Annotated in this window: 41 protein-coding genes, 1 tRNA gene and 1 pseudogene (1 of these 43 cut by a window edge); 31 read left to right on the forward strand and 12 right to left on the reverse strand. The window is 65.0% G+C overall.

All coding sequences use genetic code 11. The features are described 5' to 3' along the window. From pheT to dnaB, 9 genes are all read left to right on the forward strand, one after another. Positions 1–1,752, forward strand: partial view of a phenylalanine--tRNA ligase subunit beta gene (pheT, locus tag F615_RS0101810; RefSeq protein WP_019559463.1) — the 3' portion only. The gene continues 669 nt to the left of window position 1, outside the view; only the last 1,752 of its 2,421 coding nucleotides appear in the window; the start codon falls outside the window, past its left edge; its stop codon occupies positions 1,750–1,752. 71 nt (positions 1,753–1,823) lie between these two features. Next, entirely contained in the window at positions 1,824–2,165 is a 342-nt protein-coding gene (locus F615_RS0101815; RefSeq protein ID WP_019559464.1) for an integration host factor subunit alpha, read from the forward strand. Positions 2,166–2,201: 36 nt separating this feature from the next. After that, a complete protein-coding gene (locus F615_RS0101820; RefSeq protein ID WP_019559465.1) occupies positions 2,202–2,669 on the forward strand; it encodes a MerR family transcriptional regulator in 468 nt (155 codons plus the stop codon). 28 nt (positions 2,670–2,697) lie between these two features. Next, positions 2,698–2,774: transfer RNA gene (locus tag F615_RS0101825), tRNA-Pro, on the forward strand. Positions 2,775–3,124: 350 nt separating this feature from the next. After that, positions 3,125–3,487 (forward strand): 30S ribosomal protein S6, encoded by a 363-nt coding sequence (gene rpsF, locus F615_RS0101830; protein ID WP_019559466.1) that lies wholly within the window; start codon positions 3,125–3,127, stop codon positions 3,485–3,487. A gap of 34 nt (positions 3,488–3,521) precedes the next feature. Then, on the forward strand, positions 3,522–3,803 hold the full coding sequence (gene priB / locus F615_RS0101835; RefSeq protein WP_019559467.1) for a primosomal replication protein N: 282 nt from the start codon (positions 3,522–3,524) through the stop codon (positions 3,801–3,803). 43 nt (positions 3,804–3,846) lie between these two features. Beyond that, positions 3,847–4,131 carry a 30S ribosomal protein S18 gene (rpsR, locus tag F615_RS0101840; RefSeq protein WP_019559468.1) on the forward strand — a complete coding sequence of 95 codons (285 nt, stop codon included), beginning with the start codon at positions 3,847–3,849 and terminating at the stop codon, positions 4,129–4,131. Positions 4,132–4,142: 11 nt separating this feature from the next. Next, complete coding sequence (gene rplI / locus F615_RS0101845) at positions 4,143–4,595, forward strand: 50S ribosomal protein L9 (protein ID WP_019559469.1); 453 nt, start codon at positions 4,143–4,145, stop codon at positions 4,593–4,595. A gap of 152 nt (positions 4,596–4,747) precedes the next feature. Continuing rightward, positions 4,748–6,175 carry a replicative DNA helicase gene (dnaB, locus tag F615_RS0101850; RefSeq protein ID WP_019559470.1) on the forward strand — a complete coding sequence of 476 codons (1,428 nt, stop codon included), beginning with the start codon at positions 4,748–4,750 and terminating at the stop codon, positions 6,173–6,175. Positions 6,176–6,191: 16 nt separating this feature from the next. On the opposite strand, the gene F615_RS0101855 is transcribed toward dnaB, so the two are convergent. The 3 genes from F615_RS0101855 to F615_RS17555 form a co-directional block, all read right to left on the reverse strand. After that, positions 6,192–7,826, reverse strand: coding sequence for a PhoH family protein (locus tag F615_RS0101855; RefSeq protein ID WP_019559471.1), 1,635 nt, complete (start codon positions 7,824–7,826; stop codon positions 6,192–6,194). A 193-nt stretch (positions 7,827–8,019) separates the two neighbouring features. Further along, on the reverse strand, positions 8,020–8,496 hold the full coding sequence (locus F615_RS0101860) for a peroxiredoxin (protein ID WP_026329945.1): 477 nt from the start codon (positions 8,494–8,496) through the stop codon (positions 8,020–8,022). A gap of 54 nt (positions 8,497–8,550) precedes the next feature. Beyond that, positions 8,551–9,000, reverse strand: a complete 450-nt coding sequence (locus tag F615_RS17555) for an Mth938-like domain-containing protein (RefSeq protein WP_019559473.1) — start codon at positions 8,998–9,000, stop codon at positions 8,551–8,553. Positions 9,001–9,131: 131 nt separating this feature from the next. On the opposite strand from F615_RS17555, the gene F615_RS0101870 reads away from it, so the two are divergent. The 10 genes from F615_RS0101870 (at position 9,132) to F615_RS0101915 (ending at position 19,116) form a co-directional block, all read left to right on the forward strand. After that, complete coding sequence (locus F615_RS0101870; RefSeq protein WP_019559474.1) at positions 9,132–10,370, forward strand: pyridoxal phosphate-dependent aminotransferase; 1,239 nt, start codon at positions 9,132–9,134, stop codon at positions 10,368–10,370. Continuing rightward, positions 10,367–11,701 carry a homoserine dehydrogenase gene (locus tag F615_RS0101875; protein WP_033370857.1) on the forward strand — a complete coding sequence of 445 codons (1,335 nt, stop codon included), beginning with the start codon at positions 10,367–10,369 and terminating at the stop codon, positions 11,699–11,701. The genes F615_RS0101870 and F615_RS0101875 overlap by 4 nt, the downstream gene beginning before the upstream one ends. Positions 11,702–11,705: 4 nt before the next feature. Further along, entirely contained in the window at positions 11,706–13,115 is a 1,410-nt protein-coding gene (gene thrC / locus F615_RS0101880) for a threonine synthase (protein WP_019559476.1), read from the forward strand. Positions 13,116–13,149: 34 nt separating this feature from the next. Continuing rightward, a complete protein-coding gene (gene mobB, locus F615_RS0101885; RefSeq protein WP_019559477.1) occupies positions 13,150–13,740 on the forward strand; it encodes a molybdopterin-guanine dinucleotide biosynthesis protein B in 591 nt (196 codons plus the stop codon). Beyond that, positions 13,652–14,884, forward strand: a complete 1,233-nt coding sequence (locus tag F615_RS0101890) for a molybdopterin molybdotransferase MoeA (RefSeq protein ID WP_026329946.1) — start codon at positions 13,652–13,654, stop codon at positions 14,882–14,884. Before mobB ends, F615_RS0101890 begins: the two co-directional genes overlap by 89 nt. After that, positions 14,881–15,132, forward strand: coding sequence for a molybdopterin converting factor subunit 1 (gene moaD / locus F615_RS0101895; protein WP_026329947.1), 252 nt, complete (start codon positions 14,881–14,883; stop codon positions 15,130–15,132). The genes F615_RS0101890 and moaD overlap by 4 nt, the downstream gene beginning before the upstream one ends. Before the next feature lie 2 nt (positions 15,133–15,134). Continuing rightward, on the forward strand, positions 15,135–15,629 hold the full coding sequence (gene moaE / locus F615_RS0101900; protein WP_019559480.1) for a molybdopterin synthase catalytic subunit MoaE: 495 nt from the start codon (positions 15,135–15,137) through the stop codon (positions 15,627–15,629). Beyond that, complete coding sequence (gene crcB, locus F615_RS0101905; protein ID WP_019559481.1) at positions 15,629–16,015, forward strand: fluoride efflux transporter CrcB; 387 nt, start codon at positions 15,629–15,631, stop codon at positions 16,013–16,015. Before moaE ends, crcB begins: the two co-directional genes overlap by 1 nt. Before the next feature lie 119 nt (positions 16,016–16,134). After that, positions 16,135–18,735 (forward strand): ATP-dependent chaperone ClpB, encoded by a 2,601-nt coding sequence (gene clpB / locus F615_RS0101910; protein WP_019559482.1) that lies wholly within the window; start codon positions 16,135–16,137, stop codon positions 18,733–18,735. A gap of 54 nt (positions 18,736–18,789) precedes the next feature. Further along, the gene (locus F615_RS0101915) at positions 18,790–19,116 is read left to right on the forward strand and encodes a hypothetical protein (protein ID WP_019559483.1); all 327 of its coding nucleotides are present in this window, start codon (positions 18,790–18,792) and stop codon (positions 19,114–19,116) included. A 19-nt stretch (positions 19,117–19,135) separates the two neighbouring features. Here the strand turns inward: F615_RS0101915 and F615_RS0101920 are convergent, their stop codons facing one another. Continuing rightward, on the reverse strand, positions 19,136–20,425 hold the full coding sequence (locus F615_RS0101920) for a hypothetical protein (protein ID WP_019559484.1): 1,290 nt from the start codon (positions 20,423–20,425) through the stop codon (positions 19,136–19,138). A gap of 219 nt (positions 20,426–20,644) precedes the next feature. Here F615_RS0101920 and nadB point away from each other — a divergent pair, with 219 nt between their 5' ends. Beyond that, the gene (gene nadB, locus F615_RS0101925) at positions 20,645–22,273 is read left to right on the forward strand and encodes an L-aspartate oxidase (RefSeq protein WP_019559485.1); all 1,629 of its coding nucleotides are present in this window, start codon (positions 20,645–20,647) and stop codon (positions 22,271–22,273) included. A 7-nt stretch (positions 22,274–22,280) separates the two neighbouring features. Here nadB and F615_RS0101930 read toward each other — a convergent pair whose 3' ends face one another. The 6 genes from F615_RS0101930 to F615_RS0101955 form a co-directional block, all read right to left on the reverse strand. Beyond that, entirely contained in the window at positions 22,281–22,568 is a 288-nt protein-coding gene (locus F615_RS0101930; RefSeq protein ID WP_019559486.1) for a late competence development ComFB family protein, read from the reverse strand. Between the two features lie 96 nt (positions 22,569–22,664). Further along, positions 22,665–23,543, reverse strand: a complete 879-nt coding sequence (gene nadC, locus F615_RS0101935) for a carboxylating nicotinate-nucleotide diphosphorylase (protein ID WP_019559487.1) — start codon at positions 23,541–23,543, stop codon at positions 22,665–22,667. 4 nt (positions 23,544–23,547) lie between these two features. Next, a complete protein-coding gene (gene nadA / locus F615_RS0101940) occupies positions 23,548–24,660 on the reverse strand; it encodes a quinolinate synthase NadA (RefSeq protein WP_019559488.1) in 1,113 nt (370 codons plus the stop codon). Between the two features lie 95 nt (positions 24,661–24,755). After that, positions 24,756–25,112, reverse strand: a complete 357-nt coding sequence (locus F615_RS0101945) for a roadblock/LC7 domain-containing protein (protein ID WP_026329948.1) — start codon at positions 25,110–25,112, stop codon at positions 24,756–24,758. Between the two features lie 42 nt (positions 25,113–25,154). After that, positions 25,155–26,096, reverse strand: coding sequence for a hypothetical protein (locus F615_RS0101950; protein WP_019559490.1), 942 nt, complete (start codon positions 26,094–26,096; stop codon positions 25,155–25,157). Positions 26,097–26,272: 176 nt separating this feature from the next. After that, a complete protein-coding gene (locus F615_RS0101955; protein ID WP_019559491.1) occupies positions 26,273–27,142 on the reverse strand; it encodes an AraC family transcriptional regulator in 870 nt (289 codons plus the stop codon). A gap of 65 nt (positions 27,143–27,207) precedes the next feature. Between F615_RS0101955 and F615_RS0101960 the strand changes: the two genes are divergently transcribed. From F615_RS0101960 to F615_RS0101970, 3 genes are all read left to right on the forward strand, one after another. Next, positions 27,208–28,470, forward strand: a complete 1,263-nt coding sequence (locus F615_RS0101960; protein WP_019559492.1) for an MFS transporter — start codon at positions 27,208–27,210, stop codon at positions 28,468–28,470. A 103-nt stretch (positions 28,471–28,573) separates the two neighbouring features. Beyond that, entirely contained in the window at positions 28,574–30,307 is a 1,734-nt protein-coding gene (locus tag F615_RS0101965; RefSeq protein ID WP_019559493.1) for a thiamine pyrophosphate-binding protein, read from the forward strand. Continuing rightward, a complete protein-coding gene (locus F615_RS0101970) occupies positions 30,307–31,569 on the forward strand; it encodes a BaiN/RdsA family NAD(P)/FAD-dependent oxidoreductase (RefSeq protein ID WP_019559494.1) in 1,263 nt (420 codons plus the stop codon). The genes F615_RS0101965 and F615_RS0101970 overlap by 1 nt, the downstream gene beginning before the upstream one ends. On the opposite strand, the gene F615_RS17560 is transcribed toward F615_RS0101970, so the two are convergent. Further along, positions 31,502–32,455 (reverse strand): alpha/beta hydrolase, encoded by a 954-nt coding sequence (locus F615_RS17560; protein WP_083932367.1) that lies wholly within the window; start codon positions 32,453–32,455, stop codon positions 31,502–31,504. The two genes, F615_RS0101970 and F615_RS17560, sit on opposite strands and share 68 nt — an antisense overlap. A 97-nt stretch (positions 32,456–32,552) precedes the next feature. After that, positions 32,553–34,025: a cobyric acid synthase gene (locus tag F615_RS0101980; RefSeq protein WP_019559496.1), complete on the reverse strand. Its 1,473-nt coding sequence runs from the start codon at positions 34,023–34,025 to the stop codon at positions 32,553–32,555. Between the two features lie 30 nt (positions 34,026–34,055). On the opposite strand from F615_RS0101980, the gene cbiB reads away from it, so the two are divergent. The 8 genes and pseudogenes from cbiB to F615_RS20365 all read left to right on the forward strand — a co-directional run. Continuing rightward, positions 34,056–35,021, forward strand: coding sequence for an adenosylcobinamide-phosphate synthase CbiB (gene cbiB / locus F615_RS0101985; RefSeq protein ID WP_232300996.1), 966 nt, complete (start codon positions 34,056–34,058; stop codon positions 35,019–35,021). Continuing rightward, the gene (locus F615_RS0101990) at positions 35,018–36,067 is read left to right on the forward strand and encodes an aminotransferase class I/II-fold pyridoxal phosphate-dependent enzyme (RefSeq protein ID WP_019559498.1); all 1,050 of its coding nucleotides are present in this window, start codon (positions 35,018–35,020) and stop codon (positions 36,065–36,067) included. Before cbiB ends, F615_RS0101990 begins: the two co-directional genes overlap by 4 nt. Next, positions 36,064–36,969: a cobalamin-binding protein gene (locus F615_RS0101995; RefSeq protein ID WP_019559499.1), complete on the forward strand. Its 906-nt coding sequence runs from the start codon at positions 36,064–36,066 to the stop codon at positions 36,967–36,969. The genes F615_RS0101990 and F615_RS0101995 overlap by 4 nt, the downstream gene beginning before the upstream one ends. 29 nt (positions 36,970–36,998) lie before the next feature. Next, on the forward strand, positions 36,999–38,570 hold the full coding sequence (locus F615_RS0102000) for a class I SAM-dependent DNA methyltransferase (protein WP_019559500.1): 1,572 nt from the start codon (positions 36,999–37,001) through the stop codon (positions 38,568–38,570). Positions 38,571–38,613: 43 nt separating this feature from the next. After that, positions 38,614–40,311 (forward strand): RNA-binding domain-containing protein, encoded by a 1,698-nt coding sequence (locus F615_RS0102005; RefSeq protein ID WP_019559501.1) that lies wholly within the window; start codon positions 38,614–38,616, stop codon positions 40,309–40,311. Between the two features lie 399 nt (positions 40,312–40,710). Continuing rightward, positions 40,711–41,973, forward strand: coding sequence for a restriction endonuclease subunit S (locus F615_RS17565; protein WP_245558305.1), 1,263 nt, complete (start codon positions 40,711–40,713; stop codon positions 41,971–41,973). Beyond that, complete coding sequence (locus F615_RS17570; RefSeq protein WP_019559504.1) at positions 41,970–42,530, forward strand: GIY-YIG nuclease family protein; 561 nt, start codon at positions 41,970–41,972, stop codon at positions 42,528–42,530. The genes F615_RS17565 and F615_RS17570 overlap by 4 nt, the downstream gene beginning before the upstream one ends. Continuing rightward, positions 42,515–42,693: pseudogene (locus F615_RS20365) on the forward strand (ISL3 family transposase); the annotation flags it as partial. The gene F615_RS17570 and the pseudogene F615_RS20365, both read left to right, overlap by 16 nt.

Below are 42,693 nucleotides of genomic sequence, written 5' to 3' on the forward strand. Positions count from 1 at the left end.
GGGCGCATCATCCGGCACGTGAATCCGCGGGCAGCCACGCCGGCCTGGATGGTGCAGCGTTTGGCGCGTTGTGGCCAGCGTTCGGTCAATGCGTTGGTGGACATCTCGAACTATGTGATGTTCGAGTATGGCCAGCCCACTCACATTTTCGACCTCGACAAGATCCATGGGGGGCTGACGGTGCGCTGGGGGCGCCCGGGCGAGCGCCTGGAGCTGCTCAACGGTGAGACCATCGAGCTCGACGGGCAAGTCGGCGTGATCGCCGACGATGAGGCCGTCGAATCGCTGGCCGGCATCATGGGTGGGGAGCGCACGTCGACGTCCGATCACACCCGCAACATTTATGTGGAGGCGGCGTTTTGGTGGCCCAAGGCCGTGGCCGGCCGTTCGCGCCGCTACAACTTCTCGACCGACGCGGGGCATCGCTTCGAGCGCGGCGTCGATCCGGCGCGGACGGTGGACGTCATCGAGCGCATTTCGCAGCTGGTGCTGGACATCTGTGGTGGCCAAGCCGGACCGATCGATGACCAAGTGCTGCGTCTGCCTGAGCGTGCGCCCGTCAAGTTGCGAGTGGAGCGGGCCAGCAGAGTCATCGGCATGCCGGTCACGCAAGAGGACTGCGTCGGCGTGTTCCGCCGTCTGGGCCTGCAAGTTGCGCAGGAGCCGGGGTGTCTGACCGTGCAGCCGCCCAGTTGGCGCTTCGATCTGCAAATCGAGGAAGACCTGATCGAGGAAGTGATCCGTGTGCTGGGCTACGACCGGCTGCCGGATACCCCACCGCTGGCGCCCACGGTGGCCAAGGTGCGCTCGGAGTCGCGCCGTAGCCTGCATGCCGTGCGTCATGCCCTGGCGGCATTGGACTATCAGGAAACGTTGAACTTTAGCTTCGTCGAGCCTCAGTGGGAACGCGATTTCGCTGGCAATGAGCGTCCGATCCAGTTGCTCAATCCCATTGCAGCGCCCTTGAGCGTGATGCGATCCAGCCTGATCGGCAGCTTGGTGCAGGTGCTGCGGTTCAACTTGGCGCGCAAGGCCTCCAGGGTGCGTGTGTTCGAGGCGGGCAAGGTGTTCTTGCGCGATGCATCGGTGGTCGACTCGGACACGACGGTGGCCGGGCTGCGTCAACCGTTGTATGTGAGCGGGCTGGCTTATGGCCCGGTGGATGAGCTGCAGTGGGGACGCGAGGATCGCGTGGTCGATTTCTTTGACGTCAAAGGCGATGTCGAGACCTTGTTGGCACCGCTGCAAGCTCGGTTCGAACCTGGGGAGCATCCTGCGCTGCATCCGGGGCGTTGTGCTCGCGTGGTGGTCGATGGCCGTGTGGTGGGACATGTGGGCGAGTTGCACCCGCGCTGGCGCCAGCGCTATGAACTGCCGCTCGCCCCGGTGGTGTTCGAGCTCGACGCCGAGGCGTTGTTGCAGCGTCCGCTGCCGGTGTACCGGCCGATTTCGCGCCAGCAACCGGTGTGGCGCGACATTGCCGTCATCGTGCGCGAAGGCGTGACGCATGATGCATTGCTGCAAGCCATCATGCAGGCGCCCACCGACGGGCTGGTGCGCCAGGCCGTGCTCTTCGATGTATACCGTCCCAAAACGCCGACGCCGGAGATTGGCCCCGGGCAGCGCAGTCTGGCGTTGCGATTGGAGTTGTTGGATGACCGAGGAGGTCTTACCGATGAGCGCATCGATGCCGCCGTGCGAGCCGTGGTCGATACGCTGAGCCAGCGTTTTGGAGCGAGGTTGCGGGCCTGAGCGCAGGCCGTCAGATGCCGGGCCGGCTCGGTGCTGCCCCTGCTGGCGTGGTTGGATGGATGGAGTATGAGATGGACCGAGTGATCCTCCCGGTGATCGAGACGCCGACCTTGACCAAGGCGGAATTGGCTGATCTGCTGTTCGAGCGTTTGGGGCTGAACAAGCGTGAGTCCAAGGACATGGTGGAGGCCTTCTTCGAGATCATCCATGACAGCCTGAGCCGCGGCGAGGATGTGAAACTCTCGGGTTTCGGCAATTTCCAGATCCGGCGCAAGGCCCCGCGCCCCGGGCGCAATCCGCGCACCGGGGAGTCCATCCCGATCAAAGCGCGCAATGTGGTCACATTTCACGCCAGCCACAAGCTCAAGGCCCTGGTGCAAGGGCAAACCCCATTGGCGGAAGACTTCGAGTAAAGTCTGAACTCTTCGGTACGATCTCATTGATTTTCAATGGAGAAGGCGCTCCCAGCCATTCCTGCCAAGCGCTACTTCACCATCGGTGAGGTCAGTGAACTGTGCGGCGTCAAACCCTATGTGCTGCGGTATTGGGAGCAGGAGTTCACGCAGCTCAAGCCGATGAAGCGGCGCGGCAATCGGCGCTATTACCAGCACCACGAGGTGTTGCTCATTCGCCGCATCCGAGAACTGCTCTACGAACACGGTTTCACGATCAGCGGGGCGCGCAATCGGCTCGCGGAGATGGGCTTGGCCGGCCGTGGCATGGAGGCGGCTCTCGACGCCGAGGGCTCGGACCGCCGTGCGGTGGGGGCGGCGGCCCCGGATTCGGCCACGGACCCGGGAGCCAAGGGCAGTTCAGCCCAGGACGCGGCCCCGTCTGTCGCGCCCCGCTCGATCTATGGCTTGCAGCAGCTGCGCGAAGAATTGCTGTCCATCCGGGCCATCCTGGCACAAGAGTGAAATTTGTGCCTATAATTCAAGGCTTCGTCGGGGTGTAGCGCAGCCTGGTAGCGCACTTGCATGGGGTGCAAGGGGTCGCGAGTTCGAATCCCGCCACCCCGACCATCGAATGCGAAAGCCCGGTGCCGACAAGGCGCCGGGCTTTTTGCTTGAGGGCTCGGGGAGGCAGTGTCGCGTGCGGCCATCGGGCCTTGCCTACCTTGGCCAGCCAGTCCCAACCGCGCGAGGGGGCAGGGCGTATGGGCGCACGGGCGTATGGGTGTCTGGAGCGGCCTTGCCGGGCGGCATCCCGGCAATGAGGGGCCCCGAGTCTCGACGAGAGGGGCGCTCTGATTTTCGATATAATCTTGCGCTTTCGTTCCTTGCCGCACTCGTGGGCAGGCTCCTATGGAGCCTGCCTTGACGCCCGGGGCGGCTTACCCACCCATCTCGATGGGAATCCACAAGGAGTGTCAATGCGTCACTATGAAATCGTCCTATTGATCCATCCGGATCAAAGCGAGCAGGTCGGCGCCATGCTCGAGCGCTACAAGGGCATGGTCACCTCCGCAGGTGGCAAGGTCCACCGTGTCGAGGATTGGGGCCGTCGCCAGTTGGCCTACATGATCCAGAAGCTCGCCAAGGCCCACTATGTGTGCTTGAACATCGAGTGCAGCAAAGAAACCTTGGCCGAGCTGGAGACGGCGTTCCGCTTCAATGACGCCGTGCTGCGGCATTTGACGGTGCAAAAGCGCAAGGCCGAGACCGCGCCGTCGGTCATGATGAAGGCCGTCGAGAAGGAAGAGGCCCGCAAGTCGCAACAGGAGGCGGCTGCCTGAATGAGGTGCTGCCGCGTGCCGTCGGTTGCCGAGCATGAACCAGGTGATGCTGGAAGCTCGGGTGACTGAGCGAGGTGCGCTGCGCTATACCCCGGCCGGACTTCCTGCGCTCGACTTGCTGCTGTCGCACGAGTCCACGTTGATGGAAGCCGCCATCCCGCGCAAAGTCCGCATGGACCTCAAAGCGGTGGTGATCGGGGCTTTGGCGGAGCAGTTGAGCCGCGTCGAGATGGGCAGTGTCCATCGCTTCGCTGGATTTCTGGCCTCTCAGCGCAATGGCCGCGGCGTGGTGTTGCACATCACTGGCCTGCTTTAGTGCATCGTTAATCTTCGGATAGATCAATTAGGAAAGTTCCATCATGGCTGCGCCCCGTAGCAAGCTCTCAAAGGATCGCAAGTCCAAGCGCAATCAGCAGTCGCTGCTGTTCAAGCGCAAGCGTTTCTGCCGCTTTACCGTCGCTGGCGTCGAGGAGATCGATTACAAGGATGTCGATACCTTGCGCGATTTCATTGGTGAGAACGGCAAGATCACGCCCGCCCGTCTGACTGGCACGCGCGCCATTTATCAGCGTCAGCTCTCGACGGCCATCAAGCGCGCCCGTTTCCTGGCTTTGCTGCCGTATACCGATCAGCACAAGGTTTGAGGAGTCCAGACATGCAAATCATCCTGCTGGAAAAAGTCGCCAATCTGGGCAACCTCGGTGATGTGGTCAAGGTCAAGGACGGCTATGCCCGCAACTTCCTGATTCCCACGGGGGCGGCCCGTCGCGCCACGGAGGCGGCCATCAAGGAGTTCGAAGCCAAGCGAGCCGAACTCGAGAAGGCCGCCGCCGAGAAACTCGCCGCTGCCCAGGCCTTGGGCGAGAAGATCAACGGCAAGACGGTGCAAGTCACCCAAAAGGCTGGGGTGGACGGCCGTCTGTTCGGTTCGGTCACGAACATCGACATTGCCGAAGCTCTGGGCAAGCTGGGCTTCCAGGTGCACAAGTCGCAGATCCGCTTGCCCAACGGCCCGATCAAGACCGTGGGCGAACACCCGGTGACGGTGGGGCTGCACACCGACGTGGTGGTGGAAGTGCTGGTCTCGGTGGTGGGTGAAACCGCCTGAAGACGCAAGGCTGTGCGACACAGGCCGGTGCCTCGCACCGGCCTTTTCGTTTTCTACACAGCTTGTTCTGCACAAAGGCACAGGCTGTCCCCGAGATATCCACAGACTTGTTCCTTGCCCCACGGCGGGGCTCGTCTTAACCTACTCGACTTATGTCCGCCATCGTCTCAGGTTCGTCCTTTCCCGAGACCCCTCGTCGCCAGGACGACGAGGTGGCGCGTTTGCGCATTCCTCCGCATTCCGTCGAAGCCGAGCAAAGCGTGTTGGGGGGCTTGCTGCTGGACAACGGAGCGTGGGACCGCGCCGGCGATTTGCTCACGGAGAGCGACTTCTACCGTCATGAGCACCGCCTGATCTACGCGGCCATCGGCCAACTGATCAACGCCAACAAGCCGGCCGATGTGATCACGGTGTTCGAGCACTTGCAAAGCTTGGGCAAGGCTGAAGAATGTGGTGGTCTGGTGTATCTGAATGCGCTGGCGCAGAGCGTGCCCAGTGCGGCCAACCTGCGCCGCTATGCGGAGATCGTGCGAGAGCGCGCCATCTTGCGCAAACTCGTCTCGGCTAGCGACGAGATCGCCACGGCGGCCTTCAATCCACAAGGTCGCCCGGTGTCGCAGATCCTGGACGAAGCCGAAGGGCGCATCTTCCAGATCGGCGAAGAGGGCAACCGCGGCAAACAGGGGTTCCATTCGATGGAATCTCTGGTCGTGCAATTGCTCGACCGCGTGCAAGAGCTGGCCGAGAATGGCGCCGAGGATGTCACGGGGGTGCGTACCGGCTTCTACGATCTGGACCGCATGACCTCGGGTCTGCAACCGGGCGATCTGATCATCTTGGCGGCGCGTCCGTCCATGGGTAAAACCGCCTTTGCCCTGAACATCGGGGAGCATGTGGCCGTCCATGAGGGGCTACCGGTGGTGATTTTCTCGATGGAGATGGGGGCGGCCCAATTGGCGCTGCGGGTGGTGGGCTCGCTCGGCCGCATCGACCAAAGCCATCTGCGCACCGGCGCTTTGCGCGACGATGAGTGGTCGCGGCTGTCCGAGGCGGTGGAGAAGCTGCGCAACGCGAGCATCTTCATCGATGAGACGCCAGGGTTGTCGCCCAGTGAGCTGCGCGCGCGGGCCCGCCGCCAGGCGCGTCAATGCGGCCAGCTTGGTCTGATCATCGTCGACTACTTGCAGTTGATGAGCGGCAGCTCTGGCAGCAGTGAAGAAAACCGCGCCACCGTGATCGGCGAAATCTCACGTGGCCTCAAGGCTCTTGCCAAAGAACTGCGCTGTCCCGTCATTGCGCTTTCTCAGCTCAACCGCAGTGTCGAGAGCCGCACCGACAAGCGCCCGATGATGAGCGATCTGCGGGAATCGGGGGCGATCGAGCAAGATGCCGACGTCATCATGTTCATCTACCGTGACGAGTACTACACCAAGGACCAATGCAAGGAGCCTGGTGTGGCCGAAATCATCATCGGCAAGCAGCGCAACGGCCCGGTCGGAACCGTCAAGCTCACTTTCCTGAAGCCGTTGACCAAGTTCGAGAATCTGGCGCCCGGTGCGCTCGGGGGCGGCGACTACTGAGGCCCCCTTCGATCGTTCAGAGCACTTCGCTGGCGAAATCGGCCAAGCGCGAACGCTCGCCGCGAGCCAGCGTGACATGCCCGCTGTGCGGCCAGCCCTTGAATCGGTCCACGGCATACGTCAGGCCTGAACTGCCTTCGGTGAGGTAGGGCGTATCGATTTGCGCGAGGTTGCCCAAGCAGACGATCTTCGTGCCAGGACCGGCCCGGGTGATGAGCGTCTTCATTTGCTTGGGGGTCAGATTCTGGGCTTCGTCGATGATGACGAACTTGTTCAGGAAAGTGCGCCCACGCATGAAGTTCATGCTCTTGATCTTCACTTTGGATCGCACCAGTTCTTGGGTGGCGGCCCGTCCCCATTCGCCGGCGCTGGTGTCGGTGCGAGCGAGCACTTCCAGGTTGTCGTCCAAAGCGCCCATCCACGGCGACATTTTTTCTTCTTCCGTGCCGGGCAGGTAGCCGATGTCCTCACCCACCGGCACGGTGACCCGGGTCACGATGATTTCGGTGTAGCGTCGCTCCTCGAGGACTTGACTGAGGGCAGCGGCCAGCGTCATCAGGGTCTTGCCGGTGCCGGCCGTGCCGGTGAGGGTGACGAAGTCGCACTCCGGGTCCATCAGCAGGTTGAGCGCGAAGTTTTGCTCCCGGTTGCGCGCCGTGATGCCCCACACGGCATTCTTTTGGTGGGTGTATTCCTTGCAGGTGCGCAACACGGCGGTTTTGCCCGTGATCTCGGTGACGCGTGCGTACAGTGGCGTCACGCCGGGGGCTTCGAGATAGACGAATTGATTGATCAGCAGTGCCGGCACCAAGGGGCCGCTGATGCGGTAGTAGGTGTGGCCCGCTTGCTGCCAGCTTTCCATGGTCTTGCCATGGCGCTCCCAAAAATCGACCGGCAGCGGCAACACGCCGGTGTAGAGCAGGTCGCCGTCCTCGAGTGTTTTGTCGTTGTAGTAGTCCTCGGCCGGCAGCCCCAAGGCACGTGCCTTGATGCGCATGTTGATGTCTTTGGACACCAACACCACCTCGCGGTCGGGATGCTTCTGGCGCAGCGATTGCACGACGCCGAGGATCTGGTTGTCGGCCTTGCCCTGGGGTAATCCCACGGGCAATTGCACGTCCACGAGCTGGGTCTGGAAGAACAGATGCCCCCCGGCTTCGCGATGCCCGGTCTTGGACAAGGGCACTCCCCCCTCAGGGAAGTTGGCATTCGTTTGAGCCACCAGGGCGTCGAGTTCGCGGCTGACTTGCCGGGCATTGCGGGCCACTTCGGACATGCCCCGCTTGTGGCTGTCGAGCTCCTCCAGCGTGATCATCGGCAAATAGATGTCGTGTTCCTCGAAGCGATAGATCGACATCGGGTCGTGCATCAGCACATTGGTGTCGAGCACGAAAAGCTTGGGCGGGCCTTGCCGCTGAGGCCGCTTCGGGCGGGCCGGGGCTTGCGCCTGCGCAGCCACTGGTACAGGCGTGGACTGACGAGGCTGCGCCGGCGCCAGCGCAACCGGTGCATCGGTGCGCAGTTCCAGCAGGCCGTGAGAGCTGGGCTCGGATTTTTGCGATCGGGGGGTCTTGCGCGGCGCGCTCTGCGCGTCAATGTCCGAGAGGGTCAGCAGGGTGGCTTTCTTCGTGGGGGGCTTGGGCAGAGGCATCGTCAGGCGGGTTCAGGCAGCGGAAACAAAAAAGCCGCACAGCAAGCTGGGCGGCTTTGCGTGGATGCGGCGGTGACGACTCTCGAATCGGGTCGACGGCATGGCTTCATTATGCACGGCCACCGCAGCGGTGCAATGTCATCACGTCGTGTGCATCGGTACGGCCGATGGAACCCGGCACGCTGGCGAGATTTCAAGCCGCCTTCTTCAGCGCCTTGACGGCCTTGAGGACTTCATCCACATGGCCGGCCACCTTGATGCCGCGCCATTCGTGGCGCAGGATGCCGTCGCCATCGATCACGAAGGTGCTGCGCTCGATGCCTTTGACCTTCTTGCCGTACATGATCTTGTTTTTGACCACGCCGAACATGTGGCAGAGCTTTTCTTCGGTGTCGGCGATCAGCTCGAAGGGCAACTCCAAGTTCTGCTTGAACTTGTCGTGCGAAGCCATGTTGTCGCGCGATACACCGAAAACCACCGCGCCGGCTTTCACGAATTCTTTGTGCTTGTCACGAAACTGCATGGCCTCGGTCGTGCATCCCGGGGTGTTGTCCTTGGGATAGAAATACAGCACGACGATCTGACCTGCGTAGGCCTGGGGCGTGAACTTCACCCCGTTCGTGGCAAGCGCTTCAAAGTCCGGGAGAGGTTTATTGAGGGCTGGCGTCATGTAGGTGTTGAAGAGGGTTGCGCCCGTTCAGGCCTAGCCCGAGATTATAGCTTCTCACCTGCCGATATCCCTTGCCAATGGTCGGTGGCCCCATGATGGGGGCTGGGGCCCATCATGGGCCGATGGCGGGGGCGTCATCATCAGCAAAGCCACCACGCTGCGGCCTTCGCTGGCCAGAATGTTGTAGGTGCGGCAGGCCGCGGCGGTGTCCATCGTTTCTACGCCGATACGCTGCATCATCAGCGGCTGCAGGAGTTGCGGCCGGGCGAACTGCAGGCGTGCACCGGTGCCCAGTAGCACGACCTCGGGGGCGAGGTCCGCCACACGGGTGAAGTCCTCGACGGTCAAATCCGTCACGCTCTGGCAGGCCCAGGACTGCACCGGCCCACGCCATGGCACCAGCAGGCTGCCGGTATGCACCACGGCGTTGATGGTGATGCCCTGGGCCGTCAGAGCCGTGATGATGTTCAAGGACGCATCGGCGCGATCGGGCTGCAGTTTCACGGGCAGGGGGAGGCTGGGGCGTCAGCGGTGGGTGGGCGTATGGTTAAATTATAGGTTTTGCATCGCAGCAAGATCGCACCATTTGCGTTCGTTGCAGTCCGAATCGGGGCTTGCTTCCGGGGAGTGCTTTTGTGAAACCCGTCGCCAAATCGGCCAAGCTGGCCAACGTTTGCTACGACATCCGTGGGCCGGTGCTGGAAAAGGCCCGCGAGATGGAGGAAGAGGGCCACAAGATCATCAAGCTGAACATCGGCAACCTGGCGGTGTTCGGGCTGGAGCCGCCCGACGAGATCGTGCAGGACATGATCCGCAACCTGCCGCACACCGCGGGCTACACCGACTCCAAGGGCCTGTTCGCGCCGCGCCGGGCGGTGGTGCACTACACGCAGGAGAAGAACATCCGCGGCGTGACGGTGGATGATGTCTACCTGGGCAATGGGGCGTCCGAGCTGATCGCGATGAGCATGAACGCCCTGCTCAACGACGGCGACGAGGTGCTGATCCCTGCGCCCGACTATCCGCTGTACACCGCGGTGGTGTCGCTGTCCGGGGGCACGCCGGTGCATTACATGTGCGACGAGCAGTCCGACTGGATGCCCGACATCGCCGACATCAGGGCCAAGATCACGCCGCGCACCAAGGCGCTGGTGGTGATCAACCCGAACAACCCGACGGGCGCGCTGTACCCCGAGTCGGTGTTGCTGGAGCTGGTGGAGATCGCACGGCAGCATCAGCTCATCATTTTTGCCGACGAGATCTACGACAAGACGTTGTACGACGGGCATACCCACACCAGCATTGCCTCTTTGGCCGACGATGTGCTGTTCGTCACGTTCAACGGGCTGTCGAAAAACTACCGCTCTTGTGGCTACCGGGCCGGCTGGATGGTGGTTTCGGGCGAGAAGAAGCATGCGCGGGACTACATCGAAGGCCTGAACATGCTGGCTTCGATGCGCTTGTGCGCGAACACGCCGGGTCAACTGGCCATCCAGACGGCGCTCGGGGGCTACCAGAGCATCAAGGACCTGGTCGCGCCGGGCGGCCGCCTGTGCCGCCAGCGCGACCTCGCGCACAAGCTGTTGACCGACATTCCCGGGGTCACTTGTGTCAAGCCCAAGGCGGCGCTGTACATGTTCCCGCGCCTGGACCCCAAGCTGTACCCGGTGGCCGATGACCAGCAATTCGCCTATGAGCTGCTGGCCGAGGAGAAGGTGCTCATCGTGCAGGGTACCGGATTCAATTGGCCGCATCCCGACCATTTCCGTCTCGTCTTCCTGCCCAACTCCGATGACTTGGCCGAGGCGATCGGCCGCATCGCCCGCTTCCTCGAGCATTACCGCAAGCGTCACTCTCACGGATCGAACGCATGAACTCCTTCCAGAATCCGATGCGCCTGGGCCTGCTGGGCGCTGGCGTCGTCGCCACCGGTGTGGTCAACGTGTTGGCGCGCAACCAGGCCGAGATCCAGCGTCGTGCCGGCCGTGGCATCGTGGTGACCCGTGTGGGGGCCCGCAACCCGGCCAAGGCGCGGGCGGCCCTGGGCGCGGATCTCACGATCAGTGACGATCTGGACGCGGTGGCGACCGACCCGCAGGTGGACATCGTCGTCGAGTTGATCGGCGGCACGACGCGTGCCCGCGAACTGGTGCTCAAGGCCATCGCCGCGGGCAAGCATGTGGTGACGGCCAACAAGGCGCTGTTGGCCGTGCATGGCACCGAGATCTTTGCTGCGGCCAGCGACAAAGGGGTCATGGTGGCTTTCGAGGCGGCCGTGGCCGGCGGCATCCCCATCATCAAGGCTTTGCGCGAGGGCCTCACGGCCAACCGCATCCAATGGATCGCCGGCATCATCAACGGCACCACGAACTTCATCCTGAGCGAGATGCGCTCCAAGGGACTGGACTTCGACACCGTGCTTCGGGAGGCGCAGCGCTTGGGTTATGCCGAGGCCGATCCGACCTTCGACATCGAAGGCGTGGATGCAGCGCACAAGGCCACCATCATGAGTGCGATCGCCTTCGGCATCCCGATGCAGTTCGACAAGGCCTATGTCGAAGGCATCACCCGGCTGAAGGCGGCCGACATCACCTATGCCGAACAGCTCGGCTACCGCATCAAGCTGCTGGGCGTGACGCGCCGCCGCGACGATCTGCCCGGCGGCGGTATCGAGCTGCGTGTGCATCCCACCCTGGTGCCGGCCAAACGCCTCATCGCCAACGTGGAGGGTGCGATGAACGCGGTCGTGGTGCATGGCGATGCGGTGGGCTCGACGCTCTACTATGGCAAGGGCGCCGGCTCGGAGCCCACCGCCTCGGCGGTGGTGGCCGACCTGGTGGACGTGACCCGCCTGCACACGGCAGACCCTGACCATCGTGTGCCCCACCTGGCATTCCAGCCCGACGCGCTGGACAACGTGCCGGTCCTGCCGATCGAGGACGTGGTCACCTCCTTCTACCTGCGGCTGCGCGTGGCCGACCAGACCGGCGTGCTTGCGCGCATCACCGGCATCCTGGCCGAGCACGACATCTCCATCGATGCCGTGCTGCAGCGCGAGGCGGGCGACGACGAGAACCAGACCGACCTGATCATCCTGACGCACGAGACCCGCGAAGGCCGCATGAACGAGGCGATCGCGAAGATGCAGGCCCTGCCCACGGTGCTCGAGCCCATCGTGCGCATCCGCAAGGAAGAGCTGAACTGAGACCATGAAGTACATCAGCACCCGCGGCGACCGCACCGAGCGCGGCTTCTCGGAAATCCTGCTCGAGGGACTGGCGCCCGACGGCGGGCTGTACCTGCCAGTGGCCTACCCCCGCGTGGACGAGTCCACGTTGCGGCGTTGGCGCGGCTTGAGTTATCCCGAGCTCGCCTTCGAAATCCTGTCGATCTTCATCGACGACATTCCCGCTGAGGACTTGCGCGCCTTGGTCCGGCGCACCTACACCAAGGCCGTGTTCGGCACCGAGGCGATCACGCCGCTCAAGCCGCTGGGGGAGGGCTTTTTCCTGCTGGCACTGTCCAATGGACCGACGCTGGCCTTCAAGGACATGGCGATGCAGCTGTTGGGGCAGTTGTTCGAGTACGAACTCGGCCGCCGCGCGGAGGAGCTCAACATCCTGGGCGCGACTTCGGGCGACACGGGCAGCGCTGCCGAGTATGCGATGCGTGGCAAGCGTGGGGTGCGCGTGTTCATGCTCTCTCCGCACGGCCGCATGAGCCCGTTCCAACAGGCTCAGATGTACAGTCTGCAGGATCCGAACATCCACAATCTGGCCATCGAGGGGGTGTTCGACGACTGCCAAGACATCGTCAAAGCGGTTTCGAACGACCTGGAGTTCAAGCGTCGCTACAAGATCGGTACGGTGAACTCCATCAACTGGGCGAGGTTGCTGGCCCAAGTGGTGTATTACTTTGCCGGCTACTTCCAGGCCACCCGCAGCAACGAGGAGCGGGTGAGTTTTTGCGTGCCGTCGGGCAATTTCGGCAATGTTTGCGCTGGTCACGTGGCCCGGATGATGGGGCTGCCAATCCATCGGTTGGTGGTGGCCACCAATGAAAACGATGTGCTCGATGAGTTTTTCCGCACCGGCACCTACCGGGTGCGCAAGGCCGCCGAGACGTTCGAGACCTCCAGCCCGTCGATGGATATTTCCAAAGCCTCGAACTTCGAGCGTTTCGTGTTCGACTTGCTCGGGCGCGATGCCCAGCGCACGTCGCAGCTTTTTCGTGAGTCGGTGGAGCAGGCTGGGGCTTTCACGCTCACGCCGGGCGAGTTCGCCAAGGTGGCCGACTATGGCTTCGTCTCTGGCCGCAGTACCCATGCCGATCGGCTGGCGACCATCCGCGACGTCTATGCGCGGTTTGGCGTCATGATCGACACGCACACGGCCGACGGGGTGAAGGTCGCGCGCGAGCACACGGATCCAGGCGTGCCGATGATCGTGCTCGAGACGGCGCTGCCGGCCAAGTTTGCCCACACCATCCGAGAGGCTCTGGGCCGTGAGCCCGATCGTCCGGCTGCCTTGCAGGGCTTGGAGAACCTCCCCAAACGCTTCACGGTCATGGGGGTCGATGCCGACGCGGTCAAGCGCTACATCGCCGACAATTGCCGTTGAGACGTGCCGGTTGCCAGGCGCGTGGGATGCGAGCATGAAGGTGGTGGGTTTTTGCGGGTACTCCGGGTCGGGCAAGACCACGCTGGTCGAGCAGGTGATCGCCGGCTTGAAGCTGGCAGGCCAGCGGGTGTCGGTGGTCAAGCACGCCCATCACACCTTCGATGTGGACCATCCCGGCAAGGACTCTTGGCGCCACCGGCAAGCCGGTGCCTTCGAGGTGGTGGTGGCCTCTGATCGGCGTTTGGCCAAGATTCGGGAATTCGAGGTGCCCTGCGAACCCACCGTGCACCAGCTCATCGCCGAACTCTACGACTGCGACTGGGTGCTGGTGGAAGGCTTCAAGCATGCTGACCTGTTCAAGATCGAGGTGTGGCGTGCCGCACTCGGGCGGCCAGCGCAGTACATCGAGGATCCTTTCGTGACGGCCATCGCCACGGACAGCCCGCAGCAGTTGCCTTACGCCACCTTGCGCCCGGTGCTGGACTTGAACGATGCGTCCAGCGTGGTGGAGCACCTGTTGCACAATCAGGATCGCTATGAGTACCGCTCCCCGTTCTCCGATGCTCAGCCTGGAGGAGGCGCTGGCCAAGCTGCTGGCAGCGGCTACGCCGATTTCCGGGATTGAAGAGCTGCCCACCGCCCAGTCCTTGGGCCGGGTGCTGGCGCGTGATTTGATCTCGCCGCTGGACGTTCCCCCCCAGGCCAACAGTGCAATGGATGGTTACGCCGTGCGTGCGGCCGATGTGTCCGTGGCCGGTGCGGTCCTGCCGGTGAGTCAGCGTGTGGCGGCTGGACAAGTGGCTGCGGTGCTGCAGCCCGGCACGGCCGCGCGCATTTTCACCGGGGCGCCGCTGCCGGAGGGCGCCGATGCCGTCGTGATGCAAGAGCAGTGCGAACCGCTGGACGGCGCGGTGCGGATTCTCGCAGTGCCGACTCCGGGGCAGTGGGTGCGCCAGCGCGGCGAGGACTTGCGGGAGGGCTCGGTGGTGTTGGGCCGTGGCCTTCGCCTGAGCCCTCAGGCCTTGGGCTTGGCCGCCACCGCCGGTGCAGCGAGCTTGCCGGTGGTGCGCCGCGTGCGAGTGGCTTTGCTGTCCACGGGCAATGAGCTCGTCATGCCGGGCCAGCCGCTGCGCCCGGGGGCCATCTACAACGCCAATCGCGATACGCTGCGCGGGCTGCTGGCTCAGTTCGGCTGTGAGTGTACCGACCTGGGCATCGTGCCGGACAGCCTGGAGGCCACACGTGCGGCTTTGCGCGAGGCGGCCCGTGATCACGATCTGATCCTCAGCTCGGGGGGAGTGTCCGTGGGCGAGGAGGACCACATCCGCCCGGCGGTGCAGGCCGAGGGACGTTTGGACCTGTGGCAGATCGCGATCAAGCCCGGCAAGCCCTTGGCCTTTGGCCATGTCCGACGCGATGATGGCGGCGATGCGGCCTTCATTGGTTTGCCCGGCAACCCGGTGTCGAGTTTCATCACCTTTTTGTTGCTGGTGCGTCCCTTCTTGCTGGCCTTGCAAGGGGCCGATCCCACGGCGCCGCGCGGCGTGTGGTTGGAGGCCGCGTTCGAGTGGCCGCGTCCTGATCGGCGGCGTGAGTTTTTGCGGGTGCGTCGCCAAGAGGACGGGCGCCTGGCCTTGTTTCCGAACCAGAGCTCCGGCGTGCTGACCTCGGCCGTGTGGGCCGAGGGCGTCGTCGATGTGCCGCCGGGGCAAGCGATCGCTCCAGGGGACCGGGTGCGTTTCCTGTCGTTTGCCGAGTGGATGCAATGAGAATCACGGTGAAGTACTTTGCCTCGGTCCGTGAGGCCCTGGGCCCGCAAGAAAGCATCGAAGTGCCCGAAGGCAGTACCGTGGGAAGCCTGCGGGTGTTGCTGCAGTCGCGCTCGTCGGCCCATGCCGAGGTGCTGGCTTCCGGGCGCGTCTTGCGCGCGGCACTGGACCAGGCGTTGTGCGATGAATCGGCCCGCCTGCGGGATGGGGCGGAGGTGGCCTTCTTCCCCCCGGTGACCGGAGGTTGAACATGGGCGGTCCGCGTGTGCGCATTCAGACCGAGGACTTCGACCTGGGGGCTGAGGTGGCGGCCTTGCGGGCCGGTGACCCCGCGGTGGGGGCGGTGGCGGTTTTCGTGGGCACGGTGCGAGACCACAACGACGGCCAAGGCGTCCGTTGCATGGAGCTGGAGCATTACCCTGGGATGACCGAAAAGGCTATCGAGGCCATGATCGACGAGGCGCAGCGCCGCTTCGAGATCCGCGCCGCGCGGGTGATCCACCGGGTCGGTTTGTTGCAGCCGCAGGACCAAATCGTCTATGTGGGCGTGACGTCGGCCCATCGGGCCGAAGCGTTTCGCGCTTGCGAGTTTTTGATGGACTACCTCAAGACCCAGGCACCGTTTTGGAAGAAGGAAACCACCCCGGCCGGTGCCCGCTGGGTCGATGCCCGGCTCAGCGATGACGAGGCGCTGCGGCGCTGGGGCATCGAGGCCCACAACGCTGGCCAAACGGGGGGGCGCTGATGGGAGCGCTGCATCCGACCGCGGCGCTGGCCGTGGGGGTGGGTGCCGGTCTTGGCGGCCTGGCTCGCTGGGCGCTCAGTACATGGCTCAACCCGGCGTGGAAGGGCTTTCCATTGGGGACGCTGCTGGTCAATTGGCTGGGAGGATTGGGCATGGGACTGGCCATGGCCTGGCTGGCACGCCATCCCGACGAAGGTTTGCGCCTGCTGTTGGTGACGGGTTTTCTCGGGGGGTTCACCACGTTTTCTGCGTTTTCGCTGGAGTCGCTGCACCTGCTGCAAAAGGAGCAGTGGCTGCTGTGGGCTGTGCATGGGCTGGGTCATGTCCTGGGGGCGTTGGCGGCCTGCGCCCTGGGTTGGCGGTTGATGCGCGGCGGAATCGGGTGAGGCCAAGCGTCGGGGCTTGATCCAGCGCAAACCTGGTGCTTCGGGGGGCGCGTTTGGCGCCGGGCCCACTTGAAAGTGGGCGCTCCTGCCCCACCTGCGGGAGCAGTTGGAGGTTTCTCATGCGACTGGACAAGCTCACCACGAAGTTCCAAGAGGCCTTGGGCGACGCCCAAAGCCTGGCCTTGGCTCACGACAACCCATATATCGAACCGGCCCATGTGCTGCTAGCGATGCTGCAGCAAGACGATGGCCCCAAGGCTTTGTTGGCCCGCGCCGGCGTGAACACGGCCGGCTTGCACAAGGCGGTGGATGCGGCGATCAAGCGTCTGCCGCAGGTGCAAGGCGCCGAGCAGGTGCAGGTCGGTCGCGACACGGTCACGTTGTTGCAGGCGGCTGAAAAAGAAGCGCTCAAACGGGGCGACCAGTTCGTGGCCAGCGAGATGTTCCTGCTGGCGCTGAGCGACAGCAAGGCCGACATCGGCCAAATCGCCAGAGACCATGGCTTGAGCCGCAAATCGCTGGAAGCGGCCATCGAAGCGGTGCGCGGCGGGCAAGCGGTGGACAGCGCCGATGCCGAAGGGCAGCGCGAGGCGCTGAAGAAGTACACGCTCGATCTGACCGAGCGCGCCCGTCAAGGCAAGCTCGATCCGGTGATCGGCCGCGACGATGAAATCCGACGGGCCATTCAGGTGCTGCAGCGCCGCTCGAAGAACAATCCGGTGCTCATCGGTGAGCCCGGCGTGGGTAAGACGGCCATCGTCGAGGGTCTGGCGCAGCGTATCGTGGCCGGCGAGGTGCCCGACACCCTGAAGGACAAGCGGGTGTTGGTGCTCGACATGGCGGGCCTGCTGGCCGGGGCCAAGTACCGTGGCGAGTTCGAGGAGCGGCTCAAGGCCGTGCTCAAGGAGGTGGCCGCCGACGAGGGGCGCATCATCCTGTTCATCGATGAAATCCACACGATGGTCGGCGCGGGCAAGGCCGAAGGCGCCATCGATGCGGGCAACATGCTCAAGCCGGCGTTGGCCCGTGGCGAGCTGCACTGCATTGGCGCCACCACGCTGGATGAGTACCGCAAGTACATCGAGAAGGATGCGGCACTGGAGCGTCGTTTCCAAAAAATCCTCGTGGACGAGCCCAGCGTGGAGCAAACCATTGCAATTCTGCGCGGCTTGCAGGAGAAATACGAGGTCCATCACGGTGTGGAGATCACCGACCCGGCCATCGTGGCGGCGGCCGAGCTCTCGCATCGCTATATCACTGATCGTTTCTTGCCGGACAAAGCCATCGACCTCATCGATGAGGCTGCGGCCAAGATCAAGATCGAAATCGACTCCAAGCCCGAGGCAATGGACCGCCTGGATCGGCGTTTGATTCAACTCAAGATCGAGCGCGAGGCGGTGCGCAAGGAAACGGACGAGGCCTCCAAGAAGCGCTTGGCGCTGATCGAGGAGGAAATTGCGCGCCTGGAGCGCGAATACGCCGATTTGGAGGAGATCTGGAAGGCGGAGAAGGCCAGCGCCTTGGGCTCGGCGCAGATCAAGGAGGAGATCGACAAAATTCGCTTCCAGATCGAGGAGTTCACTCGCAAGGGTGACTTCAACAAAGTGGCCGAATTGCAATACGGCCGTCTGCCGGAGCTCGAAAAGCGGCTGAAGGAAGCTCAGGCCAAGGAAAGCGATAAGACCAAAGGGGCGAAGGACGGTGGTCGGCCACGCTTGTTGCGCACCCAAGTGGGAGCCGAAGAAATTGCCGAAGTCGTCTCGCGTGCCACGGGCATTCCGGTAAGCAAGCTCATGCAGGGTGAGCGTGAGAAGCTCTTGCAGATGGAGGCGCGCCTGCATGAGCGGGTGGTGGGGCAGGACGAGGCCATCACCGCCGTGGCCAATGCGATTCGTCGCTCGCGTGCGGGGTTGTCGGACCCGAACCGGCCGCTGGGCAGCTTCCTGTTCCTCGGCCCCACGGGGGTGGGCAAGACCGAGTTGTGCAAAGCCTTGGCGGGCTTTTTGTTCGACAGCGATGATCACATGATTCGCATCGACATGAGCGAATTCATGGAAAAGCACTCGGTCAGCCGCTTGATTGGCGCGCCGCCGGGCTATGTGGGCTATGACGAAGGGGGCTACCTGACCGAAGCCGTGCGCCGCAAGCCCTACAGCGTGCTGCTGCTGGACGAGGTGGAAAAAGCCCATCCGGATGTGTTCAACGTGTTGTTGCAGGTGCTCGACGATGGCCGTCTGACCGATGGCCAGGGTCGTACCGTGGACTTCAAGAACACGGTGATCGTGATGACCAGCAACTTGGGCTCGCATCAGATCATGCAGATGGCTGGGCAGGACCCCGAATTGATTCGCCAGGCGGTGTGGGCGGAGGTCAAACAGCATTTCCGGCCCGAGTTCCTCAACCGCATCGACGAGACGGTGGTGTTCCACGCCCTGGACCAGAAGCACATCGAGGCGATCGCGAAGATTCAGCTCAAGCAGTTGGAGCAGCGCCTGGAGAAGATGGACATGCGGCTGGAGGTGTCGCCCGAAGCCTTGGCGGAATTGGCCAAGGTGGGCTTCGACCCGGTGTTCGGTGCCCGGCCCCTCAAGCGGGCCATCCAGCATCGCATCGAGAATCCGGTCGCTCGCCTCATCCTCGAAGGCCGCTTTGGGCCCAAGGATGTGATTCCGGTGGGCGTGGAAAACGGCGAGTTCGTGTTCGGCCGCACCGTGCACTGAGTCCGATCGGCCCGCAGCACCGCTGGCGGAACCTGCGGGCCGAGCCGGACTCTCATGACGATGGATTTTTTACGCACTTTGGCGGCTTCCGTGGCCGCATTGCTGCTGCGGCTCTTGGTTGTGGTCTGCAGCCTCGTGTTCCTGGCCAGCTTGGTGGTCGCGGGCCTGTTTGTCGCAGTGGTGCTCAGCGTGTGGGCGTTGTTGCGGGGGCGGCGGCCGAATCTGGCTGAGCTGGGCCGCTTCCGGGCTTGTCGTTGGCGCGATCTGCGAGCCCGTGCCGGAGCGATGGGGCGTGGACGTTCTTCTGTCTCGAACGAGGTGATCGATGTGCAGGCGCGCGAAGTCCCCTCCCGTTCGGGCGATGCAGGCTCATCGCATTGACGCTGCCTGGCAATGACGCTCAGCGCGCCCCCGCAGACTGCTGCTTGAGCCAAGCGTCGAGCCGCTGCAGTTGGAAGCGCACCAAGGACTGATTGGTTTTGTGTCGGTCCAGCAAGCAGTGCAAGGCCACATCGGGCAGTCCTGGCAGCGGTCGCACGACTTGGTGGTGGCGGTCTGAGGAGGTCAGGATCTCGTGGATCGGTTCGCCCAGATTCAGGGCCAGCCGGGCCATCTGCTGTGCCTTCAAGATCGCCGCCCCTTGGCGGGCCATGTCCAGGGGGGAGGGACCCCGGCCTGCATAACCCAAGGGGGCGCCCAGGTGCACGTCGAAGACACAGCATGACAGCAGACCGGTCATCTGGGCGACCAGGCCGACATAGGCTTCGATGGAGACTTGGGCCGCCGCGGTCGGGGTGGTTTGGGCCGGTGGCGCAGGTGGTGTGTGCGACGGGGGAGCGGCGCGGTCGACCGGCGGTGCATCGAACTGCAGCGTCAGGGGGGTGAGCTGGGGCGGGGATGGGCCCAGGTTGGCTGGCGGCGCGCCGGCCAAGCGACCTCGGGCGGCATTCTTTTGCCAGAAGCCCAGGATGAAGGACCAGGCATCGGCCGGGCGCGAGGGCTGGGGGGCGGCGCGCACGAGCATGCCATGACGCTGCACCACTTGCGCAGACTGCGCGGCGGCCGCCTGTGCGGCCGCGGGGCCCAGTGGCATGATCAACAGACTGGGGCAAACCCAAGCCGGTACGTGCACCCATTGCATCCATTGCCGCAGGGCGTTGGCCGAGCCTTGGCCGGCCATCTCACCCAGCAGCACGACGCTGACCTGGGCGTTTTCCATCAAGACTTTGGCGACGGCTTGTTGGCCTGCCGGGGTGCTTTGCACATCGGTGGAATAGATGTGGATGCGCTGGCCTTCAGGCGAGGCATAGGTGGCGTACTCGATGCTGGCCAACAGGGTGCCGTAGCCTTGTTGACGGATGATGAGCTTTTGCACGGCACTGCCGCCTTGCACAGCGAGTTGGCGCAGCAGTTGGCGCGAGACATTGCCTCCGATGTCGTGCAGCGCGACATGTTGGCTTTGCAAATGTTCGAATTGCAAGCGCAGCGCTTCGGCCGCATCGCAAGTGACGAACAGCTCGCGGGTGTTGGGGCCGGTCAGCCGGCCGATGTCCTGAGAGCCGGCGACCCGGGGGTCGTCACTGTCGCGCGCCATGATTTGCGTGGCCATGGTGTCAGGCATGGTCGGCGCCCATTCGATGGGGCGGTTCGGGGGGCGGGTATCGTCATCCATGCGCTGGACGTAGGACATGGTGCCTCGTGTGGGAAGCGTGGTCGGAGCGTGAAGGCAGTGTAGCGATGCGTTTCATGGGCCCGATACACCCGTTCGGGGGAGGCGGTTGTTGGAGTGAGACCTTCTTCACACTGGCGATGAGGGGCTCGCATCGACGTGTCTCGCCGATAGAATGCCTTGCAGCATACAGGAGGCCCCCAGCGCAGCGCGGGCGGCTCGCATGAATTCGGACATGGCATGGAATCGACACGCAACGATCCCGTGGTGATCGTGGGAGCTGGATTGGCCGGACTGACGGTGGCCTTGCACTTGGCAGCCCAGCGGCCGGTGGTGGTGTTGGCCAAGCGCGGCGTGCATGAGGCGGCAACCGCCTGGGCCCAAGGCGGCATCGTCGGGGTGCTGGGGCACGATGACAGTATCGAGAGCCATGTGCGCGATACCCAAGATGCCGGTGCCGGGCTGGTGGACGAGGCGGCGGCGCGCTTCATTGCCGAGCGCAGTGCGGAGGCCATCGAGTGGCTGGTGGCCCAGGGGGTGCCGTTCTCGCCCGATCCGCAGGGCCCGCTGGGGTTGCATCTGACGCGTGAAGGCGGTCATGCGGTGCGCCGCATCGCCCACGCGGCCGATGCCACGGGCAAGGCCATCCACGAGGCGCTGCTGGAGCAGGTGCGCCGACATCCTTCCATCGAATTGCGCGAACGCTGGATGGCCGTGGATCTGATCACTTCGCGCCATCTCAAGCGTGATGAGCCACCTCGCTGCTATGGGGTGTATGCCCTGGACATCGAGCGCGGCCGGGTTGACACGTTGCCGGCGGCAGCCGTGGTGCTGGCCACCGGCGGCGTGGGCAAGGTCTATCGCTACACCAGCAACCCCGACACGGCCACGGGCGATGGCATTGCGATGGCCTGGCGCGCCGGTTGCCGGGTGGGCAACATGGAGTTCATTCAATTCCACCCGACGTGCCTGTACCACCCTCAGGAGCGCAGCTTTTTGATCACCGAGGCCTTGCGTGGTGAAGGCGCCCACCTGAAATTGCCAGATGGCACGCGCTTCATGCCGGCCCATGACGCACGCGCGGAGCTGGCCCCGCGAGACATCGTGGCGCGTGCGATCGACTTCGAAATGAAAAAGCACGGCTTGGACCATGTGTGGCTCGATGCCACGCATTTGGACGCCGGCTTTCTGAAGGAGCACTTCCCGACCATTTACGCGCGCTGCCTGTCGCTGGGCATCGACATCACACGACAGCCGATTCCGGTGGTGCCCGCAGCGCACTACACCTGCGGTGGAATCGTGACCGACTTGAACGGGCGCACCGATCTGCCGGGCTTGTATGCCGTGGGGGAGTCGACCTATACCGGCTTGCATGGGGCCAACCGCCTGGCCAGCAACTCGCTGCTGGAATGTGTGGTGCTGGGGCGCACGACCGCGCAACACATCCAGGCCCATGCGCGCATGGAAGTGGCCGCGTTGCCGCCCTGGGACGAAAGCCAGGTCGAAGACGCGGACGAGCAGGTGGTGATCGCTCACAACTGGGACGAGCTGCGCCTGCTGATGTGGAACTATGTGGGCATCGTGCGCACGACGCGTCGACTGGAGCGGGCCCTGCACCGCATCCAGTTGTTGCGCAGCGAGATCGACGATTACTACTCCAACTTCCGTGTCACGCGTGACTTGTTGGAGTTGCGCAATCTCGTCGAATGCGCTGAGCTCATCGTGCGCTCGGCCCTGATGCGGCATGAAAGCCGAGGGCTGCACTTCAGCCGTGACTTTCCACGCACGCTGCCGGTGAGTTTCCCAACGATTCTGACGCGCCCGGCGGGCCGACGCTGGGCGGACTCGCCTCCGGGGTGCGGGCTGTGAGGAGCCCTCAGCTGCGCGCGCGCATGGCGGTGCGGGCCTGCACGAACTCGAACGCGTAGGTGACGGCCTCGGTCAAGGCGCGCTCGTTGTCGGCGCGTTCTTTCTCGGTCATGTAAAAGGCCAGATCGACCGTGTGGCGGATGTAGCGTGGCGGCAGCCGGTTCAGTGCCACGCAGGCCACGTCGGCCAGCATGTCGCCATGCACCTGGGGGTAGCGCGTGGCCGCTTGCAATACGGCCTCGAAGACGGGGCGTTCGAAGTAGTTGTGGACGTTGGTGAAATCGGCGGGGCTCATGCGATGCTCCGGAATGGATGGGGCAGTATCGGGGAGCCGACCCTGGTGCGAATCCCGGAATAGCCCCGGCTTCGGTGGCCAACTGTTGGGCCGGGCTCACAGCCGCTGGACCACCCGCATCGAAAAGTCCACGGCCTTGACGTCTTTGGTCAGGCGGCCGATGGAGATGCGGTCCACGCCCGTGGCGGCGATGGCGCGCACTTGGTCCAGACTGACTCCGCCGGAGACTTCCAAGACGGCCCGCCCCGCATTCAAGGCGACGGCTTGGCGCATGCGCTCCAGATCGAAATTGTCCAGCAGCACGCTGGTGGCCCCGGCTTGCAGGGCTTCTTCGAGCTGCGCCAAGGTTTCGACTTCGATCTGGATGCCGATGTCGGCCTGGGCTTGCTGAACCAGCGCCCGGGCGTTGCGAAGCGCGGCGCTGACTCCGCCGGCAGCGGCGATGTGGTTTTCTTTGATGAGGATGCCGTCGTAGAGGGCCAGGCGTTGGTTCTGGCCGCCGCCCACGCGCACGGCGTACTTCTGGGCCAGCCGCAAGCCTGGCAAGGTCTTGCGGGTGTCGAGGATGGCGCAACCCCTTGGATTGGGGCTGGCACCTTCGATGGCTCGCACATACTGCCGGGTGACGGTGGCCGTGCCCGACAGCAGTTGCAGGAAGTTCAACGCCGGTCGCTCGGCGGTGAGCAGCGCACGCGCGTGCGCCTCGATCTCGCACACCACGGTGTCGGCGGGCAGTTCGGAGCCCTCGGCCGCTCGCCAGTGAACTTGCGTGGCCGCATCGACCGTGTGCATGCAGGCATCGAACCATTCGCGACCGCACAGCACGGCCGGCTCGCGCAGCAGCACTCGGGCGCGCACACGTTGGTCGGCTGGCACCAGCTCGGCCGTCCAGTCGCGGCGGCCAAGGTCTTCGAACAAGGCGTCGCGCACATTGCGTGCACGGGCTTCGGCCAGGGTTTCGTCGTGGTCGAACATGGGGTCAGGCCGCTCCGAGATGACGCACGAAACCGTGCTGGGGCTGGGCAATGGCCGTCGGGTGGCGCGCGACGAAGTCGAGCATGCGCTCGATGCAGCCCAGCGCCTGGCTGCGCACGGGTTCGGGCACGGTGATTTCGCCCTTGCCGTGTTCCAAACAGGCCAGCACGCCCTGCAGGGCGTTCATCGCCATCCACGGGCAGTGCGCGCAGCTCTTGCAGGTGGCGCCGTGGCCAGCGGTGGGCGCTTCGATGAGTGTCTTGCCGGGGGCCATCTGGCGCATGCGGTGCAGGATGCCGTTGTCGGTGGCCACGATGTAGGTGCTGGCCTGGCCCTCGACGACGGCTTTCAGGAGCTGGCTGGTCGATCCGACCACGTCGGCTTGTTCGACCACGCTGCGCGGCGATTCGGGGTGGACGAGCACTAAGGCATCGGGATGCTGCTGGCGCAGCAGTTCCAATTCGAGCCCCTTGAACTCATCGTGCACGATGCACGCACCGTTCCACATCAGCATGTCGGCCCCGGTTTGCTCTTGGATGTAGCTGCCCAAGTGGCGGTCGGGGGCCCATAGGATTTTGTGGCCTTGCTCTTGCAAATGCCGCACGATGGCCAGCGCGCAGGAGCTGGTCACCATCCAGTCGGCGCGGGCTTTCACGGCTGCGCTGGTGTTGGCATAGACGACGACCTGGCGGTCGGGGTGGGCGTCGCAGAAGGCGGCGAATTCGTCGGGCGGGCAACCCAGGTCGAGCGAACAGGTCGCTTCCAGGTCGGGCATCAGCACGGTTTTGTCCGGGCTGAGGATTTTGGCCGTTTCGCCCATGAAGCGCACGCCGGCCACGATCAGGGTGCGCGCGGCATGGTCGCGTCCGAAACGGGCCATTTCCAGAGAGTCGGCCACGCAGCCGCCGGTCTCCAAGGCCAGGTCTTGGATGTCCCCGTCGACATAGTAGTGGGCGACGAGCACGGCATCGCGCTCGGCCAGCAGTTGGCGAATGCGCTCTCGGGTGGCCGCTTTGGCCGCAGGCGGCAAGGGTTCGGGCACTTTGGCCCAGGCATGAGCGGTACAGCTGGCGCCTCGGGCGTCTTGGCGCGTGTAGTCGTAAATCACGGATTCCATGGCGTCAGGGGCCGTGTGGGGGCGGCCCTCATCGAATAGAAGGACTCAACACCGCATGGTAGCCGAGCCACCTTGCCTGCGGCGCCGGGTGGGGTTCAGGCCAGCAAGTGCTCGGCGTCCATCACTTGAAAGCGTGCCAGCGCGAGGTTGGTGCGTCGTCGGTCGAGAACGACCAGCAGGAACAGGTCGGCATGTTGGTGGACGCTGCGCAGGATGTGTTGGTGCCGATCGAGGGTGATGATGATTTCGTCGACGCGCTGACTGCCGAGGTCGCGCGCGGCGCGGCGCTGCGCCTTGAGCACTTCGGTGGCGGTGGCAGCGGTCAGCTCCAGCGGAAGGTCCTCGACGTCGTCGGCAAGTTGCTGGCCCAGCACCAGGCCGGTGGAGGTGTCGACGATGCAGCCGCCCAGCACGCCTTCGATGCGCATGAGCTGCTCGAGCACGCGCAGCACGCGGGCTTGGTCCAGGCGTGGGCGCAGCGCATCGTCCACGAATTACGCCGGGCCGATCTCATGGACTTCGGGCAAGGGGGTGAGGCTGCCGCTGGGGCCGGCTGCCTGCGCGGGCTCGGAGGCTTCGGCCGCCGATGCGCAGATCAGATCGTCGATGCGCATCGGAAACTCTCCGCCGGGCAGGGGGGGCTCGCGCAACCGGGCCTGCACCGCCGGCGAGAGGTGCTTGACGCGATTCCAGGTGTTGAGCACGCAGTTCCATACGGCCGATGCACTGGTCATGGGTTCGGTGCTCACCATCACATTGAGGGCTGTGGGCCAGGGCACTGCCGCGATGCGGGGAGTCAGTGTGGCCAGCGGTGCGGCCAACAAGAAGAGCAAGTGGGGGCACTGCCAATGCTCGCCATGCGCTGCGGCATTGAGGGTGGCGACGATTTCATCGAAGAGTGCTTCGGGCATCGGCGCCATGATGATCGCGCTGAGGTGGCTGCGCTCCATCAACGCAATGGGAATGGCCTGAGCGTCCGGGCTCGGGTCGCGGACATCGGCGTGGTAGATCTTGAGCGGGTCATCGACTCGGCGAGGCAGTGCGGTGCGTTCGATCAGCGCGATCGACGCCAGTGTGCTTTGGTGGCGCAGATGCAGCCGCTCGATGGGCTGCCCCGAAGCGTCGGACAGGGCCTTGATGACACCACCGGCCCATAGGCGTGCCGGGTCGTGCAAGGTGATCTGGCGTGCGGCCAGGTCGAGATCGGCCCTCGATGCCGCCAGGTGCTGACGGATGGCTTCGGCCGGCGAACCCACGATGAACAGGTCGCGGATGTGCTTGTCGACGATGTGGCCACGGTCGGTCACCTCGGTGCTGCGGTTTTCGAGCATCGCGGTGGCCGCAAAACCTTTGTCCTGCTGCGCTTGGGCGTGGCGCAAGGCCCGAGTGGCTGGGCCGCCCAAGGGCAAGAGGTCGCCAAAAAGAGAGGTCAGCATGGCAGGCTCCTCGGTGCAAGGCGGGTCGGGGGCGACGCATCGGCCAGCAGACCGGTCGATGACCGTTCAGTGTAGGACTTGCCCGTCGCAGCGGCCAGTGTGCGCCGGGGCGTTCCCGGCGAAAGGTCGTTTCGGCCGGATCGAAGGCGAAGGCCCGGCAGCGAGGGCCGCCGTGCTCAGCGCGACCGTGGGCTGGCCAACAGCTCGCGGGCCGAGCATCCCATGGTGCGGCGCACCATGGCACTGAAAGCGCTGGGGCTGTAGCCCAGCTCGGCTGCGATGTGGCCAACCGGCCGCCGAGTGGCTCCGCGAGCGAGCGCATGGGCCAGCACGACCTGCTGGCGCCAGCGGGTGAAGGTGGTGCCCAATTCGTCGCGGAACAGCCGCGCCACGGTGCGCAAGCTGGCGCCGCAGTCGCGGGCCCAGTCCGCCAGGGTGGCATGCCGGGTCGGGTCGGCCAGCACGGCCTCGCAGAGCTGACGCAGCCGCTTGTCACGCGGCAGGTCCACGCCCAGCGGCACCGCGGCAGCGCGGCGCAGTTCGTCCAGCACCAAGGCGCCCAGCAGGCGTTCCCGAGCCAGCTCGGCCGGGGTGAGGTCGGCTTGGCCATCGGGTCGGGTGTCCATTTCCAGCACGAGGGCGCGCAGCAAGGCCGACACTTCCAACACCCGGCATGTGCGCCAGCGCGCCTGCTCTTGGGGCGGGACGTTTGGGCCACATTGGCCTTCGGGTTGGTGCAGGTAGAGGGTGCGCAGATCCGCATCCTCCACCACGGTGACCGCGTGCTCGACCCCGGGGGGGATCCACAGCGCCCGCGAGGGCGGCACGATGTAGCTGCCACGGGCCACGGTCAGGCGTGTGACGCCGGTGGTGGAGATCGCGAGCTGGGCCCAGGGATGGCGGTGTGGCACGACTTGTGTGTCTGCACGCAGATGGTGCAGTTTGGCGCGCACGGGTCGCGTTCGGCTGGGGGCGTACAGGTGAGGCGTCAGCGGCCCCACATAAGACAGCTCGCGTGAACGGAGGGCCGAAGCAGGCTTTGGCATGTTTGCGACAGAAGTTGGCTTCCTATCGTAAACCTGCCGACGTGATCGTGCCTACCATGCGGCCCATGAGCATGACGACACCGAGCGCTTCACGCGCAGCACCGTGGGGGCCCGACGCCCAGACCATCGGCCTGGTGGGCTTGGCGCACGGGACTTCGCACTTCTTCCACATGCTGCTGCCGCCCTTGTTTCCCTGGCTGATCGGCGAGTTCTCGCTGAGTTACTCCCAGCTCGGGCTGCTGGTGACGGTGTTTTTCGTGATTTCGGGCGTGGGGCAGGCTTTGTCGGGCTTTTTGGTCGACCGCGTCGGCGCGCGTCCGGTGCTGTTCGTGGCGTTGGCGTGTTTCACGCTGGCTGGACTGGCGGCTGCCTGGGCGTCGGGCTATGGCGGGCTGGTGCTGGCAGCGGCATTGGCCGGGCTCGGCAACGCGCCATTTCATCCGGTGGACTTCACCATCCTCAACAAGCGGGTGTCGCCCCCGCGGCTTGGGCATGCCTTTTCGGTGCATGGCATCACGGGCAATCTGGGGTGGGCGGCCGCACCGGTGTTCATGGCCGGCGTGACGACGGCCACGGGCTCGTGGCGCATGGCTTGCGCCGGGGCGGCCGGCCTGGCGGCTGTCGTGCTGGCCGCATTGGTGTGGCAGCGCCAGGCTCTGGACGATCGCCCGGGGCGCACGGCGCATGCCGCGCAGGCGTCCGCGGTCGCCGTCTCGGACCATCCCATGGCCTTCCTGAAGCTGCCTTCGGTGTGGCTGTGTTTTTCGTTCTTCTTTTGGACCACCTGCGCTTTGAGTGCGATCCAGAGCTTCGCCAGTCCGGCGTTGCGGTCGCTGTATGGCCTGCCGCTGGCGGTGACTTCGCTGGTGGTGACCGGCTACATGCTGGCCGGGGCGGCCGGCATGGTGATCGGGGGCTTTCTCGTGGCCAAGGTGCAGCGGCTTGAACGCATCATTGGCGTGTGCCTGGTGGGCTCGGGCCTGCTGCTTGCCGGGGCCGGGCTGGGTGTCTTGCCCGGGCTGGTGGCCGTGGGACTGGTTGCGCTGGCCGGGCTGGGCACGGGCATCGCGGGCCCGTCGCGCGACATGCTCATCAAACGGGCGGCGCCGCCCGGGGCCACAGGACGGGTGTATGGCACGGTGTATTCCGGGCTGGATCTGGGCTTTGCCGTGGCGCCTCCGCTGCTGGGGCTGCTCATGGACCGGGGGGCCACCTCGGGCATCTTCTACGCGGCGGCCGGCGCTTTGGCCTTGGCCGTGGGCTCAGCGGCTTGGGTGGGCACGCGTGTGGCTGCGGCAGGCGCCGCGCCGAGACGCGCGCCAGCCTGAAGTGGACCCGCGATGCAAGGGGCAGGGGCCTGGATTCGCCACGCTCGCATTGCGCACCGGCGGGCCGGGATAATCGGCCCGTTTGCATCGAGGAGTGTGCTGCATGATTCCGACCCCGGCTTCCCGCCTGGCAGGCCACGCGCTGGTCGAGGCCTTGCTTGCACAAGGCGTGGACACCGCTTTTGGCGTGCCTGGCGAGAGTTTTTTGGCCGTGCTGGACGGCTTCTACGAACACCGCGAGCGCATTCGCTTCATCGCTTGTCGGCACGAAGGCGGTGCGGCCTTCATGGCCGAGGCCCAAGGCAAGCTCACGGGGCGGCCTGGGATCTGCTTCGTCACGCGTGGGCCGGGCGCGACCAATGCCAGCATTGGCTTGCACACGGCCTACCAGGATTCCACGCCGATGATTCTTTTCGTGGGTCAGGTGGGCACTGATTTTCGCGACCGGGAAGCCTTCCAAGAGGTGGACTATCGGGCCATGTTCGGCCCCAGCACCGGGGGGTTTGCGAAATGGGTGGCCGAAGTGGACCGCCCCGAGCGCCTGCCCGAATATGTGGCACGGGCTTTCCATGTGGCCTTGCAAGGACGTCCGGGCCCGGTGGTGCTGGCGCTGCCGGAGGACATGCTGATGCAGCGCACGGATGCGCCGGTGCTGCCCCGAGTGGAGCCTGCGCAGGCCTGGCCCACGCCAGGCGCATTGCGCCGCATCCGCGAGATGCTGCTGGCGGCGCGGCGGCCGCTGGCGATCGTGGGCGGGGGCGGCTGGACGCCGGCGGCGTGCCAAGCCCTGCAACGGTTTGCCGAGGACTGGCAGTTGCCGGTGGGCTGCGCTTTCCGTTTTCAGGATCTCTTCGACAACGCCCACCCGTTGTATGCGGGGGATGTGGGCATCGGCATCGACCCGAGGCTGGCACAGCGCATCCGCGAGGCCGATCTCATCCTGGCCGTGGGCCCGCGGCTGGGCGAGATGACCACCAGCGGCTACACCTTGATCGAAGCCCCGCGTCCGCGTCAGCAGCTCATTCATATCCACGCCGGGGCGGAGGAACTGGGCCGCGTCTATGCCGCCGATGTGCTGGTTCAGGCCTCGATGGCCTGCGCCGCGCCTGCCTTGGCCAGCCTGGCCGCGCCGTCGTCGCTGCCGTGGACCGACTGGGTGGCCGGCGTGCGGGCCGACCGCCAAGCCAACCGTGTCTCGACGCCACCGCCTGGGCCCTTGGACTTGGCTGAAGTGGTCAAGACGATGCAGCGTGTGCTGCGTGAACAAGGCCGTGCCGACGCCGTGCTCACCAACGGCGCGGGCAATTACTCGGGTTGGCTGCATCGCTTTTATGAATACCCCGGCTTGGCCGCTGGCCAGCGCACTCAGCTGGCACCCACAGCCGGCGCCATGGGTTACGGGGTGCCGGCGGCCGTGGCTGCCAGCTTGTTGCAGCCGGGGCGCACGGTGATCAACATCGCCGGCGATGGCGACTTCTTGATGACCGGCCAAGAGCTGGCCACCGCCATGGGGTATCGCAAGGCCTCGTCGGGGCCGTTCATCGTGCTGGTGGTGGACAACGGCACCTACGGCACGATTCGCATGCACCAGGAGCGCGAGTTTCCGGGGCGGGTGTCGGGCAGCGACTTGTTCAACCCGGACTTCACGCAATTGGCGCAGGCCTACGGGGCGCAGGCCGCGCGCATCGATCGTACCGAGGATTTCGAACCGGCCTTTCGGGCGGCGCTGGCGCGTCACACCCCGACGTTGCTGCATCTGAAGCTGGATGCCGAAGTCCTGACCGGCCGCACCACGCTCAGTGCGCTGCGGGCCGCAGCGTCGTCGGCGAGGACGTGATGGCCGCCTGGCGTGTGGCCGTGGTCGGTGCCGGGCCGGCCGGCTTGATGGCTGCCGAAACCCTTGCGCGTCACGGTGTGGCCGTGGATGTGTACGAGCGCATGCCTTCGGCCGGACGAAAGTTTTTGTTGGCTGGCAAGGGGGGACTCAATCTGACGCATTCCGAGCCGCCAGCGGCTTTTCTGTCGCGTTACGGTGCGCAACGGTCGGTGGTGGCTCCTTGGCTGGCGGCCTTTGGGGCCGAGGACCTGCGCGCCTGGGCGGCCCGGCTGGGCATCGAGACTTTCGTTGGAAGCTCCGGGCGCGTCTTCCCAAAGGACATGAAGGCCGCGCCTTTGTTGCGTGCCTGGCTGCACCGGCTGCGCGAGGCCGGGGTGCGCTTGCACATGCGCCATCGCTGGACGGGGTGGGCCGGCGAGCGAGGTTTGGCGATGGACACCCCCACCGGGAGTGTGGTGGTGCAAGCCGACGCCGTGGTGCTGGCGCTGGGTGGGGGCAGTTGGTCGCGCCTGGGCTCCGATGGCGCCTGGGTGCCCTGGCTGACTGCGCGGGGCGTGATCGTCAGGCCTTTGCTGCCGGCCAATTGTGGCTTCGATGTGGCTCGGTCCGGTCCGCACGTCCACCCGCAGCTGGGGTGGTCTGAGCATCTGCGCAGCCGCTATGCCGGCCAGCCGCTCAAAACCGTGGTTCTCAGCGCCAGGGGCGTTGGCGGCGAGCATTTCGCGCGCCGCGGCGAATTCGTGCTGACCGACACCGGCATCGAGGGCAGTCTGGTCTATGCGGCGTCTGGCCTGTTGCGCGAGGCCATCGCAGCGCACGGTGCGGTGGATATCCACCTCGATTTGATGCCGGACTGGCCGGCCGAGCGGGTGCTGGCCGAAGTGTCGCGCCCGCGCGGCTCGCGGTCATGGGCCAGCCATCTGCAAAGCCGCTTGGGTCTCAAGGGTCTGAAAGTGGCTTTGCTGCACGAAGTGCTGGGGCCCTTGGCCAAGCACGAGCCCGTGACGGTGGCCGCCACGCTCAAGGCCTTGCCTTTGCGGTTGGTGTCCCCGCGTCCGTTGGACGAGGCCATCAGTACGGCCGGGGGGGTGGCCTTCGAGGCTGTGGACGAGTTTTTGATGCTGCGGCAGCTGCCCGGGGTGTTCTGCGCGGGCGAGATGCTCGACTGGGAGGCTCCTACGGGCGGCTATCTGCTCACAGCCTGCTTTGCCAGTGGTCGTTGGGCCGGCGAGGGAGCGGCCCGCTGGCTCGGGGTGACGTGAGACCCCGCACGCCAATCGAAGCCAAGAAGGTTTCCACGGCCTCGGTGTAGGGCCCCGGGAGGCCCAACTCACGGTTGATTTCGCTGTGGGACAGATCCACTGCGTAGAGCTGGGCTCGCCCGCCCACGCGTTCGATGGCGCGGGCCATGCGTTGATTTTGGTCACGCGCTCGCTGGCGGGAGGCGGCATACACCAGCATCATCGGGGCAGGGGCCTGAGTGAGACGGTGTACTGGCGAGACTTGCTGCCAGAACGACGGATCGGTGCCGAAGGCTTCACGAAACAAGGACCAGGGCTGGTTGTGCATGAGCGCCGGCACGTCCAAGGCGCCGCTGTCCAGACACACCGTGCCCGCCCAGGGGCGCACGCCGTGGTCCCGGGCCAGAGGCTGATCGGCGGCCACCAGCGCGGCCAAGTGGGCCCCGGCCGAATGCCCCATGAGGACCAGCTGGTTCAAGTCCAGGCCCCAGTGCGAGGCATGGGCTTGCACGAAAGCCAATGCCCGAGCCACGTCACGGGCTTGTTCCCATGGATTGGCCTCGGGCAGCAAGCGATAGTTGATGGACACGAAGGCATGACCTTGCGGCACCCATCGTTCGACCTTGTGCTGCACCACTGGGCCCATGGCCTTGTCGCCGTAGCGCCAACCCCCGCCATGCACCATCATCAACAAAGCGCCGCTGGCCGGTCCAAGCGGCAGGTACAGATCCAGCACCTGGCGCGGGTGCTGGCCATACGCCAGGTTGGGCTGCAGTCGATACGGTCCGTCAGGAGGACGGCGGCGCCATGCCTCTGCGCCAGCCGCGCCAGCGCAAGCCGCCAGGGGCAGGCTGACCAGTCCCACACTGCAGCGCAGCAAGTGGCGACGATTCGAGTCCGTGGTCATGTCGATCTGCAGCAAGGCCAAGAGTGCCGTCCATTGTGCGCAAGGTGTGTTAAGCGCATGCCGCTCCAAGGTCAAGAACAATGAAGTGCTCGGGCTGTTAGCTCAGCGCACGCTCCCAGGCCGATGCATCCAGATGCTGCGCCACGGCATCGGCCAGCCGGTTCAGGCTGGCTTCACGCAAGGCGTTCAGGTCGGTGGGTTCGGCCGCGTCGAGCCCGGCCCAGCGCAGCAGCGAGGCCTGGGCTGGCGGTGCATCGAACAGACCATGCACATACGTGGCCAGGATTTGCCCCCCCGGGTCGCGCACCCCTTCGGGTCGGCCGTCCAGGTCCAGCAGCGGATGCTCCAAGGCCGGGCCGGTACTGACGCCGGCGTGGATCTCGTAACCCCACACCATCTCGCCCCCGGGCCGCAGGCGGCCTTGCACCTGACGCAACTGCTTTTGTGGCGCGAGCGTGGTTTCCAAGTCGAGCCAGCCCAGACCCGGCATCGAACCCGGTGGACCCTCCAGACCGTGGGGATCGTGCAGCCAGCGGCCCAGCATCTGCAGGCCGCCGCAGATGGCGATCAGCTTGCCGCCGTAGCGCAGGTGGCGTGCGAGATCACGGTCCCAGCCCCGTTCGCGCAAGGCGCGCAAATCGGCCTGCACGCTCTTGCTGCCTGGCAGAACGATCAGATCGGCCGGTGGCAGTGGCCGGCCGGGGCCGGCGAAAATCAATTCCACCTGCGGATGCACGCGCAGCGCGTCCAAGTCCGTATGGTTCGACAGACGCGGCAACACCGGTACCACCACGCGCAGCCGCGGTTCACCCGGCTTGGTCAGGCGCTCACGGGGCAGGGCGTCTTCGGCATCGAGCATCAGGCCGCTGAGGTAGGGCAGCACGCCCAACACGGGTTTGCCACTGCGCTCCTCCAGCCAGCGCAGGCCGGGCTCTAGCAAAGACACGTCGCCACGGAAACGGTTGATCACGAAACCGCGGATGCGCGCCCGTTCGCTGTGGCTCAGGCATTCCAGCGTGCCCAACAGGTGCGCGAAAACGCCGCCGCGGTCGATGTCGGCCACCAGGATCACCGGGCAGTCCACCGCTTCGGCAAAGCCCATGTTGGCGATGTCGCGCTCGCGAAGGTTCACCTCGGCCGGGCTGCCAGCCCCTTCCACCAGCACCACCTCGTGCGCGGCGCGCAGCCGCGCGTAGCTCTCCAGCACATAGGGCAGGGCCAGCGGCTTGAAGGCGTGGTACTCGATCGCATGGGCATTGAAGCGCGCGCGGCCCTGGATGATCACCTGGGCGCCAGTGTCGCTGTTGGGCTTGAGCAGCACCGGGTTCATGTCCGTGTGCGGTGCTAGCCCACAGGCCTGGGCTTGCAGTGCCTGGGCGCGGCCGATCTCGCCGCCGTCGGCCGTCACCGCCGAGTTCAGCGCCATGTTCTGCGGCTTGAACGGTGCCACACGACGGCCATGCCGATGAAACAGGCGGCCCAGCGCGGCCACCAAGGTGGACTTGCCCGCATCGCTGGTGCAGCCTTGCACCATCAGCGTGCCGTGGAAGCATTCGTAGAAGGACGGCATGGCCCGATTATGATTTCGCGCGGCCCGCCCATGAGCTTCCTGACCGACACCTTCGCCATGCCTATTGCGCTCACCCAGCCCGGCTGGCTGTGGAGCTTGTGGCTGGGCGTGGCGCTGGACCTGTGCCTGGGTGAGCCACGGCGCTGGCATCCGCTGGTGGGCTTTGGTCGCTGGGCTCGGTTCATCGAACGTTGCCTCCACCGTGGGTCGTCCAAACGGCGGGGCGTGCTGGCCTGGTGTCTGGCCGTGCTGCCGATCGTGGGGGCGTTCATGATGATGCGGGCGATCACGCCCATGGCCGGGCGCTGGCTGCTCGACGGGCTGGCGCTCTACGCTGCATTGGGCCTGCGCAGTCTGATCGAGCATGTGGTGCCGGTGGGTCGCGCCTTGCAGCAGCAAGACCTGCCCGCTGCCCGCCAAGCCGTGCAGCACATCGTCACGCGCGACTGTGCGGTGCTCGATGAAGCCGGTGTGGCCACGGCAGCCGTGGAGTCGGCCTTGGAAAACGGCAGTGACGCCGTCTTCGCCAGCCTGTTTTGGTTTGCCCTGGCGGGCGCACCAGGCGTGTTGCTGCACCGGCTGTCCAACACACTGGATGCCATGTGGGGCTATCGCACCCCACGGTATCGGCACTTCGGCTGGGCCGCAGCGCGCCTCGATGATGTGTTGAATTGGTTGCCCGCACGCGCCACGGCGCTCAGCTATGCCCTCTGCGGCCGCACCGGCCGAGCTTGGCACTGTTGGCGCACACAAGCGCCCCAGTGGGACAGCCCCAACGCCGGCCCGGCGATGGCCGCCGGTGCCGGGGCGCTGAACCTGCGGCTGGGGGGCGCGGCACGCTACCATGGCCGCTTGGAATGGCGGCCAGTGCTCGGCGAAGGCAAGCCACCCGGCGCCACCGACGTCCAGCGCGCCTGTGCATTGCTGCTTCGCTGCTTCGTGCTGTGGATGGTCGTGCTGACCTTGCTGGCGATCCTCGTTCAGGAGGGGGCGTGATCCCCAAGCCCGCGCCCATTCCCCATGGGGCCGACCTGCACCGGGCCATCGAGCGCTTTGGCTTCGCCCCAGCAGGGAAGCCGTGGCTGGACCTGTCCACCGGCATCAACCCTTGGCCCTGGCCTGCGCGTGAGCACATGACCCACCTGCCCGAGGCTGCCTGGCATGAGCTGCCCGGCCCCGATGCGCAAGTGCAAGCTGCTTTCGATGCGGCCTACGGATCAGGGGCGCTGCCCGTGCCTGGCTCGCAGGCCGCCATCCAAGCGCTGCCCCGCCTGTGGCGACGCCATCTCGGCCGTGCGCACGTGCAAGTGCTGTGGCCCAGCTATGGTGAACATGCCGCACGCTGGGGCTTGGAAGGGCATGCCGTGCACCTGCACGCTGCGGCCGCGCTGGGGCGCACGGCGGCCGACGTGATCGTCATCGCTCACCCCAACAACCCCACCGGCGACACTTTCGATGCATCGCGCGTGCGCGCGCTGGCGGCGGCCTGCCGCCTGCTCGTCATCGACGAAGCCTTTCTCGACGCCGCCGATGGACCCAGCCATGCCCAGCTGGGCCTGCCCAATGTCGTCGTGCTGCGTTCGCTGGGCAAGTTCTACGGCCTGGCGGGGTTGCGCGTCGGGGCCGTGCTGGCCAGCCCCGCGTGGCGCGAGGCCCTGGCCGCCGAGCTGGGGCCCTGGTCCGTGGGGGGCTTGGCGTTGCAACTGGCTGCGGCTGCATTGCGCGATACTGCCTGGCGAGCCACCATGCGCCAGCGGCTCCAGGTGGCCGCGCAGTCCTTGGGCATCGTGCTGGCTCGTCATGGTCTGGCCCACCAGGGCACGGTGCTATTTCGCACCGTGATCACGGCCCGGGCTGCCATCTTGCACGAAGCCTTGGCCCGGCAAGGCGTGTGGACACGCCTGTTCGACCTGCCCGCGCCAAGCGGCCATCGCGGCCCCGACTTCCAGGCCCTGCGCCTGGGCCTGCCACCCCATGAAGCAGCGTTGCAGCGGCTTGATGCCGCCCTGGCTGCAACCGTTCCCATGCTGGAGAACCCATGAAGACCGTTTGGATGAGCTTGCTTTTGGCTGCGGCCTGTGTCACGGGTGCGCCGGCTGCCCAGGCGCAGGCCGTCAGTTCCGTCGATGACCATGGACGCACGCTCACGCTGCCGCGGCCTGCGCAGCGCATCATCAGCTTGGCGCCGCATGCGACCGAACTCGTTTTTGCCGCGGGCGCAGGGCATCGTCTGGTCGGGGTGGTCGAGTACAGCGACTACCCCGAAGCGGCTCGGTCCATCCGCCGTGTGGGCGACAACAAAGCCATCGACCTGGAAACCATCGCTGCGCTCAAGCCCGATCTGATCGTCGTCTGGCGTCATGGCAATGCACGCCGCCAGATCGAAAAACTCGCCGCCTTGGGCATCCCCCTGTACGAAAGCGAGCCGCGGCGGCTCGACGACATTCCGACCGCGCTGGAGCGACTGGGCCGCTTGATGGGCACCGAAGCCGCCGCCCAACAGGCGGCCGACGACTACCGCCGCACTCTGCACGCCCTGCGCGAGCGTTACGCGGGCCGTCCCCCGGTGACCACCTTTTACCAAGTGTGGCGCCAACCGCTGAAAACGCTCAATGACGAACATCTGGTCAGCGACGTCATTCGCCTGTGCGGCGGCGTCAATGTCTTCGGTCGACTCGCCCCGCTGGTGCCCACCCTGTCAGATGAGGCCGTGCTGCAAGCCAACCCCGAATTCATCTTTGCTGCCAGCATGGGGGCCACTGCCTCCGATCGCCCGCTGGACAGCCTGGACGGCTGGAAACGCTTCCCGCGACTCATGGCGGTGCAGCGCGGCAACCTCTTTTACGTGAACGGCGACCTCATCAACCGGCCCACGCCCAGGGTGCTGCAAGGCGCAGCCTTGCTGTGCGAGGCGATCGAGGAGGCGCGCCGCCGGCGACGCTGATCAACCCACGGCATGGACACCCTCGTACGATGAACAAACGGAAAGATCCCGCCAAAAGCGGCAACGACGCCAACCTTGGCTTCGAGGCCAAACTCTTCAAAGCCGCCGACAAACTGCGCGGCAACATGGAGCCCAGCGACTACAAGCATGTCGTGCTGGGGCTCATCTTCTTGAAATACATCTCCGACGCCTTCGAGGCCAAGCACCAGGCGCTGTTGGCCGAAGACCCGCAGGTTGCCGAAGACCGCGACGAATACCTTGCCGACAACGTGTTCTGGGTGCCAGCGGCGGCGCGCTGGTCGTATCTGCAGGCCCACGCCAAGCGGCCCGAGATCGGCACCCTGATCGACGAGGCCATGCGCGCCATCGAAAAAGAAAACGACTCGCTCAAAGGCGTGTTGCCCAAGGACTATGCCCGCCCCGCGCTCAACAAGGTCATGCTGGGCGAGTTGATCGACCTGTTCTCGCGCATCGGCCTAAAGGATGCGGCCCACCGCTCGAAGGACATACTCGGGCGTGTGTACGAGTATTTCCTGGGGCAGTTCGCCGGCGCCGAAGGCAAGCGCGGCGGCGAGTTCTACACCCCGCGCTCGGTGGTGCGCGTGCTGGTGGAAATGCTCGAACCCTACCGGGGCCGCGTGTACGACCCCTGCTGCGGCTCGGGCGGCATGTTCGTGCAATCGGAAAAGTTCGTGCAGGAGCACGGCGGGCGCATCGGCGACATTGCCATCTACGGGCAGGAAAGCAACTACACCACGTGGCGGCTGTGCAAGATGAACCTGGCCGTGCGCGGCATCGACGCCGACATCCGCTGGAACAACGAAGGCAGCTTCCACAAAGACGAACTGCGCGACCTCAAGGCCGATTACATCCTTGCCAACCCGCCGTTCAATGTTTCCGATTGGGGCGGCGAGCGCCTGCGCGAAGACGTGCGCTGGACCTTTGGCGTGCCGCCGGTGGGCAATGCCAACTACGCCTGGCTGCAGCATATCTATCACCACCTCGCTCCAAACGGCACCGCGGGCGTGGTGCTGGCCAACGGCTCCATGAGCTCCAACCAGAGCGGCGAAGGCGACATCCGCCGTGCCATGGTCGAAGCCGACGTGGTGGACTGCATGGTGGCGTTGCCCGGGCAGCTTTTTTACTCCACGCAGATTCCCGCTTGCCTGTGGTTTCTGGCGCGCAACAAAAACCCCGGCGGGGGCTTGCGCGACCGGCGCGGCCAAGTGCTGTTCATCGACGCCCGCCAGATGGGCGTGCTGGTGGACCGCACCCGGCGCGAACTCACCGACGAGGAAATCCAGCGCATCGCCGACACTTACCACGCTTGGCGCGGAACCGTAGGGGCGACCCGCAGGTCGCCCCTACCGGAATACGCCGACATCCCCGGTTTCTGCAAATCCGCCACGTTGGAGGACATCCGCCAACACGGCCATGTGCTGACGCCGGGCCGCTATGTGGGTGCGGCGCAGCAGGAGGACGACGGCGAACCCTTCGAAGCAAAGATGGCGCGCCTGTCCGCCCAGTGGCGGCAGCAGCGCGAAGAAGCGGCCAGGTTGGATGCCGCGATCGAGGCCAATCTGAAGGAGCTGGGGTTTTGATCATGTCGTTCTTATTGCCGCCATTCACCACCTGGAGCACCCGATGACCCCGCAAGAGCTCCTGCAGATGATTGCCGCTGGGGAGAGGCTTGCCGTCGAGTTCAAGGGCGAAGCCAAAGCCCCCCTTTCCGACCGCGATTTGGTGCAGGCCGTTGTCTGTCTGGCCAATCGAACCGGCAGCGAATCCGGTTATCTTCTGATCGGGGTCGAAGACGATGGTCGCCTCACCGGCGCACGTCCGCGCCATGGCAGCACCACCGACCTGGACAAACTCGCCGCCCTGATCGCCCATCGCACCCGTCCACCAGTAACCGTTCGCATCGAATCCATCGACTACGAAGGCCATGCCGTTCTGGTGATCGAAGTACCCCCACAACACCACCCGGTTGCCACCGCAGACGGCCTTTTCCTTCGCCGCGCGGTGGGTGGTGACGGCAAACCTGCTTGCCTACCAATGGATGCCCACGCCGTTCAGTCCCTCTTGGCAGGACGGGGGTTGCTCGACCCTTCGGCGCAGATCCTCGCCGATGCCCGCTGGCAGGATCTCGACCCCCTGGAGTTCGAACGCTTTCGCCGCAGTGTGCGGGAGCGACGCGGCCGCAGCGACGAAAGCCTGCTCGACCTACCCGATCTGGAGCTCGCCAAAGCGCTGGGTGTCATCGATGCCAATGGCAGCGTGCGCGGCGTTCGCCTGGCGGCCTTGTTGCTCTTTGGCAAGGAAGAGGCACTGCGCCGTTACGTTCCGGCGCACGAAGTCGCCTTTCAGGTGTTGCGCGGGCTCGACTTGGAGGTCAACGACTTCTTTCGCTGGCCACTGTTGCGCGTGATGGAAGAGATCGAAATGCGCATCCGCGCCCGCAACCGAGAAAAGGAACTGATGGTCGGGTTGCTGCGCGTAGGCGTTCCCGACTACCCCGAGCGCGCCTTGCGCGAAGCGGTGGCCAATGCCCTCATCCACCGTGACTATCAGCGCCTGGGTGCCGTCCATTTCCAATGGCACCCCGAACGCATCGAAATCAGCAACCCCGGCGGCTTTCCGGAAGGTGTGCGCCTGGACAACCTGCTCGTCACCGCACCACGCCCGCGCAACCCCTTGCTGGCCGACGCCTTCAAGCGCGCCGGCATCGTCGAGCGCACCGCGCGCGGCATCGACACCATCTTCTACGAACAACTGCGCAACGGCCGCACCGCCCCCTCTTACGCGCGCAGCGATGCGACTGGCGTCACCGTCGTCATCCCTGGAGGCCAAGCCAACCTCGACTTCGTCCGCCTGCTCGTCACCGAAGCGCAGAACGGACGCACTCTGGGCTTGGATGAGCTCCTGATCCTCAACGCCCTCTGGCAGGAGCGCAGCCTGACCACTGGCGACGCCGCCCACCTGCTGCAAAAGCCCGAGGCGGAAACCCGCACCACCTTGCATACCCTGGTGGAAGCGGGCCTCGTCGAAGAACGCGGCCAAAAGAAAGGCCGAACCTGGCACCTGGCCGCCGCCTTCTATCGCCTGCTGGGCAACAAAGCCGGCTACGTCCGCCAACGCGGATTCGAACCCCTGCAGCAAGAACAAATGGTGCTCCAGTTCGTGGAAAAGCACGGACGGATCACACGGCGCGATGCGGCTGAGCTCTGCCGGATCGGCCCGCACCAAGCCACTCGCCTGCTATCCAGACTGGTGGACGACGGCCGACTGGTGCGCCACGGAGAACGCAAGGGGGCTTGGTATGAGCGAGGAACAAAAATATGAGCGCGCGCATAAATGCCGAGCATCGCGCGCATAAGCTCGATGCCGCGACCGAGGCCAACCTGAGGCGCTGGGGTTTTGAACGCTGCGTTGAACACACGCCCGAGTGATGACCACAATCAACGCAACGTTGATCAAGCGACTTGCGCGAAATCACCGGCTACGCCCGCAACCGGCGCTTTCGCTTCGAACCCTATTTGCGGCTGTTCGAGGAAACGGCGGAGGCGGGCGTATGAGCGGGTCGGGAGGTGTCGTGATGCGTTGCCAAGGGAAGGTCAAGGCAATGGCTGCTGCAAGTCAGGTTAACTTGAAGGGGGGGTGAGGATGGTCAGTGAGTGGCGCAAAACGACAATCGGCGCTGCATTTGATGTCAATCCGCCTCGTCCACTGAAGCGAGGTAGCGTGGCACCGTTCATCCCAATGGATGCGTTGCCAGCGCACGCAAGAGCAGTAGAGCGCATCGAAACCCGCGAATTCACAGGTTCAGGCACTAGGTTTCGCAACGATGATACGCTTATTGCACGCATTACACCGTGTCTCGAAAACGGAAAAACCGCCTTTGTCGTCGGCCTGCGTAATGATGAAGTGGCGCATGGATCGACAGAATATATCGTGCTCAGCGGCAGATCCGGAGAAAGCGATTCATTGTTCGCCTATTACATAGCTCGTTCTCCGGAATTCCGACGCTATGCAATAGGGCACATGGAGGGGACATCCGGCCGACAGCGCGTCCCGTCGTCAGCCGTTGAACGATTTCAAATCACACTACCCCCGCTTGCCGAGCAACGCGCCATCGCCCATATCCTCGGCACGCTGGACGACAAGATCGAACTCTTGCGCCGCCAGAACGAAACGTTAGAGGCCATGGCCCGCGCCTTGTTCAAGGCGTGGTTCGTGGATTTCGAGCCCGTGCGCGCCAAGATGGAAGGGCGCTGGCAGAGGGGGGATGTAGGGGCGACCGGCCGGTCGCCCCTACCTGGCCTGCCCGCGCACCTCTACGACCTCTTCCCCGACCGGCTCATCGATTCAGAATTGGGCGAGATTCCGGAGGGGTGGGAAAGTGTACCAGCGAGCCATCTCATTGAGTTCAATCCATCAGAATCCTTGGGAAAGGGGACGGAAGCCCCATACATCGAAATGGCCGCATTGCCGACGTCTGGGAGCTGGCCAGAGCCGCCGGTATTGCGGCCATTCGGTAGTGGTATGCGTTTTCGCAATGGTGACACCTTGTTGGCCCGGATTACACCCTGTTTGGAGAATGGAAAGGCGGCCTTTGTCCAGTGCTTGCCTGACAACGCGGTGGGTTGGGGTTCCACTGAATATATCGTAATGCGACCCAAAGCCCCAGTGCCGCCGGAATTCGGGTACTTACTGGCACGAGATTCGACTTTTCGGGCGCAGGCTATCCGAAGCATGACAGGCACCTCCGGTCGGCAGCGTGTTCAGGCTGACTCGGTGGCCGCGTTCAAGCTTGCGGCACCGGTCAAGAAGACTGTATGGGATGCGTTCTCTCGTCTTGTTGCGCCCCCATTCAAGAATGTCAAAGTTAATGCTGAGGAAATCGAAACCCTCGCCCAACTGCGCGACACCCTGCTGCCCAAGCTGATATCCGGCGAACTGCGGGTAAAAGATGCAGAACGGTTTTTGCTGGAGAGAGGCTTATGACTGAGAAACGCGCATTTTCCGTGCGAATTTTCGTGCCCATGGGTGATCCGGAGGGGCTGCGCATCATTGAAAAGTCCAACTGGACGGGACAAGGGCTGATGTTCCCGCGCGCGATCTTTGCCGAGGTGCGCCAGCGTCCCGAATTGCAGCGTGCCGGAGTGTACGTGCTGTGGGGGCCTGGTGTCTTCGGGCAACTGCCCAGGATTTATGTGGGCGAAGGTGATTTCCTTCGCGCCCGGCTTGACCAGCATCACAAGCAAAAGGATTTCTGGACACACGCCATCGTATTCACCAGCAAGGATCAAAACCTCAACAAAGCGCATGTGCAATATCTGGAGGCGCGGCTGGTTTCACTCGCTAGTCAAGCTAGGCGGGCCGAGTTGGACAATGGCAATGTGCCACAGCTTGGCTCTTCGTCATTTCGTGTGGAACCCAACAGTCACAATGACTCCTGGTCGTTGAGCCCGGTGGGCATGTGTGCAGGCCGCTGGCCGGCCTGTGCACATGTCCACGAGGCGTGTTTGATCAGGAGGATGAGTCCATGGGCATTGCCGTAGAAGCTCTGTTTACCAGCGCGCTGGGCTTGCAGCCGCCGTGGGTCGTCGATGACGTCAGGCTCGACACCGCCAAGCGGCGTATCGACTTCGAGATCGGCTGCCACACCAGCAGGCTCGCCTGCCCGGCATGCGGTGCGGCCACGCAACCGGTGCACGACCGGTT

The organism is Caldimonas manganoxidans ATCC BAA-369 (assembly GCF_000381125.1).
Taxonomy (GTDB): Bacteria; Pseudomonadota; Gammaproteobacteria; order Burkholderiales; family Burkholderiaceae_C; genus Caldimonas; species Caldimonas manganoxidans.

Coding starts and splice junctions, on each gene's coding strand:
- F615_RS0101815 (WP_019559464.1), top strand. CDS start 1,824: ATGGACCGAGTGATCCTCCCGGTGATCGAGACGCCGACCTTGACCAAG.
- F615_RS0101820 (WP_019559465.1), top strand. CDS start 2,202: ATGGAGAAGGCGCTCCCAGCCATTCCTGCCAAGCGCTACTTCACCATC.
- rpsF (WP_019559466.1), top strand. CDS start 3,125: ATGCGTCACTATGAAATCGTCCTATTGATCCATCCGGATCAAAGCGAG.
- priB (WP_019559467.1), top strand. CDS start 3,522: ATGAACCAGGTGATGCTGGAAGCTCGGGTGACTGAGCGAGGTGCGCTG.
- rpsR (WP_019559468.1), top strand. CDS start 3,847: ATGGCTGCGCCCCGTAGCAAGCTCTCAAAGGATCGCAAGTCCAAGCGC.
- rplI (WP_019559469.1), top strand. CDS start 4,143: ATGCAAATCATCCTGCTGGAAAAAGTCGCCAATCTGGGCAACCTCGGT.
- dnaB (WP_019559470.1), top strand. CDS start 4,748: ATGTCCGCCATCGTCTCAGGTTCGTCCTTTCCCGAGACCCCTCGTCGC.
- F615_RS0101855 (WP_019559471.1), bottom strand. CDS start 7,826: ATGCCTCTGCCCAAGCCCCCCACGAAGAAAGCCACCCTGCTGACCCTC.
- F615_RS0101860 (WP_026329945.1), bottom strand. CDS start 8,496: ATGACGCCAGCCCTCAATAAACCTCTCCCGGACTTTGAAGCGCTTGCC.
- F615_RS0101875 (WP_033370857.1), top strand. CDS start 10,367: ATGAACTCCTTCCAGAATCCGATGCGCCTGGGCCTGCTGGGCGCTGGC.
- thrC (WP_019559476.1), top strand. CDS start 11,706: ATGAAGTACATCAGCACCCGCGGCGACCGCACCGAGCGCGGCTTCTCG.
- mobB (WP_019559477.1), top strand. CDS start 13,150: ATGAAGGTGGTGGGTTTTTGCGGGTACTCCGGGTCGGGCAAGACCACG.
- F615_RS0101890 (WP_026329946.1), top strand. CDS start 13,652: ATGAGTACCGCTCCCCGTTCTCCGATGCTCAGCCTGGAGGAGGCGCTG.
- moaD (WP_026329947.1), top strand. CDS start 14,881: ATGAGAATCACGGTGAAGTACTTTGCCTCGGTCCGTGAGGCCCTGGGC.
- moaE (WP_019559480.1), top strand. CDS start 15,135: ATGGGCGGTCCGCGTGTGCGCATTCAGACCGAGGACTTCGACCTGGGG.
- crcB (WP_019559481.1), top strand. CDS start 15,629: ATGGGAGCGCTGCATCCGACCGCGGCGCTGGCCGTGGGGGTGGGTGCC.
- clpB (WP_019559482.1), top strand. CDS start 16,135: ATGCGACTGGACAAGCTCACCACGAAGTTCCAAGAGGCCTTGGGCGAC.
- F615_RS0101915 (WP_019559483.1), top strand. CDS start 18,790: ATGACGATGGATTTTTTACGCACTTTGGCGGCTTCCGTGGCCGCATTG.
- F615_RS0101920 (WP_019559484.1), bottom strand. CDS start 20,425: ATGTCCTACGTCCAGCGCATGGATGACGATACCCGCCCCCCGAACCGC.
- nadB (WP_019559485.1), top strand. CDS start 20,645: ATGGAATCGACACGCAACGATCCCGTGGTGATCGTGGGAGCTGGATTG.
- F615_RS0101930 (WP_019559486.1), bottom strand. CDS start 22,568: ATGAGCCCCGCCGATTTCACCAACGTCCACAACTACTTCGAACGCCCC.
- nadC (WP_019559487.1), bottom strand. CDS start 23,543: ATGTTCGACCACGACGAAACCCTGGCCGAAGCCCGTGCACGCAATGTG.
- nadA (WP_019559488.1), bottom strand. CDS start 24,660: ATGGAATCCGTGATTTACGACTACACGCGCCAAGACGCCCGAGGCGCC.
- F615_RS0101950 (WP_019559490.1), bottom strand. CDS start 26,096: ATGCTGACCTCTCTTTTTGGCGACCTCTTGCCCTTGGGCGGCCCAGCC.
- F615_RS0101955 (WP_019559491.1), bottom strand. CDS start 27,142: ATGCCAAAGCCTGCTTCGGCCCTCCGTTCACGCGAGCTGTCTTATGTG.
- F615_RS0101960 (WP_019559492.1), top strand. CDS start 27,208: ATGAGCATGACGACACCGAGCGCTTCACGCGCAGCACCGTGGGGGCCC.
- F615_RS0101965 (WP_019559493.1), top strand. CDS start 28,574: ATGATTCCGACCCCGGCTTCCCGCCTGGCAGGCCACGCGCTGGTCGAG.
- F615_RS0101970 (WP_019559494.1), top strand. CDS start 30,307: ATGGCCGCCTGGCGTGTGGCCGTGGTCGGTGCCGGGCCGGCCGGCTTG.
- F615_RS17560 (WP_083932367.1), bottom strand. CDS start 32,455: ATGACCACGGACTCGAATCGTCGCCACTTGCTGCGCTGCAGTGTGGGA.
- F615_RS0101980 (WP_019559496.1), bottom strand. CDS start 34,025: ATGCCGTCCTTCTACGAATGCTTCCACGGCACGCTGATGGTGCAAGGC.
- cbiB (WP_232300996.1), top strand. CDS start 34,056: ATGAGCTTCCTGACCGACACCTTCGCCATGCCTATTGCGCTCACCCAG.
- F615_RS0101995 (WP_019559499.1), top strand. CDS start 36,064: ATGAAGACCGTTTGGATGAGCTTGCTTTTGGCTGCGGCCTGTGTCACG.
- F615_RS0102000 (WP_019559500.1), top strand. CDS start 36,999: ATGAACAAACGGAAAGATCCCGCCAAAAGCGGCAACGACGCCAACCTT.
- F615_RS0102005 (WP_019559501.1), top strand. CDS start 38,614: ATGACCCCGCAAGAGCTCCTGCAGATGATTGCCGCTGGGGAGAGGCTT.
- F615_RS17570 (WP_019559504.1), top strand. CDS start 41,970: ATGACTGAGAAACGCGCATTTTCCGTGCGAATTTTCGTGCCCATGGGT.